This window comes from Streptomyces sp. MspMP-M5 (assembly GCF_000373585.1).
Lineage (GTDB): Bacteria > Actinomycetota > Actinomycetes > Streptomycetales > Streptomycetaceae > Streptomyces.
Map to the genome: position 1 here is coordinate 56,420 of NZ_KB891962.1, position 55,705 is coordinate 112,124.

Annotated in this window: 55 protein-coding genes (2 of these 55 cut by a window edge); 24 read left to right on the top strand and 31 right to left on the bottom strand. The window is 72.9% G+C overall.

Annotated features, from left to right (window positions below; genetic code table 11):
- From B073_RS0137520 to B073_RS0137535, 4 genes are all read right to left on the bottom strand, one after another.
- A protein-coding gene (locus tag B073_RS0137520; protein WP_018543197.1) for an aldehyde dehydrogenase family protein crosses the window boundary here: on the bottom strand, positions 1–779 show its 5' portion. The gene continues 745 nt to the left of window position 1, outside the view; 779 of the gene's 1,524 nt are visible here — the first part of the coding sequence; it begins with the start codon at positions 777–779; its stop codon lies off the left edge, out of view.
- Positions 780–1,080: 301 nt separating this feature from the next.
- Entirely contained in the window at positions 1,081–2,337 is a 1,257-nt protein-coding gene (locus B073_RS0137525; protein ID WP_018543198.1) for a helix-turn-helix domain-containing protein, read from the bottom strand.
- An 89-nt stretch (positions 2,338–2,426) separates the two neighbouring features.
- Complete coding sequence (locus B073_RS0137530) at positions 2,427–3,482, bottom strand: DUF6114 domain-containing protein (protein WP_018543199.1); 1,056 nt, start codon at positions 3,480–3,482, stop codon at positions 2,427–2,429.
- Positions 3,473–4,087, bottom strand: coding sequence for a DUF6230 family protein (locus tag B073_RS0137535; RefSeq protein WP_018543200.1), 615 nt, complete (start codon positions 4,085–4,087; stop codon positions 3,473–3,475). Before B073_RS0137535 ends, B073_RS0137530 begins: the two co-directional genes overlap by 10 nt.
- A 144-nt stretch (positions 4,088–4,231) precedes the next feature.
- On the opposite strand from B073_RS0137535, the gene B073_RS0137540 reads away from it, so the two are divergent.
- Positions 4,232–4,888, top strand: a complete 657-nt coding sequence (locus B073_RS0137540) for a TetR/AcrR family transcriptional regulator (RefSeq protein WP_018543201.1) — start codon at positions 4,232–4,234, stop codon at positions 4,886–4,888.
- Positions 4,889–5,027: 139 nt separating this feature from the next.
- Here the strand turns inward: B073_RS0137540 and B073_RS0137545 are convergent, their stop codons facing one another.
- On the bottom strand, positions 5,028–6,278 hold the full coding sequence (locus B073_RS0137545; RefSeq protein ID WP_026248098.1) for a glycoside hydrolase family 18 protein: 1,251 nt from the start codon (positions 6,276–6,278) through the stop codon (positions 5,028–5,030).
- A gap of 364 nt (positions 6,279–6,642) precedes the next feature.
- On the opposite strand from B073_RS0137545, the gene B073_RS0137550 reads away from it, so the two are divergent.
- The 3 genes from B073_RS0137550 to B073_RS0137560 all read left to right on the top strand — a co-directional run bounded on the left by B073_RS0137550 (position 6,643) and on the right by B073_RS0137560 (position 10,304).
- On the top strand, positions 6,643–7,815 hold the full coding sequence (locus tag B073_RS0137550) for an acyl-CoA dehydrogenase family protein (protein WP_018543203.1): 1,173 nt from the start codon (positions 6,643–6,645) through the stop codon (positions 7,813–7,815).
- A 171-nt stretch (positions 7,816–7,986) separates the two neighbouring features.
- The gene (locus B073_RS0137555) at positions 7,987–9,141 is read left to right on the top strand and encodes a hypothetical protein (protein ID WP_018543204.1); all 1,155 of its coding nucleotides are present in this window, start codon (positions 7,987–7,989) and stop codon (positions 9,139–9,141) included.
- Positions 9,138–10,304, top strand: a complete 1,167-nt coding sequence (locus B073_RS0137560; RefSeq protein WP_018543205.1) for a phosphotransferase family protein — start codon at positions 9,138–9,140, stop codon at positions 10,302–10,304. Before B073_RS0137555 ends, B073_RS0137560 begins: the two co-directional genes overlap by 4 nt.
- 21 nt (positions 10,305–10,325) lie before the next feature.
- Here the strand turns inward: B073_RS0137560 and B073_RS0137565 are convergent, their stop codons facing one another.
- Complete coding sequence (locus B073_RS0137565) at positions 10,326–10,751, bottom strand: hypothetical protein (RefSeq protein ID WP_018543206.1); 426 nt, start codon at positions 10,749–10,751, stop codon at positions 10,326–10,328.
- A gap of 212 nt (positions 10,752–10,963) precedes the next feature.
- Here B073_RS0137565 and B073_RS0137570 point away from each other — a divergent pair, with 212 nt between their 5' ends.
- The 5 genes from B073_RS0137570 to fxsA all read left to right on the top strand — a co-directional run bounded on the left by B073_RS0137570 (position 10,964) and on the right by fxsA (position 16,685).
- Entirely contained in the window at positions 10,964–11,404 is a 441-nt protein-coding gene (locus tag B073_RS0137570) for an Lrp/AsnC family transcriptional regulator (protein WP_026248099.1), read from the top strand.
- A gap of 61 nt (positions 11,405–11,465) precedes the next feature.
- On the top strand, positions 11,466–13,115 hold the full coding sequence (locus B073_RS0137575) for an amidohydrolase (RefSeq protein WP_018543208.1): 1,650 nt from the start codon (positions 11,466–11,468) through the stop codon (positions 13,113–13,115).
- A gap of 549 nt (positions 13,116–13,664) precedes the next feature.
- Positions 13,665–15,326 carry an apolipoprotein N-acyltransferase gene (lnt, locus tag B073_RS0137580; protein WP_018543209.1) on the top strand — a complete coding sequence of 554 codons (1,662 nt, stop codon included), beginning with the start codon at positions 13,665–13,667 and terminating at the stop codon, positions 15,324–15,326.
- On the top strand, positions 15,323–16,078 hold the full coding sequence (locus B073_RS0137585; RefSeq protein ID WP_018543210.1) for a polyprenol monophosphomannose synthase: 756 nt from the start codon (positions 15,323–15,325) through the stop codon (positions 16,076–16,078). The genes lnt and B073_RS0137585 overlap by 4 nt, the downstream gene beginning before the upstream one ends.
- A 34-nt stretch (positions 16,079–16,112) precedes the next feature.
- Positions 16,113–16,685 carry an FxsA family membrane protein gene (gene fxsA / locus B073_RS0137590; protein ID WP_026248100.1) on the top strand — a complete coding sequence of 191 codons (573 nt, stop codon included), beginning with the start codon at positions 16,113–16,115 and terminating at the stop codon, positions 16,683–16,685.
- 87 nt (positions 16,686–16,772) lie between these two features.
- Here fxsA and B073_RS0137595 read toward each other — a convergent pair whose 3' ends face one another.
- From B073_RS0137595 to B073_RS0137605, 3 genes are all read right to left on the bottom strand, one after another.
- Complete coding sequence (locus tag B073_RS0137595) at positions 16,773–17,150, bottom strand: RNA polymerase-binding protein RbpA (RefSeq protein ID WP_026170122.1); 378 nt, start codon at positions 17,148–17,150, stop codon at positions 16,773–16,775.
- A gap of 325 nt (positions 17,151–17,475) precedes the next feature.
- Positions 17,476–18,276 carry a glycerophosphodiester phosphodiesterase gene (locus B073_RS0137600; protein ID WP_018543212.1) on the bottom strand — a complete coding sequence of 267 codons (801 nt, stop codon included), beginning with the start codon at positions 18,274–18,276 and terminating at the stop codon, positions 17,476–17,478.
- Positions 18,273–18,866 (bottom strand): YczE/YyaS/YitT family protein, encoded by a 594-nt coding sequence (locus B073_RS0137605; protein ID WP_018543213.1) that lies wholly within the window; start codon positions 18,864–18,866, stop codon positions 18,273–18,275. Before B073_RS0137605 ends, B073_RS0137600 begins: the two co-directional genes overlap by 4 nt.
- 194 nt (positions 18,867–19,060) lie before the next feature.
- Here B073_RS0137605 and B073_RS0137610 point away from each other — a divergent pair, with 194 nt between their 5' ends.
- Positions 19,061–20,566, top strand: a complete 1,506-nt coding sequence (locus B073_RS0137610) for a PLP-dependent aminotransferase family protein (RefSeq protein WP_018543214.1) — start codon at positions 19,061–19,063, stop codon at positions 20,564–20,566.
- A 7-nt stretch (positions 20,567–20,573) separates the two neighbouring features.
- Here B073_RS0137610 and B073_RS0137615 read toward each other — a convergent pair whose 3' ends face one another.
- Complete coding sequence (locus B073_RS0137615) at positions 20,574–22,214, bottom strand: hypothetical protein (RefSeq protein WP_018543215.1); 1,641 nt, start codon at positions 22,212–22,214, stop codon at positions 20,574–20,576.
- Positions 22,215–22,295: 81 nt separating this feature from the next.
- Entirely contained in the window at positions 22,296–22,490 is a 195-nt protein-coding gene (locus B073_RS0137620; RefSeq protein ID WP_016576341.1) for a hypothetical protein, read from the bottom strand.
- A 192-nt stretch (positions 22,491–22,682) separates the two neighbouring features.
- On the opposite strand from B073_RS0137620, the gene B073_RS45075 reads away from it, so the two are divergent.
- Complete coding sequence (locus B073_RS45075) at positions 22,683–23,138, top strand: YchJ family protein (protein WP_078508402.1); 456 nt, start codon at positions 22,683–22,685, stop codon at positions 23,136–23,138.
- 4 nt (positions 23,139–23,142) lie between these two features.
- On the opposite strand, the gene B073_RS0137630 is transcribed toward B073_RS45075, so the two are convergent.
- Entirely contained in the window at positions 23,143–23,556 is a 414-nt protein-coding gene (locus tag B073_RS0137630) for an RNA-binding S4 domain-containing protein (RefSeq protein WP_018543217.1), read from the bottom strand.
- A gap of 69 nt (positions 23,557–23,625) precedes the next feature.
- The gene (locus B073_RS0137635) at positions 23,626–24,738 is read right to left on the bottom strand and encodes a Ku protein (RefSeq protein ID WP_037814145.1); all 1,113 of its coding nucleotides are present in this window, start codon (positions 24,736–24,738) and stop codon (positions 23,626–23,628) included.
- A gap of 31 nt (positions 24,739–24,769) precedes the next feature.
- Here B073_RS0137635 and ligD point away from each other — a divergent pair, with 31 nt between their 5' ends.
- The 3 genes from ligD to B073_RS0137655 all read left to right on the top strand — a co-directional run bounded on the left by ligD (position 24,770) and on the right by B073_RS0137655 (position 27,711).
- Positions 24,770–25,675, top strand: coding sequence for a non-homologous end-joining DNA ligase (gene ligD / locus B073_RS0137640; protein ID WP_018543219.1), 906 nt, complete (start codon positions 24,770–24,772; stop codon positions 25,673–25,675).
- A 318-nt stretch (positions 25,676–25,993) separates the two neighbouring features.
- Entirely contained in the window at positions 25,994–27,217 is a 1,224-nt protein-coding gene (locus B073_RS0137650) for a D-alanyl-D-alanine carboxypeptidase family protein (RefSeq protein WP_018543221.1), read from the top strand.
- 281 nt (positions 27,218–27,498) lie between these two features.
- Positions 27,499–27,711, top strand: a complete 213-nt coding sequence (locus B073_RS0137655; RefSeq protein ID WP_018543222.1) for a cold-shock protein — start codon at positions 27,499–27,501, stop codon at positions 27,709–27,711.
- A gap of 72 nt (positions 27,712–27,783) precedes the next feature.
- On the opposite strand, the gene B073_RS0137660 is transcribed toward B073_RS0137655, so the two are convergent.
- The 3 genes from B073_RS0137660 to B073_RS0137670 form a co-directional block, all read right to left on the bottom strand.
- The gene (locus tag B073_RS0137660; RefSeq protein ID WP_018543223.1) at positions 27,784–28,362 is read right to left on the bottom strand and encodes a GNAT family N-acetyltransferase; all 579 of its coding nucleotides are present in this window, start codon (positions 28,360–28,362) and stop codon (positions 27,784–27,786) included.
- Between the two features lie 50 nt (positions 28,363–28,412).
- Positions 28,413–28,607 carry an antitoxin gene (locus B073_RS0137665; protein ID WP_018543224.1) on the bottom strand — a complete coding sequence of 65 codons (195 nt, stop codon included), beginning with the start codon at positions 28,605–28,607 and terminating at the stop codon, positions 28,413–28,415.
- Between the two features lie 65 nt (positions 28,608–28,672).
- Positions 28,673–29,698: an alpha/beta hydrolase gene (locus B073_RS0137670; RefSeq protein WP_018543225.1), complete on the bottom strand. Its 1,026-nt coding sequence runs from the start codon at positions 29,696–29,698 to the stop codon at positions 28,673–28,675.
- A gap of 152 nt (positions 29,699–29,850) precedes the next feature.
- On the opposite strand from B073_RS0137670, the gene B073_RS0137675 reads away from it, so the two are divergent.
- A complete protein-coding gene (locus tag B073_RS0137675; protein WP_018543226.1) occupies positions 29,851–30,141 on the top strand; it encodes a hypothetical protein in 291 nt (96 codons plus the stop codon).
- Positions 30,142–30,183: 42 nt separating this feature from the next.
- Here B073_RS0137675 and B073_RS0137680 read toward each other — a convergent pair whose 3' ends face one another.
- Genes B073_RS0137680 through B073_RS0137705 form a run of 6 tightly spaced genes read right to left on the bottom strand, consistent with a single transcriptional unit; the run spans position 30,184 to position 39,811 of the window.
- Positions 30,184–33,285: an alpha-mannosidase gene (locus tag B073_RS0137680; protein WP_026248103.1), complete on the bottom strand. Its 3,102-nt coding sequence runs from the start codon at positions 33,283–33,285 to the stop codon at positions 30,184–30,186.
- A gap of 51 nt (positions 33,286–33,336) precedes the next feature.
- Positions 33,337–35,430: an endo-beta-N-acetylglucosaminidase gene (locus tag B073_RS0137685; protein ID WP_018543228.1), complete on the bottom strand. Its 2,094-nt coding sequence runs from the start codon at positions 35,428–35,430 to the stop codon at positions 33,337–33,339.
- Complete coding sequence (locus B073_RS0137690; RefSeq protein WP_018543229.1) at positions 35,427–36,698, bottom strand: glycoside hydrolase 5 family protein; 1,272 nt, start codon at positions 36,696–36,698, stop codon at positions 35,427–35,429. The genes B073_RS0137685 and B073_RS0137690 overlap by 4 nt, the downstream gene beginning before the upstream one ends.
- 31 nt (positions 36,699–36,729) lie before the next feature.
- Positions 36,730–37,581 carry a carbohydrate ABC transporter permease gene (locus B073_RS0137695; RefSeq protein ID WP_018543230.1) on the bottom strand — a complete coding sequence of 284 codons (852 nt, stop codon included), beginning with the start codon at positions 37,579–37,581 and terminating at the stop codon, positions 36,730–36,732.
- The gene (locus B073_RS0137700) at positions 37,578–38,507 is read right to left on the bottom strand and encodes a carbohydrate ABC transporter permease (RefSeq protein WP_026248104.1); all 930 of its coding nucleotides are present in this window, start codon (positions 38,505–38,507) and stop codon (positions 37,578–37,580) included. Before B073_RS0137700 ends, B073_RS0137695 begins: the two co-directional genes overlap by 4 nt.
- Positions 38,508–38,515: 8 nt before the next feature.
- Complete coding sequence (locus tag B073_RS0137705; protein ID WP_018543232.1) at positions 38,516–39,811, bottom strand: ABC transporter substrate-binding protein; 1,296 nt, start codon at positions 39,809–39,811, stop codon at positions 38,516–38,518.
- A 280-nt stretch (positions 39,812–40,091) separates the two neighbouring features.
- On the opposite strand from B073_RS0137705, the gene B073_RS0137710 reads away from it, so the two are divergent.
- Entirely contained in the window at positions 40,092–41,180 is a 1,089-nt protein-coding gene (locus tag B073_RS0137710) for a LacI family DNA-binding transcriptional regulator (protein WP_018543233.1), read from the top strand.
- Between the two features lie 103 nt (positions 41,181–41,283).
- Here the strand turns inward: B073_RS0137710 and B073_RS0137715 are convergent, their stop codons facing one another.
- The 3 genes from B073_RS0137715 to B073_RS0137725 form a co-directional block, all read right to left on the bottom strand.
- Positions 41,284–41,736 (bottom strand): hypothetical protein, encoded by a 453-nt coding sequence (locus B073_RS0137715; RefSeq protein WP_026248105.1) that lies wholly within the window; start codon positions 41,734–41,736, stop codon positions 41,284–41,286.
- 170 nt (positions 41,737–41,906) lie between these two features.
- Positions 41,907–42,785: a lysozyme gene (locus B073_RS0137720; protein WP_018543235.1), complete on the bottom strand. Its 879-nt coding sequence runs from the start codon at positions 42,783–42,785 to the stop codon at positions 41,907–41,909.
- 356 nt (positions 42,786–43,141) lie between these two features.
- Positions 43,142–43,798, bottom strand: coding sequence for a transglycosylase SLT domain-containing protein (locus B073_RS0137725; protein WP_018543236.1), 657 nt, complete (start codon positions 43,796–43,798; stop codon positions 43,142–43,144).
- A gap of 551 nt (positions 43,799–44,349) precedes the next feature.
- On the opposite strand from B073_RS0137725, the gene B073_RS0137730 reads away from it, so the two are divergent.
- The gene (locus B073_RS0137730) at positions 44,350–44,571 is read left to right on the top strand and encodes a hypothetical protein (protein WP_018543237.1); all 222 of its coding nucleotides are present in this window, start codon (positions 44,350–44,352) and stop codon (positions 44,569–44,571) included.
- Between the two features lie 92 nt (positions 44,572–44,663).
- Here B073_RS0137730 and B073_RS0137735 read toward each other — a convergent pair whose 3' ends face one another.
- From B073_RS0137735 to B073_RS0137755, 5 genes are all read right to left on the bottom strand, one after another.
- Positions 44,664–45,371, bottom strand: a complete 708-nt coding sequence (locus B073_RS0137735) for a transglycosylase SLT domain-containing protein (RefSeq protein WP_018543238.1) — start codon at positions 45,369–45,371, stop codon at positions 44,664–44,666.
- A 441-nt stretch (positions 45,372–45,812) separates the two neighbouring features.
- A complete protein-coding gene (locus tag B073_RS0137740; RefSeq protein WP_018543239.1) occupies positions 45,813–46,706 on the bottom strand; it encodes an alpha/beta fold hydrolase in 894 nt (297 codons plus the stop codon).
- 61 nt (positions 46,707–46,767) lie between these two features.
- Complete coding sequence (locus tag B073_RS0137745) at positions 46,768–48,006, bottom strand: beta-ketoacyl-[acyl-carrier-protein] synthase family protein (RefSeq protein WP_018543240.1); 1,239 nt, start codon at positions 48,004–48,006, stop codon at positions 46,768–46,770.
- Positions 48,003–48,236 carry an acyl carrier protein gene (locus B073_RS0137750; RefSeq protein WP_026248107.1) on the bottom strand — a complete coding sequence of 78 codons (234 nt, stop codon included), beginning with the start codon at positions 48,234–48,236 and terminating at the stop codon, positions 48,003–48,005. Before B073_RS0137750 ends, B073_RS0137745 begins: the two co-directional genes overlap by 4 nt.
- A gap of 295 nt (positions 48,237–48,531) precedes the next feature.
- Positions 48,532–48,984, bottom strand: a complete 453-nt coding sequence (locus tag B073_RS0137755; protein WP_018543242.1) for a MarR family winged helix-turn-helix transcriptional regulator — start codon at positions 48,982–48,984, stop codon at positions 48,532–48,534.
- Between the two features lie 178 nt (positions 48,985–49,162).
- Between B073_RS0137755 and B073_RS0137760 the strand changes: the two genes are divergently transcribed.
- From B073_RS0137760 to B073_RS0137790, 7 genes are all read left to right on the top strand, one after another.
- Positions 49,163–49,573 (top strand): organic hydroperoxide resistance protein, encoded by a 411-nt coding sequence (locus tag B073_RS0137760; protein WP_026248108.1) that lies wholly within the window; start codon positions 49,163–49,165, stop codon positions 49,571–49,573.
- Positions 49,574–49,835: 262 nt separating this feature from the next.
- Positions 49,836–51,137, top strand: a complete 1,302-nt coding sequence (locus B073_RS43175) for a PP2C family protein-serine/threonine phosphatase (RefSeq protein ID WP_018543244.1) — start codon at positions 49,836–49,838, stop codon at positions 51,135–51,137.
- Positions 51,138–51,411: 274 nt separating this feature from the next.
- Positions 51,412–51,699, top strand: a complete 288-nt coding sequence (locus B073_RS0137770; protein WP_018543245.1) for a DUF6400 family protein — start codon at positions 51,412–51,414, stop codon at positions 51,697–51,699.
- 2 nt (positions 51,700–51,701) lie between these two features.
- Positions 51,702–51,926: a hypothetical protein gene (locus B073_RS0137775; protein ID WP_018543246.1), complete on the top strand. Its 225-nt coding sequence runs from the start codon at positions 51,702–51,704 to the stop codon at positions 51,924–51,926.
- Positions 51,927–52,174: 248 nt separating this feature from the next.
- On the top strand, positions 52,175–53,059 hold the full coding sequence (locus tag B073_RS0137780; RefSeq protein ID WP_018543247.1) for an SCO6745 family protein: 885 nt from the start codon (positions 52,175–52,177) through the stop codon (positions 53,057–53,059).
- 420 nt (positions 53,060–53,479) lie between these two features.
- Complete coding sequence (locus tag B073_RS0137785; protein ID WP_234025264.1) at positions 53,480–54,166, top strand: hypothetical protein; 687 nt, start codon at positions 53,480–53,482, stop codon at positions 54,164–54,166.
- 205 nt (positions 54,167–54,371) lie between these two features.
- Positions 54,372–55,061 (top strand): pyridoxamine 5'-phosphate oxidase family protein, encoded by a 690-nt coding sequence (locus tag B073_RS0137790; RefSeq protein WP_018543249.1) that lies wholly within the window; start codon positions 54,372–54,374, stop codon positions 55,059–55,061.
- A gap of 174 nt (positions 55,062–55,235) precedes the next feature.
- Here the strand turns inward: B073_RS0137790 and B073_RS0137795 are convergent, their stop codons facing one another.
- Positions 55,236–55,705: the 3' portion of a TVP38/TMEM64 family protein gene (locus B073_RS0137795; RefSeq protein WP_018543250.1), read on the bottom strand. The gene runs 232 nt beyond the window's last position; only the last 470 of its 702 coding nucleotides appear in the window; its start codon lies off the right edge, out of view — the gene reads right to left on this strand; its stop codon occupies positions 55,236–55,238.

The following is a 55,705-nucleotide window of genomic DNA, read 5'->3' on the forward strand; positions in this document are numbered from 1 at the left end:
ACCGGCCGCAGATGCTCGGACGCGTACTGCATGATGAGCCGGCCGGTGGTGGTCTCGCCGGTGAACGCGACCTTGGCCACTCGGCGGTTGGACGCCAGCGGCTTGCCGGCCTCGACGCCGAAGCCGTTGACGATGTTGACGACGCCCGGCGGCAGCAGGTCCGCGATCAGGCTCATCAGGTAGTGCACCGAGGCGGGCGTCTGCTCGGCCGGCTTGAGGACCACCGTGTTGCCGGCGGCCAGCGCCGGGGCCAGCTTCCAGGTCGCCATCAGGATGGGGAAGTTCCACGGGATGATCTGGCCGACCACCCCCAGGGGCTCGTGGAAGTGGTAGGCGACGGTGTCCTCGTCGATCTCCGAGAGGGTGCCCTCCTGGGCGCGGACGGCGCCCGCGAAGTAGCGGAAGTGGTCGACGGCGAGCGGGATGTCCGCGGCCAGCGTCTCCCGTACGGGCTTGCCGTTCTCCCAGCTCTCGGCGACCGCCAGCGCCTCCAGGTGCTGCTCCATCCGGTCGGCGATCCGGTTGAGGACGGCGGCGCGTTCGGCCGCGGGGGTGCGGGCCCAGGCGGGGGCGGCGGCGTGTGCCGCGTCCAGGGCGCGCTCGACGTCCTCGGCCGTGCCGCGGGCGACCTCGGTGAACGACCGGCCGTTGACCGGCGTCGGGTTCTCGAAGTACCGGCCCTGGGCGGGCGCCACGAACTCACCGCCGATCCAGTGGTCGTAGCGGGACTGATAGCTCATCACGGCATCGGTGGAACCGGGGTTCGCATAACGTGCCATCGGTGGACTCCCCATTGCTCGCGCGGCGCGGCCCGCCGCTCCCGTGCGGCGGGCGGTGGGGGGAGGGTAGGGCGGCGGAGGTTGCGCGAACGTTGCACCGTGGTCGCGAGAGCGGGACGCGGCACGCATCACGCTCCCGGCCGTGCTCCTAGGGCGCTTCTGACGGATCTCCGTGGCGTCGCGGCGTCTGGCACGCATTCTCGCGGCGTTGCCGACATGTCTCCATAGCTCCGCTATGAAGCCATCCCGGCGCCTTGCGAGAGCACGCACCAGACGCCGCTCCTTCCTCCACGGAGATCCGTCAGAAGCGCCCCAGCCCGTACTCGGCGCGCAGTCGCTCCGCCGCGGCGGTGGACGCCCGGCTGGCCGGGGAGTGCTCCGGCAGGGCGGCGGCCAGGGCCTCGTGGACCTCCAGGTCGTGCTCGCCCCAGGGTGTGTGGGCCCACGCGCGCAGCTGGTCCGGGTCGCCCATGGCGAGCAGGGCGCGGCGCATGCGGTCCTCCAGCGCGGTGCGCAGCCGGCGGATGCCGGGCGCCTCCGAGGAGGGCAGCAGGGGACCGCGGTAGGAGTCGAGGGCGGAGGTGAGGTGATGGCGCGTCAGGTCTCGTTCTGCCAAGTCGAAGTCGCTTTCGATCGGTTGGGTGAGGCGGTACGGGCGGGAGTGCAGGAGCGGGCCGACGAGTTGTCGCAGGCGGGAGAGTTCGGCGCGCAGGGTCACGGGGCTGATCTCGCGCTCGCCGTAGAGGAGGACGGCGAGTTGATCGCCCGTCAGGCCGGCCGGATGGTGGGCGAGCAGGACCATGATCTCGCTGTGCCGGCGGCCCAGGCGCAGCCGTTCGCCGTCGCGCACCAGCAGTGCTTCGTCGCGGCCCAGGGCCGTGAGGAAGGTCCCCGGCCGGCTGGGCCGGGCGGCCAGATGGGCTTCCGCGGCACGGGCGGTCGCCTGGACCAGGGCGAGGCTGTGCGGGCTGGCCAGATGGTCGCCGCCGGTGATGTCCACCGCGCCCAGCAGCCGCCCGGTCCGTACGTCGTGCAGTGGGGCGGCGGCGCAGGTCCAGGGCTGCACCCGCCGGTTGTAGTGCTCGGTGGCGAAGATCTGCACGGCGTGGTCGGCGGCGAGCGCGGTGCCCGGTGCGTTGGTGCCGGCGTGGCGCTCGTCCCAGCGGGCGCCGACCACGAAGTTCATCCGCTCGGCGCGGCGCAGCACCCCATGGTGCCCCTCCACCCACAAAAGCCGCCCCTGCGGGTCGCAGACCGCCAGCAGATGGGCCCCGTCCTGGGCGATGCTGCCCAGCAGCTCCCGGAAGACCGGCATCGCCCGGGCCAGCGGATGCGCCTCGCGGTAGCTGCGCAGCGCGGCCTCGTCGAGTTCGACGGGGGCGACGCCGTCCGGTGCGGCGCGGGCCCGGGCCGAGCGGCGCCAGGAGTCGGCGACCACCTGCCGGACCGGCGGTGCCACCGTCCCGTCGCGGAGGAACGCCTCGTGCGCCCGCCGCACCGTGCGGATGCGCTCGGCCGGATCGGCGCCCGCCTCCATCGCCAGCCAAGGGTTGACCACGCGTCACCTCTTCGTTACGGCTCCTGCCCCGTACGCCCGATGGTGCTCATGCCGGCCGGGGCCGTAAACCCCGCCTCGGGCGGACCGGCTCAGTGGCCGCCGGCCGTGCCGCCCGCCCGGAGCCGCAGGCCGTCCGCCACGATCAGGTCCGAGGTCACCAGGGCCTGCTCGGCGGTCACCCGCGTCATGTAGACGAACGGCGGGACGACCGGCGGAACGGGGAGGGTGTCGGGGGTGAAGGTGAGGCAGAGCGCCCCCTCGATGCAGCCGCTGAACTTGGTGAGGTAGAGCGTCACCTCGCCCTTGAGGTCCAACGCGTCGGATTTCAGGCCGAGTTGGGGGCCGTGTGCGTCGTGGGTGGTGAGCCGGTAGTCGGTCAGGGAGGCCGCTTTCATGCGCAGGACCATCACCTTCAGGGGGCCGCCGGCGGTCGGGACGGTGGTGACGCCGGCCAGGGTGAAGCCCTGCGGGGCGAAGCGGGTGGTGGTCACGGTCGGCGGGGCGGGGGGCGCCGGCGGTGCCGGCGTGCCGTCGGCGTCGGCCCGCTGCACCGGGCCGCCGAGGGCGGTGAGCAGCGCGAGCGGCAGTCCGACGGCCAGTGCCCTGGTGCCGGTGGCGCGGCGGGCGGGCGTCCCGTCCGGTGCGGCCGCCTCCGTCCCCACCGTGCCCTCGGCGCCCTCCGTCCCCTCCGTCTCCCGGTCCGGTGGCGTCGCGGGGTCCGGGCCGCCGCCGGTCGCGCGCCGCGCCGACGTCCAGCCGAATCCCATCGCGCTGCCCGCGATCCCCAGTCCCATCCCGACCAGGAACCCGCCGAGATTGGTCGCGGCGAACGAGAGCACCGACAGGATCAGCGCATTGATGCTCACGTAGTGGTGTGCGGACGGGGTGCACCACAGGAACAGTCCGGCCACCATCAGCGCCAGTCCGATGCCCAGCGCGGCCAGTCCGCCCAGTCCCAGGCTGACCAGCACGGGCAGCGGGGCGAACGGCACCAGCAGCAGTTCGGCGCCGCCCAGCAGGAGCAGCAGCCCGGCCCAGAACGGCCGGGTCCGGCGCCACCGGCGCAGTGCCGCCCGCCGCGCGGGCCAGGGCAGCGCCTGGTCCAGGCGGGCGCCCCACCGGGCCCGGCGCGCGCTCAGAAACACGTCCGGCCGTCCAGGCTGACGCTCACCCGCAGCCCCTTGAGGCGGAAGTTGCCGCCGGTGGCGGACCAGGCGTGCGACTTGACGCCGGCCACCTCGATGTCGCCTGCCTGGAGCCCGAACTTCCCCCGCGGGCCCCTGACCCCCGGCACCGAGTCGAGGGTGCCGGCGTCCCGGCCGATCTGGGCGGTGCCGAACCGGGCGTCGCCGACCAGGTCCTCCCCGTCGATGACGAGGTTGTCGGCGCGCACCGGTCCGGCGTCGCCGCCCGCGGTCAGCTTGAACACCACCGTCCCCAGCGGGGTCTTCACCTGCGCCGCCTGGCAGATGTCGGAGAGGTGTGCCCGGCCGATGCCCAGCAGGGCCACCGGGTGGCCGTGGTCGTCGGTGTCGCGGTCGGTGTGCACGTACGAGGCGAGACCGGTGCTGGTCAGTTTGCCCGAGGCGACCTGGAAGTTGGTGCCGGACACCGCGAAGGACGCGGCCAGCACGCCCTGTGCCATCACGGTGGCCAGTGCGCCGACGGCGAGGACGGCGGGCACCGCCACCGCCGCGGTCTTCTTCCAGGAGGTCCGTCCTTCGGGCGCGTTGCCGTTCGGTGTGCTCACTGCGTCCTCCCCGGGGCAGCGGTCGAATGCGCGAGGGAAGTGCTGGGTGGAGCCGTCCGCGGGGGTCCGCCGCAGACCGGATGTTGCACATGACGTTCTGTCATACTGCGCAAAAATCCTGGCAGTTGGAGACTAGGGCGGATTTTGAATAAGAGTCAACAGCGCGGACGGACGGCCTCGCGGGAGGCCCGCGGCACCGACCGCTCCCAGGCACGCCGTGCCGAACTGATCGCCACCGGGAAGAAGCTGTTCGCCGACACCTCGTACGACGCGCTGTCCATGGACGACATCGCGCGCCAGGCAGGGGTCGCCAAGGGCCTGATCTACTACTACTTCACCAACAAGCGCGGCTACTACTTAGCGATCATCGAGGACGCGGTGGCCGAACTGGTCGAGCGCGCCGGCAGCACCCACGACCTGCCGCCCGTCGAACGCGTCCGGCGCACCGTCGACGGCTATCTGCGCTACGCCCAGCACCACCAGGCCGCGTACCGCACGATGGTGACCGGCGGGGTCGGCTTCGACGCGGAGGTGCTGGCCATCCGTGCCCGGGTCCGGGCCGGCCTGCTGGGCACCATCGCGCGCGGTGCCTGGGGCCGGGAGGAGGTGCCGGTACTCGCCCGCACGGCGCTGACCGGCTGGCTCTCCAGCGTCGAGGGCGTCACCCTCGACTGGATCGAGGAGCAGGAGCTGCCGCGTGAGACGGTGGTGTCGCTGCTGGTGCGCGGACTGGGCGACACCCTGCGTCTGATAGAGGAGCTCGAGCCGAGCTGCCCGGCGCCGCCCCGGCCACGTGCCTGATGCAGCATCAATAACCCTACGACCAACTGGACTTGCTCGAGCGGGCGGAAGGCCGTCGCCTCCCGCCCGCTCGGGTTCCCCCGTTTCCCACGGCGGCTCTCGACGGGGTGGCCGGCCTCGTCCGCGTGGTACGGAGTGCCTACTTGATGGCCTTGATCAGCTCACCGTCGAGGGTGTCCCCGCTCAGCTCCCAGAAGAACGTGCCGCCCAGCCCCTGGGCGTCCTTGTAGGTCATCTTGCTGCCGATGGTCTGCGGGGTGTCGTAACTCCACCACTGGTCACCGCACTTGGCGTAGGCGGTGCCGCCCACCGTGCCGGTGGCCGGGCAGCGGTCCTTGATCACCTTGTAGTCGTCGATGCCCGCCTCGTACTTCCCGGGTGCCGCGCCGGTCGCGGTGCCGCCCGGTGCGTCCTGGGTGACGCCCTGCCAGCCGCGCCCGTAGAAGCCGATGCCCAGCAGCAGCTTGTTCGCCGGAACGCCGAGCTTCTTGAGCTTGGCGATGGTGTCGGTGGTGTTGAACCCGGCCTTCGGTATGCCGTCGTACGACGTCAGCGGGGAGTGCGGGGCGGTCGGGCCCTTGGCGTCCCAGGCACCGAAGTAGTCGTAGGTCATGGCGTTGTACCAGTCGACGTACTGGGAGGCGCCGCCGTAGTCCGCGGCGTCCATCTTGCCGCCGTCCGAGGCGTCCGCGGTGATCGCCGCGGTCACCAGGTTGTCCTGGCCGAACTTCTCCCGGACCGCCTTGAGCACGTCGGTGAAGGCGTCCTTGCCGCTGGTGTCGCAGGTCAGACCACAGGCGTTGGGGTACTCCCAGTCGATGTCGATACCGTCGAAGACATCCGCCCAGCGCTTGTCCTTGACCAGGTCGTAGCAGGACTGGGCGAACGCCGCGGGGTTCTTGGCGGCCTCGCTGAAGCCGCCCGACCAGGTCCAGCCGCCGAACGACCACAGCACCTTGAGGCCGGGGTGCAGCTTCTTGAGCTTGCGCAGCTGGTTGAAGTTGCCGCGCAGTCCGTTCGGGTCGTCCCAGGTGTCGGCCTTGCCGTCGACGCTCTGGTCGGCGGTGAACGCCTTGTCGTAGTCGGCGTAGGAGTCGCCGATGGCGCACTTGCCGCCCTGGACGTTGCCGAAGGCGTAGTTGATGTGCGTCAGCCTGTCCGCCGAGCCGGAGGTCTCGACGTTCTTGACCTGGTAGTTGCGGTCGTAGATCCCCCAGTCGGTGAAGTACCCGACGACCTTGTCGCCGGCCGCCGCGGGGTGGGCGCCGGTGGGGGACGGGTGGGCGGAGGCGGAGCCGGCGAACAGCGTGCCGGCCAGGGCTGCGGTACACAGCGCGGTCGCGGTGGCGATCAGCTTCCGTGGCGCGCACATCCGATGCGCTCTGAGCATGTCTTCTCCTCGGAGGGGGGCGAGGGCGGAGCATGGGGGCGTTCCGGCCGGCATGCCTGCCGATTTGGCATGAACGCGCAGAACGTTGCTGGAGAAGGTAGAAGGACTAGACCAGTGAGTCAATGGTTCGGACCAATTTGCCGGCGGGGACTCCCGGCTCGCCAAACCGCCCGGAACTGCCCGGAGATCGATGATCGACCCGTGACGCCGGGCCGCCGATCGGGCATACTCCTACCGCCACAGCCGCAGGTCATCGCCTTCCGCGACCCGGAACGCAATCATCGGCGAGGCACGACGGAAACCGGCGCCGCCGCCTACCCCTGCGCGCGTCGCCGCAGCGCCCGAAAGGGAGGAGAGCGCCGCCATGACCGAGTACGTTCCCCCGCCGGTGGACCGCAGGCTGCCCACAGAGGAAGCCCGCGACCTGATGGCCCTGGTACGGGAGCTCGCCGAGCGCGAGATCCGGCCAACCGCCGCCGAGGAAGAGGAAGCCGGCCGTTTCCCGCGCGCCCTGTTCACCCTGCTCTCCGAATCCGGCCTGCTCTCGCTGCCCTACGCCGAGGAGTTCGGCGGCGGCGACCAGCCCTACGAGGTCTACCTCCAGGTACTGGAGGAGCTCGCGGCCGCCCGGCTCACCGTCGGCCTCGGCGTCAGCGTGCACACGCTCGCCTGCCACGCGCTCGCCGGATTCGGCACCAAGGAGCAGCGCGCCGAGCACCTGCCGGCCATGCTCGGCGGCGGCCTGCTCGGCGCCTACTGCCTGTCCGAACCGTCCGCCGGCTCCGACGCCGCCTCCCTGACCACCCGCGCCACCCGCGAGGGCGACATCTGGACGCTGGAGGGGACCAAGGCGTGGACCACCCACGGCGGGGTGGCCGACTTCTACACCGTGCTGGCCCGCACCGGCGACACCGGCCCGCACGGCATCACCGCCTTCCTGGTGCCCGGTGACGCCGAGGGCCTCACGGCCGCCAGGCCCGAGCGCAAGATGGGCATGAAGGGCTCGCCCACCGCGCAGCTGCACTTCGACCGCGTCCGGGTCCCCGACTCCCGCCGGATCGGCGACGAGGGTCAGGGCTTCACCATCGCGCTCTCCGCCCTGGACTCCGGCCGCCTCGGCATCGCCGCCTGCGCCGTCGGCGTCGCCCAGGCGGCGCTGGACGAGGCGCTCATCTACACCGCCGACCGCCGCCAGTTCGGCCGCCCGATCGTCGACTTCCAGGGCCTGCGGTTCATGCTCGCGGACATGGCGACCCAGGTGGAGGCGGGCCGCGCGCTGTACCTCAGTGCTGCCCGGCTGCGCGACGCCGGACTGCCGTTCTCCAAGGAGGCGGCGATGGCCAAGCTCTTCTGTACGGACACCGCGATGAAGGTCACCACCGACGCCGTCCAGCTCCTCGGCGGCTACGGCTACACCCTCGACTTCCCGGCCGAGCGCTATATGCGCGAGGCCAAGGTCCTCCAGATCGTCGAGGGCACCAACCAGATCCAGCGGATGGTGATCGCCCGGCACCTGGCCGGCCCCGAGTCGCACTGAGCCGCCACCGGGGCGGGGCCGGACGGCGCCCCGCCCCGTGGGTCCGCCCACGCGCGCTCTCGCGATCCTCCGGAGTGCGGCCGCACGGTGGCCGCCCGACGCGATCTGACGTACCGTCAATTCCACGCGATTCCCGGGGGATCCGCCGTCCGACCGCGCCCAGGAGGGCCCGTGACCGACCGTCCGATCGCGCTCGACGAATACCCGATCCACCAGGCCCCGCTCTCCATGCGGCAGGTGGCCACCGGCGACCGCAACGCCTACGACCGCTGCATCTTCCACGTCCTGGACCACAGCGGCCGCGCCCTGCTCATCGCCGGCCTCGGCGTGTACCCCAACACCGGCGTCATCGACGCCTATGCCACCCTCCGCCTCGGCGACCGGCTGCACGCCGTCCGGGCCTCCGACGCCCTCACCGACGACCGTCTGGCGCTCACCGTCGGCCCGCTCACGATCACCGTCGAGGAACCGCTGCACCGCCTCCGGCTCACCTGCGACCCCGACCCCTCCGATCCGGACGGCCTCTCCTACGACCTGACCTGGACCGCGTCCTTCCCCGCCGTCTGGGAGCCGCACCACACCCAGCACCGCGGCGGCCGGCTGGTCCTGGAGGGCCGCCGCTTCGTCCAGGCCGGCACCTGCACCGGCACGATCCACGCGGCCGGCGAGCGGCTCACCGTCACCGCGGGGGAGTGGACCGGCACCCGGGACCGCAGCTGGGGCGTGCGCCCGATACCCGGCGAGGACGGCGGCCGGGCCGCCGCCGAGGCGCCCACCGAGGGGTTCCACTGGATCTGGTGCCCGGTCCGCTTCGACGACCGGTTCGTCATGGTCATCGTCCAGGAGGACGCCGACGGCCACCGCACCCTCAACGAGGCGCTGCTCGTCCGCGACGGCGTCCCCGACCGTCAACTCGGCTGGCCCTACGCCGACATCAGCTACCGCCCCGGCACCCGCCACCCCGAACGCGCCGTCCTCCACCTCACCGACCCCGCCCGCAAGCCCCTCGAACTCACCGCGGAGATCCTCACCTCCTCGCCGCTCGCCCTCGGCGCCGGCTATCCCCCCGCCGACGACTGGCAGCACGGCACCTGGCAGGGGCGCGGCTGGACCGACCGCCGGGTCTACGACCTCACCGACCCGGCCACCCACCCCCGTGCCGCCTACGGCGTCACCGACCACGCCGCCCGCTTCACCCTCGACGGCCGCACCGGCCACGGCATCTTCGAGCACGGCAGCTTCGGCCGCCACGACCCCAGCGGCTTCACCGGCTACGACTCCGTCGCGCCCGACCGCACCCGGCGCCCGGGGGAGGCGGCCCGATGAGCACCGCACCCCGCCCCCGCCCCACCGCCCTCCCCCACGCCCGGCTTCACTCGCGCGGGGGCACCCCCGTCCCGGAGGACCTCACCCGGCGGCTCACCGCCTGGCTCGCCCCCCGGCTCCCGGGCGCCCGCGTCACCGGGGTCACCGTGCCCGCCTCCAACGGCATGTCCAGCGAGACCCTGCTCTTCGACCTCGACCACCCGGGACCGGGCTCCCCAGGGCTCCCGGCCGCGCCCGAGCAGGCAGCGGTCCCCGGCTCCTGCGTCCTCCGGCTCGCCGCCGACCCCGCGGCGTACACCATCTTCCCGCGCTACGACATGCCCCGGCAGTACCGCACCATGCGCCTGGTCGCCGACCGCACCGACCTGCCGGTGCCCCGAACCCTCTGGCTGGAGGAGGACCCCGCGCACCTCGGCGCGCCGTTCTTCGTCATGGCCCGCGCCGCCGGCCGCGTACCGCCCGACGTCATGCCCTACACCTACGAGGGGAACTGGCTGCACGACGCGACCGACGCCGAACGCGACCGGCTGGAAGCCGCCAGCGTCTCCGTCCTCGCCCGCCTGCACGACCAACTCCCGGCGGAATCAGCGGAGTTCCTGGCGTTCCCCGGAACCGGCAGTCCGCTGCGGCGCCACGTCGACGCCCAACACGCCTACTACACCTGGGTCGTCGACGGCCTCCCGCGCTCCCCGCTCATCGAGCGCGGCTTCGCCTGGCTCGCCGACCACTGGCCCGAGGACACCGGCGGCACCGTACTGAGCTGGGGTGACGCCCGGATCGGCAACATCGTCTACGACGGTTTCGAACCGGCCGCGATCCTCGACTGGGAGATGGCCGCCCCGGGCCCCCGCGAACTCGACCTGGGCTGGATGATCTACCTCCACCGCTTCTTCCAGGACCTCACGGAAAGCAGCGGCCAGCGCGGCCTGCCCGACCTCCTGCGCCGCGACCGCGTCGAGAGCCGCTACGCCGCACTGACCGGGCACCGGCCGCGCGCCATGGAGTTCTACACCCTCTACGCGGCCCTGCGGCACGCCATCGTCATGCTCAGAGTGGCCTACCGCCAGGTCCACTTCGACGAAGGGCCGGTGCCGGACGACCCCGACGGGCTGATCCTGCACCGGGACACCCTGGAGGCGATGCTCGCCGGCCACTACTGGTGAGCCGCGGCCGGCCCGCGGGCGTCAGACCCGGCGTCGCGCGCGCGGCACCCGGGCCGACCGCTCACCCGGCCCGCCGGGGTGCGAGAACGGCTGACGGCGCCAGTCCAGGCCCTCGGGCAGCGTCAGCAGGACGGCCGCGTCCTGCTCCTGAGCGTCCCTCATGTCGTCGGTGTCCGCGGCGTCCGCCGCCGGCCGGCCGGAGCCCTGGCACACCGTCAACGCGAACGGGTCCCAGGGCGAGGGGCACAGCGCGTGCTCCGGGAGGGTGTCCTCGTCCGCCAGCAGCGCGATCGGCTGCCCGCAGTCCGGGCAGGTCACACGGTAGATCTCATAGGTGTCGAAGGGATCGTCCGCACCGTCCTCGACCGGGAAACCGAAACTGTCGCCCTCCTGGGCGCCGACGTCGGCCGCGGCGGAGTCCTGCTTCAGGCGTCGCATGATGTCCATCCCCCTCGGGTGGGCCACTCGGACCGCTGCTTCGTTCGTGTGACCGGCGGTCTCGGCCAACACCAGCAATGCCCTTCATGCCGGGCGCATAATCGCCGGCGCCGTGCGGAGCCCGCGCCACGGGTGTGGCGTTCCTCACACGGGGCGCTGCTCGGGCGTCCGCGGTATGCCGCGCGCTGCGCGCACGCGCCCGCGCACAGTAGGTTGAACGGGTGGAGGAGTTGGACCGACAAATCGTGGATCTGCTCGTCAAGGACGGGCGGATGAGCTACACCGACCTGGGCAAGGCCACCGGCCTGTCCACCTCGGCGGTGCACCAGCGGGTGCGCCGCCTGGAGCAGCGCGGGGTCATCCGCGGCTATGCCGCCATCGTCGACCCCGAGGCCGTGGGGCTGCCGCTGACCGCCTTCATCTCGGTCAAACCCTTCGACCCCAGTGCCCCCGACGACATCGCCGACCGGCTCGCCGAGGTCCCCGAGCTGGAGGCGTGCCACAGCGTCGCCGGCGACGAGAACTACATCCTCAAGGTCCGGGTCGCCACCCCGCTGGAGCTGGAGCACCTGCTCACCCGCATCCGCAGCCTGGCCGGCGTCTCCACCCGTACGACGGTGGTCCTCTCCACCCCCTACGAGGCCCGCCCGCCGCGCATCTGACCCGGCCGGGAAGCGACCCCCGGGCGCCGGGCGCCTCCGCGCAGGGGCGAAACTGTCCGGTATGAGCGAGCGCAACCCGGACAGTTCCGAGCAGCACCCCTCCCGCACCGTCCTCCTGCGGGGCGGTGAGGTGCACAGCCCCGCCGACCCCTTCGCCACCGCGATGGTCGTCGAGGGCGACCGGATCGCCTGGGTGGGAGAGGAGGGCGCCGCCGACTCCTTCGCCGACGGCGTCGACGAGATCGTCCACCTCGACGGCGCACTGGTCACCCCGGCGTTCACGGACGCACATGTGCACACCACGGCCACCGGGCTCGCCCTCACCGGCCTGGACCTCTCCGGCGCCGCCACCCTCGCCGACGCGCTCGACCGGATCCGCACCCACGCCGCCGGCCGCCCCGCCGGGAGCGTGCTGCTCGGCCACGGCTGGGACGCCAGCGCCTGGCCCGAGGGCCGCCCGCCGTCCCGCGTCGAACTGGACGCGGCCGCCGGCGGCCGCCCCCTCTACCTCACCCGCGTCGACGTGCACTCCGCGGTCGTCACCACCGCCCTGCTCGACCTGGTCCCGGGCATCCGCGACCGGTCCGGCTTCCACCCCGACGCACCCCTGACCGGCGACGCCCACCACGCCGTACGGGCCGCCGCGCACGCCACCGTCACCTCCGCCCAGCGCGCCGAGGCCCAGGCCGCCGCGCTGGCCCGGGCGGCCTCGCTCGGCATCGGCACCGTCCACGAGTGCGCCGGCCCGGAGATCTCCAGCGAGGACGATTTCACCGCGCTGCTCGCCCGCGCCGCCGAGGGCACCGGCCCCCGCGTCGTCGGCTACTGGGCCGAACTCATCGCATCCGCAAAGGAAGCCGACCGGATCCGCGAGCTCGGCGCCCACGGCGCCGCCGGCGACCTCTTCGCCGACGGCTCCCTCGGCTCGCACACCGCCCACCTGCACGCCCCCTACGCCGACGCCGACCACACCGGCGCCGCGCACCTCGACGCCGACGCCATCGCCGCCCATGTCGCCGCCTGCACCGAGGCCGGCATCCAGGCCGGCTTCCACGCCATCGGCGACGCCGCCCTGACCGCCGTCACGGACGGCGTCCGGGCCGCCGCCGAACGGCTCGGCACGGCCCGCGTCCGCGCCGCCCGGCACCGCGTCGAGCACGCCGAAATGCTCACCGACGCCACCGTCGCCGCCTTCGCCGGCCTGGCCCTGACCGCCTCTGTGCAGCCCGCCTTCGACGCGGCCTGGGGCGGCCCGGACGGCATGTACGCCACCCGCCTCGGCGCCGAACGGGCCGCCGGCCTCAACCCCTACGCCGCGCTGCTCAAGGCCGGTGTCCCGCTCGCCCTCGGCTCCGACAGCCCGGTCACCCCGCTCGACCCCTGGGGCACCGTGCGGGCCGCCGTGTTCCACCGCACCCGCGCCCACGGCATCTCCGCCCGCGCCGCCTTCACCGCCCACACCCGCGGCGGCTGGCGCGCCATCGGCCGCGACGACGCCGGCGTCCTGGTGCCCGGCGCCCCCGCCGACTACGCGGTCTGGCGGACCGGCGACCTGGTCGTCCAGGCACCCGACGAGCGCGTCGAGCGCTGGTCCACCGACCCCCGCTCCGGCACCCCCGGCCTGCCCGATCTCACCCCCGGCAACGACCTCCCGCAGTGCCTGCGCACGGTGGTCGGCGGCCGGACGGTTTTCGACCGGCCGATCGAGTGACATCGCAGGTGCCGGTGGTGCCGGGCACGGTGCCCGAACCTGCCTGCCCCACCTGGGAAGGCTCGGCACTGACCTGGGACGACGCGAAAACGACGCAGGCGGAGCGACTGTTGACAGCAGGCGCCGGTCGGCCGGTAGGTTCGGCCGAGTCCACCACAGGACGTCCGACCGGGAGACCTCCGCGCAGCCGTCGAACGCAGCTGGGCCATGGGGCGGCGAGCCATCCGGCACACCGCCACTGGGAGCCAGGTCCAGTGCCAGGGCGATGGCGAGGTCGGTCGGCAGGTGCGACCCGGGTGGGGCCCGGCGCTCAGTAGACAACGGCTCTCGGTCGACCCGCAGCCAGCGGGCCCCAGGCCGGCCCGAAGGGCGCCGGGCCCTGATCCGCACCTTGCGAACCCTCTCCGGCGCCGCTCCGCTTCGCCCCGCCTGCTCCTCGTCCGCTCTCCGCAGCGGTCCGTGCACGGCCCCGCACCCCGCCCCCGCACCCCCGGCCCTCCGATGTACGGTCAGCTGACAACCGGACGACCTGCAGGAAGGCCCGCGACCGTGCCATCGGGTTCCGACACCACCGCAGCAGCCGCGCGCGGCACCGCGCCCGACGGCGTGGTGCCGTCCGTGGCGAACGGCGATCGCCGCCCCGGCCGCGTCCGCCGGCTGGCCGCCCTGGCCCGCCGCGAGGCGCCGCGCACCGCCCTGGCGGCCGTCGCCGGCCTCGCGCTGGGCCTGGCCTTCCCGCCGTACGGCCTGTGGCCGCTGTCCCTGGTCGCGGTGGCCGCACTGTCGCTGCTGACCCGCGGCCGGCGGGCCCGCCAGGGTGCCTGGACCGGCTTCGCGTTCGGGCTGCCGTTCTTCCTCGTGCTGCTCAAGTGGCTGCATGTGGTCGGCTGGGACGCGGTGGCGGGCCTGTCCGTCGCCGAGGCGCTCTTCGTGGTGCTGCTGGGCGCGGGGCTGGCACTCACCTCCCGACTGCCCGGCCGGCCGGTGTGGGCCGCGTGTCTGTGGGTCGCCCAGGAATGGGCCCGGGACCGGCTGCCGTTCGGCGGCTTCCCCTGGGGCCGGCTGGCGTTCGCCAACACCGGCTCGCCGTTCACCCCGCTCGCCGCGCTCGGCGGCGCCCCGCTGGTCACCTTCGCCGTCGCGCTCGCCGGCGCGCTGCTGGCCGGCTGCGCGGTCGCCCTGTGGAGGATGCGCCGGGGCGGCGGCCCGCGGGCCCTGGTCCGGACGCTGGAGGCGTTCGGACTGGCCGCCGCGGTCAGCCTGGCCGGTCTGGCCGTCCCGGTCCCCACCAAGGCCGACGACACGGTCCGGATCGCCGTGGTGCAGGGCAACGTCCAGCAGCCCGGCATGGACTTCCTGGGCCGCCCGATGAAGATCCTGGACAACCACGCCACCGCCACCGAGAAGCTCGCCGACGACGTCCGCCACCACCGCGTGCCCAAGCCGGACCTGGTCATCTGGCCCGAGAACTCCTCGGACCTGGACCCCTTCCAGTACCCGCAGGCGTACGACCGGATCGAGGAGGCGGTGCAGGCGATCGGCGTGCCCGTCCTCGTCGGCGCCCTGGTCGACCACCCGACCAAGCCCGGCTACGTCTTCAACGAGGGCATCGTCTGGGATCCCAAGACGGGCCCGGGGGCCTCGTACACCAAGCAGCACCCGGTGCCGTTCGGCGAGTACGTCCCGTTCCGGGAGCAGCTCAGCAAGATCATCACGCGGTTCCAGCGGGTGCCCCGCGACTTCTACCCCGGTGATCACACCGGCCTGCTGAAGGTCGGCCCGGCCAGGCTCGGCGACGTCATCTGCTTCGAGGTCGCCTACGACGAGATCGTCCACGACACCGTCCGCGCGGGCGCCCGGGCCCTGGTCATCCAGACCAACAACGCCACCTACGGGCGCACCGGCCAGCCCGAGCAGCAGCTGGCGATGTCCAAGCTGCGGGCCGTCGAGCACGGCCGGGCCGTGGTCACCGCGGCCACCAGCGGGATCAGCGCGGTGGTCGCCCCCGACGGGACCGTTACGCACCAGATTCCCGAATTCACCCAGGGTGTGGTCTCGGCGCGCATCCCGCTGCGCGACGAAACGACGCTCGCCGACCGCATTGGCGCGGCTCCCGAGTGGCTGCTCGCTATCGTGGGCCTCCTGTCCTGCGGGGCCGCCGTCATCGCCGGCCGGCGCAGGCGTACGAAGGACGAGAAGGGACAGCAGTGACAGACGGTCAGCGGCAGTACGGCCCGCTCGGCACCACGTTGGTGATCATTCCGACGTACAACGAGGCGGAGAACATCAAGCCGATCGTCACGCGGGTGCGGTCCGCCGTCCCCGAGGCGCACGTCCTGATCGCGGACGACAACAGTCCCGACGGCACCGGCAAGCTCGCCGACGAACTGGCCGCCGAGGACGACAAGGTCCACGTCCTGCACCGCAAGGGCAAGGAGGGGCTGGGCGCCGCCTACCTCGCGGGCTTCCGCTGGGGCATCGAGCAGGGCCACGGCGTGCTGGTGGAGATGGACGCCGACGGCTCCCACCAGCCCGAGGAGCTGCCCCGGCTGCTGACCGCCCTCAAGGGCGCCGACCTGGTGCTGGGCTCGCGCTGGGTGCCCGGCGGCCGGGTGGTCAACTGGCCCAAGCACCGCGAGATCCTCTCCCGCGGTGGCTCCACCTACTCCCGGCTGATGCTGGACGTCCCGATCCGCGACGTCACCGGCGGCTTCCGGGCCTTCCGGGTGGAGACGCTGCAGGGGCTGGGCCTGGACGAGGTCGCGTCCCAGGGCTACTGCTTCCAGGTCGACCTGGCCCGCCGGGCCGTCCAGGCCGGCTTCCACGTCGTCGAGGTGCCCATCACCTTCGTCGAACGGGAGCTGGGCGCCAGCAAGATGAGCCGCGACATCGTCGTGGAGGCCCTCTGGCGGATCACCGCCTGGGGCGTCGGTTCCAAGGTGAGCAGGATCCGCGGTCGCTGACCCCGGTTCGGAACGGGCCAGGCACACTGGTGGCATGACGTTCGGAGCCACGCCGCCACCGCCCGGTCCCCGCCCACCCCGTTCGCGCGTCCGCCGGTTCGCGCCGTTGGGCATCGCCGCCTGGATGGTGCTGGAGATCTGGCTGCTGACGGTCATCGGCGGCGCCACCAACGGCCTGACGGTCTTTCTGCTGCTGCTCGCGGGGGTGCTCGCCGGCGGTGCGGTGATCAAGCGGGCCGGCCGCCGTGCCTGGCGCAACCTCACCGGCGCCCTGCAGACCGGCGGCGCCCCCGAGACACCCCGCGAGACCGGCTCCGCCGGCACCGGCACCACCCTCCCGATGATCGGCGGGCTGCTGCTGATGGTGCCCGGCCTGCTGTCGGACGTGCTCGGACTGCTCTGCCTCTTCCCGCCGACCGGCCGGCTGATCCTGCGCCGCGCCGACCGGCTGCTGACCCGGTCGGGCAGCTTCACCGCCGGGTCCTTCGGCGACGTGTACCAGCAGGCGCGCATGCACCGCCCGGACGGCAAGGTCGTCCAGGGCGAGGTGATCCACCCCGACGAGCCGCCGGCCGCCCGGCGCCAGGACCCGCCGCTCACCCGCTGAACACCGGTCGCGGACACGGCAAGGGCCGGTGCCACCGTCGGTACGGTGGCACCGGCCCTTGTGTGCCGCTCTGCTCGATCCGCCTCGTCAGGCGGACTTGCGGTTGCTGTCGCGCGGATGCACGGCGATGTTCATGGTGCCGGAGCGCAGGACCGCCAGCCGCTCGGCCAGCACTTCCTCCAGCTCCTCGCGGGTCCGCCGCTCCATGAGCATGTCCCAGTGCGTACGCGCCGGCTTGCCCTTCTTCTCCTCAGGACCATCCCCATCCACCAGGAGCGAGGGTGCGCCGCACACCTTGCACTCCCACTCCGGCGGAATCTCGGCCTCAACCGAGAACGGCATCTCGAAACGATGTCCGTTCTGGCATGCGTACTCCACCGCCTGGCGCGGGGCCAGGTCGATGCCGCGGTCGGTCTCGTAGCTGGTCACCACGAGGCGCGTGCCGCGGAGAGCTCGCTCACTCATGAATCGTGCCTCCCGGGCTTTGTCGCCCACAGGACAGGTGTCGCTGTCGTCGTCATCCGGTCAACGTCCGGTCGGCGGTGAAGATTCCCGTCATCGGGACATGCGTCGCCTGCGTCGCCCGTCGTGCCGCCCCTTGTTGTACCCACCAACGCCCGGTTTGTCACATCTGGCAGCAGATGTCACCCAGCGCCTCAAGGTGTTGAGCGCGCAGTAACGGTCCGCCTGGTGAGCCAAAGGCGTACACTACCGCCCCGCACCCTGAAGGGCTAAATCCGGTCACGTACCGGATTCCCGGCCGCGGCGATCGCCCGGGAGCAGAAGCGCCCTAGACCCAGCATCCCCGTTCGGTCAGCACTGTGCGCAGGGTCTCGATGTGGTCGGTCATGATGCCGTCGACGCCCAGGTCCAGGAGGGTGCCCATCCGGTCGGCGTCGTTGACCGTCCAGACGTGTACCTGCAGGCCCAGTGCGTGCGCGGCGCGCAGGAAGAGGGGGTCGACGACGCGGATCCCGGACTGCCGCTCGGGGACCTGGACGCAGACCGCGCTGCGCCGCACCGCCGCGCCCAGCAGCCGGTCCAGCGGCAGTGCCCCGCGCCCGTAGGAGCGCAGCCGCAGCCCGGCCACCCCGCGGATGCCCAGCGAGCTGGCCATCCGGCCGCCGGCCAGCCGCTGCGCCCGGGCCACCCGGGCCTCGGAGAACGAGCCGACGCACACCCGGTCCCAGGCGCCGGTGCGGCGCAGCAGGGCCAGCAGCGGCTCCAGCGCGCCCTCCGCCTTCAGGTCGACGTTCCACCGTGCCTCGGGGAACTCCTCCAGCAGCTCCTCGAAGAGCGGCAGCGGCTCCCGGCCGGCGACCCGGGCCCGGCGGACCGCCCGCCAGGGGAGTTCCGCGATGGCCCCGCCGGAATCCGTGACGCGGTCCAGGGTCGGATCGTGGAAGGCGACCAGGGCGCCGTCCGAGGTGGCGTGGACATCGGTCTCCAGATAGCGGTAGCCGAGGTCCACCGCGCGGCGGAAGGCGGCGGCGGTGTTCTCCAGACCGTCCGCGGCCCCGCCGCGGTGGGCGAAGGGCAGCGGACCGGGGTGGTCGAGATAGGGATGGCGCAGGCGTATCGCAGGGGTCACTCCCGCAGTATCGCGCGCTCCGGTGACGGCTCGGGGGAGCGGGCCACCACGGTGGACGGCCGCTCGGGCAGCCCCTTGATCGCGAAACGGCGCAGGAAGAACTGCGCCAGCGGCCCGATGGCCAGGGCGTAGACCACCGTGCCCACCCCGAACGAGCCGCCGAGCGCAAAGCCCGCGGCCAGCACGGTCACCTCGATGCAGGTCCGCACCAGCCGGACCGGGCGGCCGGTGCGCCGGTGCAGGCCGGTCATCAGGCCGTCGCGCGGCCCCGGGCCGAAGCGCGCCGTGATGTAGAGGCCGGTGGCGGCGCCGTTGAGGAGGATCGCGGCGGCCAGCAGCGGGATGCGGACGGCCAGCGGTCCCACCGGGGGGACGAGGTCGAGCGTCGCGTCCATGACGAGCCCGAGAATCACCACGTTGGAGACCGTGCCCAGGCCGGGGCGCTGCCGCAGCGGGATCCACAGCAGCAGGATCAGCGCGCCGGAGACGATGGTGACGGTCCCGATCGTCAGTCCCGTATGCCGGGCTATGCCCTGGTTGAGCACGCTCCACGGCTCCAGGCCCAGCCCGGCGCGGACCATCAGGCCCATGCTCGCTCCGTAGAGCACCAGCCCCGTATAGAGCTGTACGAGTCGGCGCGGCAGATGCGACCGCCCCGTGCCGGACCCCTGGGTGATGGACACGACGTTTCCCCCTCCTGGCAGGATTGGACTGGTGCGTGCCACCATGTGGCATGTACGGGCTCGATATGTAGAGCCAATTCGGGGAAGGTGGACTGATCTTTATGGCGCAGTGGACTTCCGCGGTAGGGGCGCCGCAACTCGCCCGGCTGCTCCGGTCGCAGGACCCGCGGGCCGCCGAACTCACCGCGAACGGGCGGAAGTTGCCCGCCTACCGCAGCCTGGCCGACGGCGTCCGCCGGCTCGTCCTCGAAGGCCGGGTGCCGGTCGCCGCCCGGCTCCCCGCCGAGCGCGAACTGGCCGCCGCGTTCGGCGTCAGCCGCACCACCGTCGCCGCCGCCTACGAGGCGCTGCGCGCCGAGGGCTTCCTGGAGTCCCGGCGCGGCTCGGGCAGCTGGACCGCCGTCCCGGCGGGCAGCCCGCTGCCCACCCGCGGCCTGGAACCGCTCCCGCCGGAGGCCGCGGGGTCGATGATCGACCTCGGCTGCGCCGCCCTGCCGGCCCCCGAGCCCTGGCTCACCCGCGCCGTCCAGGGCGCCATGGCCGACCTGCCGCTCTACGCCCACACCCACGGCGACTACCCGGCCGGTCTGCCCGTGCTGCGGCAGGCGCTCGCCGACCGCTACACCGCCCGCGGCATCCCCACCATGCCCGAGCAGATCATGGTCACCACCGGAGCGATGGGCGCCGTCGCCGCGATCTGCCGCCTGTGCACCGGCCCCGGTGAACGGGTGGCCGTCGACTCGCCCTCGTACGCCAACATCCTCCAGCTGATGCGCGACGCCGGCGCCCGGCTCGTGCCGGTGGCCCTCGGCGAGCGGCTGGCGGGCTGGGACATCCCGGCCTGGCGCCAGGTGATGCGGGACGCCGCGCCCCGGATGGCCTATGTCGTCGCCGACTTCCACAACCCCACCGGCAGCCTCGCCACAGAGGACCAGCGCCGCCGCCTGGTGGACGCCGCGCGCTCGGCCGGCACCCTGCTCGTCGTCGACGAGACCATGACCGAGATCGTGCTCGACCCGGACACCGAACCGCCCCGCCCGGTCTGCGCGTTCGACCCGGCCGGCAGCGCGGTGATCACCGTCGGCTCGGCCAGCAAGGCGTTCTGGGCCGGGATGCGGATTGGCTGGGTACGGGCCGCGCCCGACCTGATCCGCAGCCTGGTCGCCGCCCGCGCCTACTCCGACCTCGGCTCGCCCGTCCTCGAACAGCTCGCCATCGCCTCCCTCCTGGAGACCGGCGGCTGGGAGGAGGCCGTCGGGATCCGCCGCGAACAGGCCCGGGAGAACCGCGACGCGATCGTCGACGCGCTCCACCGGCACCTGCCCGACTGGGAGTTCAGCGTGCCGCGCGGCGGCCTGACCCTCTGGGCCCGCACCGGCGGGCTGTCCGGCTCGCGGATCGCCGAGGCGGGGGAGCGGCTCGGGGTGCGGGTCCCCTCCGGGCCGCGGTTCGGCGTCGACGGCGCCTTCGAGGGCTTCGTCCGGCTGCCCTTCACGGTCAGCGGCGCGGTCGCCGAGGAGGCCGCGGTCCGGCTGGCCAGGGCGGCCCGGCTGGTGGCGACCGGGGCGCCGGTGGATGCGGAGCCGCCGCAGGCCCTCGTCGCCTGAGCGGGCGTCAGTCGCCGTTCACCGGCGCCGCGTCGGTGTGCTTGGCGAGGGACACCGGCCAGGCCGCGTCGTCCACCGGCTCCGCGTCGTCCGCCGGCAGCCCGTCCTCCACCGGCAGCGCGCCGTCCGCCGGCAGACCGCTGTGCTTCGGCAGCAGCTCCAGGACGGCCTGCCGGTGGTCCGCGCAGGCGGCCTCGTCGAACGGGTCGGGGGTGGCCGGCACCTGGAGGCGGAGCACCGGGCCGCCGCCGAGCCGGGCGTAGCCGCGGCCCGGCGGGACGTGGAGGAGCGGCGTGGTGCTGGGCGGGGCGCCGAGCACCGCCCGCACCTCCTGGGCGGTCGCCGGACCGAGCACCACCCGCGCCTTGGTGTGCGTCCGCAGCGGGTCGCTCAGCAGCTCGGCGGTCTCGAACTGGTCGGCCGCCGCCACCGTGACCTGTGCCGCCCGGCCGTGCCGCAGCGGCACCTGGAGCAGCCGCTGGGGGTCGCCCCGGCCTTCCACCGCCGCCAGATGGGACAGCGCCGTCAGCTTGTCCGCGATGATCCACAGCGGCCGCCGGGTGCTCGCCGGCGCGGGCTGCCCGGCCTGCCGCGCCCGGTCGGCGACGACCAGCCGCCGCTCGGTCTCGTGCGCCGCCCACTCCAGCGCCGCCAGCGCCCCGGCCAGCCCGCTCTCCACCGCCAGCACCCCGTGCCGCCCGGCCAGGCACCCGAACTCGCCGGTGCCGCCGCCGTCGATCACCACCACATCGCCGTCCTGCAACGCCTGGAGCGCGATCGAGCGCAGCAGCGTCGTCCCGCCCGCGCCAGGCTGCCCCAGCGCCAGCAGATGCGGTTCGGTGGACCGCCGGCCGGTGCGCCACACCACCGGCGGCACGTCCCTGGCCGCGTCCCCGCACACCACCGGCAGCGTCCGCTGCACGGATTCCGGATCGGTGAAGCCGAGCACCGTCTCGCCCGGGGAGGTCACGAAGCGCTGCGTCGCGATGTCCGCCGGCAGCGGCCCGAGTGCCGTCATCACCAGCTGGTTGGCTTCCTCGTCCCAGTCGAAGCGGTACTCCCGGCCGCGCCCGGACTTGGCGTGCAGCAGCTGCTCGACGCGGGCCCGGGCGCCGGCCTCGCCGTCGGGGAAGTACGCCGGGTACGTCAGGTGCAGCCGCGCCGGCCGGCCGTCCTCGTCGAAGGCGTACGCGGTGAACGCCTCCTGCCAGTCACCGTCATGGGCATACAGGAGACCGGGGTCGTCCTCGACGGAGAAGCAGGGCACCAGCGCCTCGTAGAGCGCCTGCAGCCGTCCGGTCTCGGCCTCGCTCGGACCGGGCTCCACCTCCGGCTCCGGCTCCGGGGCCCGGCCCACCCAGGCCGCCACCGCCGCCACCGCCGCCAGCGCGAGCAGCGGCCCGTACGGCACCAGCGCCACCCCCACCACCACGCCGCCGACCAGGAAGCACAGCGTCCCCCGCTGCTCCTTGGGGGTCGCGGCCCAGCGTCCGCGCCCGGCCGCCGTCAGCCGGCGCAGACCCCGGCCGACGGTGATCAGCGGTTGCAGCACATCGCTCGCGCCGTCGGCGGCGCTCCGCGCCAGTTCGCGGCCGCGGGCGACCGGGGCGCTGCCGGTGAGGATACGGGGCAGGGGGCGCCGGGCCACGGCTTCTCTCCTGGTGCTCGTAGGGACGGCGGGCCGCACGTCCGGCGGGAGGACGGCCCGCCGGGATCCTTCGCACCCGCCCTAGAGCTTGATCCCGCCGAGGAGGCTGGCCAGGCTCGCTCCGCCGGCCTTGATGCTGGGCGCGATGGCCGAGCCCGCGAGATAGAACCCGAAGAGGGCGCAGATCAGGGCGTGGGACAACTTCAGGCCGTCCTTGCGGAAGAAGAGGAAGACGATGACACCGAGCAGGACGACGCCGGAAATGGACAGAATCATGGGGTTCTCTCCTGGGTGTGGGGACGGTCACCGTGAGTCCTTCCAGTCTCACGGTCGGTATCAAGCCAAGAAAAGCCGCAAATGGCGTATTTATCGTGGAAATCCCTCAAACGGTCCAGATGTGGGGCGGTCTGACGGGCCCACACCCCGCCCGCCGCGGACCGGTCCCGCCCGACCCGGCACAATCGTGGCGTGTCAAAGCCCAGAAAGCCGTCGAGATCCCCGAGGCGGCGGAGCCGGCAGAAGCCGCCCGCGCCGCCCGCCGTCACCGAGGACGCGCCCTGCCCGTGCGGCCGCGAAGCGACCTACGGCGCGTGCTGCGCCCCGTTCCACCAGGGCCGCGCCGACGCCCCGACGGCCGAGCGGCTGATGCGCTCCCGCTACAGCGCCTTCGCCGTCGGCGACACCGCCTACCTGCTGCGCAGCTGGCACTCCACGACCCGCCCCGCGACCCTCGAACTCGACGCCGCGCAGCGCTGGACCCGCCTGGAGATCCTCGACGCGACCGGCGGCAGCGCCTTCCACACCGAGGGCACGGTCGCCTTCCGCGCGCACTACACCGTGCACGGCCACGCCGGCAGCCAGGAGGAGCACAGCCGCTTCGTCCGCGAGGACGGCCGCTGGGTCTACGTGGACGCGCTGCCGTAGCCGCTCAGGGCCCCTGGTCGGGGGCCGGGCCGGTGCCGAGGTGGCGGCGCAGCTGGTCCAGTTCGCGGCGGTCGCGCTTGGTGGGCCGGCCCGCGCCGCGGTCCCGTACGGCGATCACCGCGACCTCCTCGCGCGGCGGCGCCGGCGGGCTGTTGTCGACGTAGCACTCGACGGCGACCGGGGCGCCCACCCGCTTGCGCACCAGCCGGGTCACCACCACGATGCGCTCCCGGCCGGACTGCCGCAGCCGCACCTCGTCACCGGGCCGTACGGCGTGGGCGGGCTTGACCCGCTCGCCGTTGACGCGCACATGGCCGGCGCGGCAGGCCGACGCGGCCATCGAGCGCGTCTTGGTGAGCCGCACCGACCAGATCCAGCTGTCGACCCGGGCGGTGGTCGTCCCCTCGTCTGAAGCCATGCTGCGACTCTAGATCAGTGGCGGGACGGGCGGCGCGGGACGGCCTCGGGCCGCCGCGGCGGGTGCGGCCTACGACGCGGTGGACTTCGACGTCCGCTTCGCCCCGGTCTGCTTCCTGGCCGCGGTCCGGCCGGTGCCGCCGGTGCCGCCGCGCCCGGACGCGGTCTTCCCGGCGGCCGATGAACCACCGTTTCCCGTACGGGCGTTGGACCTCGTGCCACCGGCCTTCCCGGCGGTGGCCTTGCCGCCGGCGGACCTGCCACCCGCCGTCGTCTCGGCGGCGCCGCCCTTCCCGCCCGTTTTCCCTCCGCCCGCCGACTTCTTCGCCGCCGTCTTTCCGCGGGCGGTACCGCGGCCCCGGAGCGGGGTGACCGACGCGTCGCCCTCCGCGCCCTCGTCCAGGGTGCCGCCCCGGGCGGCCCGGACGCTCTTCTCCAGCGCCGTCGTCAGGTCGATGACCTGGGCGCCGGGGGCGGCCGAGACGTCGGCCGCGGCCGGGGTGCCGCCCGCCAGCTTGGTGGCGACGAGTTCCTCCACCGCCTCGCGGTAGTCGTCGTGGAGTTCCGCCGGGTCCAGCTCGCCCAGCGAGTCCATCAGGGTCTCGGCCAGCTGCATCTCGTTCGCGCGGATCCGGACGTCCTCGGGCGCGATCCCCTCCGCGGAGCGGATCTGGTCCGGCCACAGCAGCGCGTGCATCACCAGCGCCCCGTCGTGCGCCCGCAGCATGGCGAGGGACTCCCGCCCGCGCATCGCCACCTTGCCGATCGCGACCTTCTCGTGGTGCTCCAGCGCCTCTCGCAGCAGGGCGTACGGCTTGGCGGCGCCGGCCCCGTTGGGGCCGAGGTAGTACGCCTTGTCGAACTGGAGCGGGTCGATCTCGGCGGGGTCCACGAAGGAGAGGATCGACAGCGTCTTGGCCGTCGGCATCGGCAGCCGGGACAGGTCCTCGTCGGTGATCGGCACGACGGTGTCGTCGCCGGGCGGCTGGTACCCCTTGCCCACCTCCTCGTTCGGCACCTCCTCGCCGTCCAGTTCACAGACCTTGCGGTACTGGATCGGCGCGCCGTCCTTCTCGTGGATGCGGACGAAGGAGACCGAGGAGCCGCGGTCGGTGGCGCTGTAGGTCTTCACGGGGATGGTGACCAGGCCAAACGATATGGACCCGTTCCAGATGGATCGCATGGTTCGTCCCTTGTGTGGGATTCTCAATGGTATGTCGCCGATCACCGTCGTGGAGGGGCGGCGCCTCTCGCTGACGAACCTGGACAAGGTCCTCTATCCCGGGACCGGCACCACCAAGGGTGAGGTGCTCCACTACTGCACCACCACCGCGGACGTCCTGCTCCCGCACCTCCACGACCGCCCGGTGTCCTTCCTCCGCTACCCCGACGGGCCGGACGGCCAGCGCTTCTTCACCAAGAACGTGCCGCCCGGCACGCCCTCCTGGGTGAAGAGCTGCGCGGTCCCCCATTCGAGGTCGGGGCCGGCCCGCCAGGTGCTCCTCCAGGACCTCGCCTCCCTGGTCTGGGCCGCCAACCTCGTCGTCGAACTGCACACCCCGCAGTGGACCTGCGGCGCACCGGGCGTCGCCGACCGGCTGGTCTTCGACCTGGACCCGGGGGAACCGGCCACGATCGTGGAGTGCTGCGCGGCCGCCCTGTGGCTGCGCGACCGGCTGGCCGCCGACGGCCTGGCCGCCTACGCCAAGACCAGCGGCTCCAAGGGGCTGCACCTGGTAGTCGCCGTCGAGCCCACCTCGTCCGACCGCACCACCGCCTACGCCCGGACGCTGGCCGTCGAGGCCGGCGCCGCCCTCGGAGACCTGGTCACGCACAAGATGACCCGGGCGCTGCGGCCCGGCAAGGTCTTCATCGACTTCTCGCAGAACGCCGCCGCCAAGACCACCGCCACCGCCTACACCCTGCGCGCCCGCCCCGCCCCGACCGTCTCCACCCCGGTCACCTGGGACGAGGTCGCCGACTGCACCGAACCGGGCCAACTCACCTTCCTCTTCGGCGAGATCGCCGCGCGCCGCGCACGCCACGGCGATCTGCACGCCCCACTGCTCAGCCCGGAGGGCGCGCGCCCGGTGCCGCGCGGCGCCCGGCGGCCGGCGTAGCGGCGGACTCGCGGACCTGGCGATGGTCCCCGGGGCCAACGTGCCGGTGACGCCGGGTCGTTGGTCAGCACGGTGCGCTCCTCCTTCCTCTCGTCCTTCCGCACGCTCGGGGTGATCGTGGCGGAAGAGGCCCGGCAGGCGCTCGTGCCGGTCGGGGAGGCGCGCGGGATGCGTGCCGCACGGTCCTGACGGCGTGGCGGGGGAGCCGGGGGAGCCGGGGGGCGGCCGGCGGGCCTCGGAGAGTCGGCGGGGCCCGCGCGGGAACCGTATGGAGTAGGCCAACCGGCGCGCGGCCCGAGGCGTTCTTAGCGTGGCCACATGTCGACAGCGACCTGGTCCCCCGTCAGAGCCCTGACCGCAGCGGCGGTCTGCGCCGCGAGCCTGCTGGCCCTGCCCTGCCCGGCGGTCGCCGACGGCCCCAACGGCATCGACGACCTGCGCGGCGCGCCCCCGGCCCCGGTCCGGAACCTGCTGGACGAGCCCGGCGTGCAGTTCCTGCCCCGGCCGGGCGTGCCCGAGCCGCCCCGGGTCTCGGCCCTGTCGTGGGCCGTCACGGACCTGGGCAGCCACCGGATCCTCGCGGCCAAGGACGCCCACCGGCAGCTGCCGCCGGCCAGCACCCTCAAGACGCTGTTCGCACTGACCGTGCTGCCGAGGTTCGCCCAAGGCACGGTGCGCACCGTCTCCGGCGCGGACCTGGCCGGCATCGAGGGCGGCAGCGCGCTCGCCGGCCTCCGGGAGGACATGCCCTACCGCGTCGGCGACCTGTGGCACGGCGTCTTCCTCAGCTCCGGCAGCGACGCCGTGCGCGCCCTCGCCGCCATGAACGGCGGCTGGCACAAGACCATCGAGGACATGCAGGTGACCGCGCGGCGGATGGGCGCCCGCGACACCGTCGTGGAGTCCGCCGACGGCTTCGACACGCCCGGCCAGTTCTCCTCCGCCTACGACCTCTCCCTCTTCGGCCAGGCCGGACTGGCCGACCCGGACTTCGCCCGGCTCGCCGCCACGAAGACCGCGCTGCTGCCCGAGGACGGCGGGCCGGACGCGTCCGGCATCCAGAACACCAACCGGCTGCTGGTCGGCTCGCACGGAGTCACCCCCTACCAGGGCCTTATCGGGGTGAAGAACGGCTACACCTCGCACGCCGGCAACACCCTGATCGCGGCCGCCCGGCGCGGCGACCGCACGCTGCTGGTCATCGTGATGAACCCGCAGTCCGGCGCCGACAACGCGGTCTACGAGGAGGCCCGGGCCCTGCTGGACTGGGGGTTCGCCGCCGCGCCCCGGGCCGCGGCGGTCGGCGTGCTGCCCGCCGCGGCCCCCGACGGGCGCGACCCCGGGACGGAGCCGGCCGCCCACGGGTCCTCGGCCACCGCGCTGCGCCGGGCGTCGGACGCGAAGTCGGCCGGCCGCACCGGTGACGTGGTCGTCTGGTCCTTCTGCGCCGCCGCGGTGGTCGCACTGGCCGGGCTCGGCACCGCGCTGTGGTGGCGCCGGCGGCGACCCGACGGTTCCGTAGACGGCGGACCGGCCTCCTGACCGGCGCCGATGTCGTACATGCGTCCGATCGGTCGGGGATACGGAGGACGCGGTGTGACCTTGCCCGGTGAAGGATGACGCGTTTGCCATGGTTTGTGGTGACTGGCGGGCTCGGTCGGTGTAGCGTCCTGATCAGCTGTCGTGGTTCCGAAGTGCCGGGCGCCCGTGTCGCATTCACGGGCGTTCTTTGTGTCCGGTACGTCTCCGGACCAGGGCGATCACCTCCGGATTCCGCGGGTTGCGGGAGCCGATTCGGGCCCATAGAGCGAAGGAGACGCAACATGGCTTCGGGCACGGTGAAATGGTTCAACTCGGAGAAGGGCTTCGGCTTCATCGCGCAGGACGACGGCGGCGCCGACGTCTTCGCGCACTACTCGAACATCGACGCCACCGGCTACCGCGAGCTGCTGGAGGGCCAGAAGGTCACCTTCGAGGTCACCCAGGGCCAGAAGGGCCCGCAGGCGGAGAAGATCCGGGTGCTGGCCGCCCCGTGATCGCGGCCCCGCCGGAACCGACGGCGCCCGCCCCCGTGCAGGGGGCGGGCGCCGCCGTATGGGACGTCCCGGCTACGGGTGGCGGTCGTTGAGGATCTTCTGGAACAGCCGGTGGTCCCGCCAGGCGCCGTTGATGTGCAGGTACTTCTCCGCGGTGCCGTAGAGGGTGAAGCCGCAGCCGGTCAGGACCCGCTGCGAGGCGGTGTTGTCCAGCAGCGTGCCCGCCTCCAGGCGGTGCAGCCCCAGCTCCCGGTCGGCCACCGCGCACACCGCCCGCAGTGCGGCGGACGCCAGCCCGCGGCGCAGCTGCCCGGCGTCGATCCAGTAGCCGACGCTCGCGCTGCGCAGCGGGCCGTAGGTGATCTGCGACAGGGTGATCGCGCCCGCCACGTCCGGCTCATCGGACCCGTCGTCCGGCTCGCGGACCAGGACCCAGGGCATCACCCGCCCGGCGTCCCGCTCCGCCAGCAGAGCCCGGAGGCGCTCGGTCTGGCCGGCCGTCGTGTAGTACCCCTCCGCACGGACCGGTTCGGTGGCGCGGATGTGGTCGAGACTGCGCTGGTAGGACCGGGCGAACCCGGCGGCGTCCGCCAGCTCGGCGGGGCGCATGAGAACGTCGGCGGCGAGCCGGGCGGACGCGGTGGTGATCATCCGTTCAGCCTAATCCCGGCCCGCTTCCTCGTCCCGGGCCGGGCGCGGGTTCACTGCGGCGGCTGGTCCGTGTCCCGGTCCGTTCCGCCGAGCTGCTCCTTGAGCTTGTCCTGGGCGGTGTCGACCTGGCTCTGGTACTTGCCCTGGGTCCGTTCGTCGACGTAGTCGCCGGCCTTGTCGATGCCCTTGCCTGCCTGGTCCTCATGGCCCTTGAGCATCTGCTTGAGCTTGTCCAGCACGGACATGGGTCGTCCTCCTCAGCGACGGACCCCCCTCGGCTCCAGCATCACCCCCGAACGGACGATCTGCATCACGAGTCGCTGGGAACCGGGGCCTTCAACTGGTCGCTGATGAATTTGATGGAGCTCGCCGCCATGCCCTTCTCGTAATCCCAGGCATTGTGCCGGCCGCCGGGAATGACCTGGAGTGCGGTGTGGATCGGGCCCTTTCCGTACTTCTCCCGGAAGCGATGGATCGGATTCAGCACCGACGGACCCTCCTTGCTGCCGGCCTGGAACGCCAGATACACCTCGGGCCCGCCCTTTTTCAGCAGGCCGGCCGCGAGCTTTTCCGGGTTGTTGGCGTCCTTCTCCTTCTGGTGCCCGGCCCACATCGGGGAATCCGGCACGATGTCCGGGCCGCTGGCTATCGCCGCCTTGAACTTCTCCGGGTACTTCAGCACCGACTTCAGGCCGGCGAAACCGCCCGAGGACGAGCCCATGAACGCCCAGCCGTCCCGGGACTTGAAGGTACGGAAATTGGCCTTGACCAGATCGACGACGTCGTCGGTCAGCCAGGTGCCCATCTTCTGCTGGCCGGGAATGTCACTGCCGTCGTGGTAGCGGGTGTCCGGATTGAGCATCGGCATCACCACGATGAACGGCAGGCTCTTGCCTTCCTCGGTCCACTTCGTGAGGTTTTCCTGGAGTTTGATGTCGCCGCCGACCCAGTAATTGGTGACGCCGTCCTTGTCCTTCGGGCTGCCCAGGCCGCCGGGCAGGGCCATCAGTACCGGAAAACCGCTCTTGGCGTATTTGGGGTCCTGGTACTCCTTGGGCGCCCACACCCAGACGCTGCCGGTGACGCCGGATTTCGGGCCCTTCAGCGTCGTCCGGGCTATGTGCGTCCCGTCGTCCAGGGTGCGGGTTATTCGGAACTCGCTCTTCGGCCCGCTGGGCATCCGGGTGTCCTGGTCCACCGGCTTGACGGAGGCGGACGATCCGCCCGGGCCGCCCGCGTTGAAGTCGACCGGCTTGCCGTTCTCCGAACAGCCGGCGAGCAGGGCGCAGGAGGCGACGAGGACGGCCGTGAGGCCGCGGGCGTAAGGATGTTTCAACGGTGGCTCCGCTACTGACGATCACACGCGAGTGACCATGACGATCAAGTGCAAGTGCCCATAAAGAGGGAATACACGCCCTTGCGGTTCCCTCGTGCGCCCAACGGCCCGCTCGACGGGCAGCCCGCCCCGGTCCGGCCGAGAATGCAGCGGTGACCGATGAACACCGCAGTGCCGATGACACCGCCGCCCGCGCCGCGCCCGGCGACGAGGAGCGACGGCTGGCCAGAAAGGCGCTCGCCGGCCGCGCCCGGGACGCGGCGGATCTGTCGCTGCTGATGGACATGCTCGGCCTGGATCCGCGCCGCGACCCGGCCCGGGACACCCCGCCCGGGCCCGGTCCGCTGCGCGCGAACCGCGGGCGCGGCGCCGGCCGGGACCGGCGGGCGGCCCGCCGGGACACCTGCCGCGACGCCCGCACGCCCTCCGCCGACCCCGGCTGAGCCACCCGCCGCCCGGCCCCGCGCCGCGCCGCGCCCCGCGGATCAGCCGGCCGTGTGCGGGCCCACCGCCCGGCACAGCCGCAGCGTCACCAACTGAAACGGCCGCAGCGCCATCCGCACCGCATCACCCTCCCGCTCCAGGGCCGGACCGTCCTCGGCGGGACGCTCCAGCAGATCGGTGGCGACCGCCGCGGCCAGCGGGAAACCGCAGGTCAGCGTCGTACGGGCGCGGGCCCCGTGGGCTTCGTGGAGCCGGACCACCACATCGCCGCTGCGATCGTCGGCCAGCTTCACCGCGGTGACCACCACCGCGTCGTCGTCCACCGCGACCAGCGGCGGCACCGCCCCCGCCCCGGTCACCGCCCGCTCCGGCAGATTGATCCGGTACCCCTCGCGCACCGCGTCCCCGATCGTCGCCCCCGGGACCAGCGCGTACCGGAAGCGGTGGAGGCCCTGGTCCGTCTCCGGGTCCGGGAAGCGCGGAGCGCGCAGCAGCGAGAGCCGCACCGTCGTGGTGGTGCCCCGCGCCCCGCCGGGCCCTTCCTCCCGCACCGTGCGGGTCACGTCGTGCCCGTAGGTCGCGTCGTTGACCAGCGCCACGCCCCAGTCCGGCTCCGCCGCGTGCACGAACCGGTGCGCACACGCCTCGAACTTCGCCGCCTCCCAGCTGGTGTTGGTGTGCGTCGGCCGGTACAGATGCCCGAACTGGGTCTCCGCCGCGTACCGCTCCGCGTGCAGATCCAGCGGGAAGGCGGCCTTGAGGAACTTCTCGGTCTCGTGCCAGTCCACCTCGGTGTCGATGTCCAGCCGCCGCCGGCCGCGCGCCAGGGTCAGCCGCTGCACCACCCGCGAACCGCCGAACCGCCGCACCACGCGGACCGTCGCGGCCTCCGGCGCCGCCGCGGCCAGCACCACCTCGTCCGCGTCCGTCAGATCGGTCACCACCTGGCGGTAGAAGGCGTCCACGTCCCAGGCGTCCCACATGTTGGGGAAGTCCGGATGGATCTGGAGCAGGTTCGCCGCCGCGCCCGGAGCGAGCGCCTCCCGCCCGGCGGCCCGGTCGTACGCGGAGACGACCAGACCGCGACCGTCGATCTCGACCCGCAGCAGGTCGTGCTGGAGGACGAACCCGCCGCCGGGGCGCGGCCCGGCGTCCACCGGCCCGCCCGACGCCACCGGCGCGCCCACCGCGCCCGCCGCCACCCCGCCCCGGGCGTGCGGCGCGGAGTTCGCCACCAGCCGCCGGTCACCGCCGCCGGCCAGCGCCGTCAGCGCGCCGCCGATCAGCGCCTCCAGCTCGGCGGCGACCGCGGCGTAGGTCCGCTCCGCCTCGCGGTGCACCCAGGCGATCGAGGAACCGGGCAGGATGTCGTGGAACTGGTGCAGCAGCACCGTCTTCCAGATCCGGTCCAACTCCTCGTAGGGATAACGGAATCCGGCGGCGACCGCGGCCGTCGCCGACCAGAGTTCGGCCTCCCGCAGCAGATGCTCGCTGCGGCGGTTGCCGCGCTTGGTACGGGCCTGACTGGTCAGCGTCCCACGGTGCAGTTCGAGGTAGAGCTCGCCCACCCACACCGGCGCGTCGGGGTGCTCGGCCTCGGCCCGGGCGAAGAAGTCGGCGGGCTTCTCCCACCGCACCACCGGCGAGCCGTCCAGGTTCCGCAGCCGGCGCGCCTTGGCGACCATCTCGCGGGTGGTGCCCCCGCCGCCGTCGCCCCAGCCGGTCGGCGCCAGCGAGTGCCGGGCGGTCCCCTTCTCCTTGAAGTTCCGTGCCGCATGGGCGAGTTCGGCGCCCGACAGCTGGCAGTTGTAGGTGTCCACCGGCGGGAAGTGGGTGAAGATCCGGCTGCCGTCGATGCCCTCCCAGCGGAAGGTGTGGTGCGGGAAGGAGTTCACCCGGCTCCAGGAGATCTTCTGCGTCAGCAGCCACTTCGCCCCGGCCGCCTTGATGATCTGCGGCAGCCCCGCCGCGAAACCGAAGGTGTCCGGCAGCCACACCTCGTCGTTCTCGACCCCGAACTCCTCCAGGAAGAAGCGCTTGCCGTACACGAACTGACGGGCCATCGCCTCGGAACCGGGCATGTTGGTGTCCGACTCCACCCACATCCCGCCCGCCGGGACGAACCGCCCCTGTGCGACCGCCCGCCTGACCCGGGCGTAGACCTCCGGCCGGTGCTCCTTGATCCAGGCGTACTGCTGCGCCTGCGACATGGTGTAGACGAACTCCGGCTCGTCGGCCAGCAGCGCCGTCATGTTCGCCGTCGTCCGGGCCACCTTGCGCACCGTCTCGCGCAGCGGCCACAGCCATGCCGAGTCGATATGGGCGTGCCCCACCGCGCTGATCCGGTGCGCGGACGCCGCGGCCGGCGCCGCCAGCACCTCCCGCAGCCGGCGGCGCGCCGCCGCGGCCGTCCCGCCCACGTCCTGCAGGTCCACCGCGTCCAGCGCCCGGTCCACCGCCCGCAGCACCTCCCAGCGCCGCGGACCGTCCACCGGCAGCTGCGCCATCAGCTCGCCCAGCACCTCCAGGTCCAGGGCCAGCTCCCACACCTCGGTGTCGAACACCGCCAGGTCCATCCGCGCCAGCCGGTACAGCGGCGCGCTTCCCGCGGTCTCCGGATCACCCAGCGCCGTCGGCCGGAAGGGATGAACGTCGAGGATGACGGGGTTGGACGCGGCCTCCAGATGCCACTCGACCCGCTCGCCGCCCCGCACCGGCGCCCCCACCCGCACCCACTGGTTCCGCGGGTTGAGGCCCTTCACCGGCGTCCCGTCCGGCAGGTACACCAGCGCCTCGCACTGGAAACCCGGCATCCGCTCGTCGAACCCCAGGTCCAGCACCGCCTCCACGGTGCGCCCCGCCCACGCCTCGGGCACCGTGCCCCGCACCCGGAACCACGTCGTCCCCCACGGCGCGCCCCAGGCATCGCCCACCGCCACCGGCGTGTGCGCGGCGGCGAGCCCCTCGGCCACGGGTACCGTTCCCCAAGCTCTCGACTCTGCTCGAGCAGGGGAGGCCCCCATCCCTGGCGCGACCCAGGCCGCCACCTCCAGTGGCACGGATTCCGGATACACGGCGGGTCGGATGCGTTCGTCGAGTACCCGCTTCAGACGGGCTTCGACCAGTGCGCGATCGTCATGCATGGCGTACGGCTCCAGAGGTCGGGGAGACGGGGTGCGCGGCGGCGGCCGGGGTCACCACGGGTGCCGGACGGCCGCCGGCGCGGAGTGGGCGAACAGCTCGTCGACGGCGCGGACGGTGAGCAGCGCCGCCGCCTCGCCGCCGGCCCGGCGCAGCCCGGGCACGAAGAACGCGGTACCGCAGGTGCCACCGAGGAACACTCGCCGCCCACAAGGTAGTTGACGGTGCAACACATACTGGCGAACCGGACCGGGGACGCGCCGCCAGGTCAGCCGGAGCGCGGTCGCGCCGCCGGCGGTGGCGGCCTCGGTGACCCGCGCCCCGCCGGGCACGGCCGGCTTGCCGCCGGCACCGTCGTGGACCGCCAGCGCGCCCAGCCGCCAGGCCACCGCGCGCCCGCCCCGCCCGGTCAGCCGCACGCCCAGTGCGCGCACCGTCCCCCGGCCGAGGGCGCCCGGCCGCAGCGTGACGGTGCGCCAGCCGTCCCCGGCCCGTACGGTGCCCGCGGGCAGAAAGGCGTACGGCACGGGCGCACCCGGCGCGGGGGCGTCCCGCAGCGCCACCGCCACCTCGGCGGTCACCGGGCCGGACCCGGGATCGGCGCGGTGCACCAGCTCCAGCACGGTCCCGGGCCCGCACGGCAGCCGGGTCGGGAACAGGTCCAGCACGGCAGGGGAGGGCAGCGGCCCGCGCACCAACAGCGCACTCCCGCCGCGCCAGGCATCGGCGAAGTCCAGGCACACCTCCGGGCGCGGCCCCCCGGTACGGACCACCCAGCGCCGCGGCGGCAGCCGGTCCTGCAGCCCGAGGTGGTTCCACTGCGCGTCGGAGGCGACCGTGCCGTGCTCGTACCAGCGCAGGCCGTGGCCGGTGTTGAAGGACGTGGCGAACGGCAGGGCGGTGACCGTCGACCGGTCCGCGACCACGCCCGCCGGCGCCCGCCACCCCGGGCCGTCGCCCGCCGGCCGGGACGGGTCCGGTGCCGCGCCGGACCAGAACCGGTCGTCCGCCGCGTGGAACCGGCCCGGCGTCCGCCCGGCGGGCAGGTGGTGCAGCGTCCACTCGGGCCGGTAGAAGCCGTACGACACCACGGGGTCGCGGCCGGGCGGCGCGATCGCGTCCCAGTCCACCGCGGTGTTCCACCCCGCCGACTCCACATCGACGCCGGCCCGCAACTCGTAGCGGCCACGGCCGAGTTGCCCGGCCAGTCGTCCCGAGTCGGCGAGGGTCCGCGCGGTCCACCGGAAGTCCAGGAACACCGAGTCGGCGACCGGCCCGGCGGCGTCCTGGAAGAACTCCTGGTTCCGCGCGTCGAGCGCGCCCTGCCAGGCCACCCTGCCGTCCCGGTCCATCGCGTCGTACCAGGTGATCCGCAGACCGTGCCGGGCGCCCGCGGCCCGCAGCGCGCGCAGGAAACCGCGCATGTCCGCACCGAGCGCGGCGTCCCCGCCGTCGGTCTCGGCGTTGACGAACCAGCCGTCGAAGCCGTACGCCCGAGCCACCGCCGCCAGCTTCGCGGCGAGCGGATGGCGCCCCGCGGCATCCCGCCGCACTAGGTCACGGGTCCAGCGCAGCTGCCCGCCGTAGGCCGCCGGCGGCAGGAAGACGGTGCCCAGCACCGGTACGCCGTTGCGGTGCGCGGCGTCGACGACCGGGGCGGTGGGCGCGAGGATCAGCCCCTCGCCGGCCGAACCGCCCCAGAAGACCAGCTCGTCGAGGTACGCCCAGTGCGTCGGCGCGTAGACGTCGGCGGTGGCCGAACCCTGGGACGGCTGGCCGGCGGTGGGGCCGAAGGAGACCAGCGCGCTGATCCGGGCCCGGCCGGCGCGCGCCGTGGTGTTCGCCGGCGTCGGGGTGAACCGCTCGGCGAGCGGCACCGACGCGGCGTTGAACGGCAGATCGCGGTCGGCCTCCGCGGTCCAGGACGCCAGGCTGCGCCAGACGACCCCGTCCGCGGGTGCGCCGTCGGGCAGCGAGTCCGGGAACCAGTACGCGGCGTACGGCTGGAGCGGCGCGGCACCACCGGCCGCGGGGCGGGCCGCGGCCTCCGCCAGGGCGGGCGACGGGCCGAGCAGGGCGGCCGCGGCCCCCGCCGCGCCCGCGTACAGCACCCGGCGGCGGGGGAGCGGGCGGGGCACGCCGCTCATCGTCCCACCACCTCCTCGGGGGTACACACCTCGGTGATCCCACGTGCCGCCACATGCTCGGAATCGGCGGCGAGTTGGGCGAGGACGAGGGCGGGCCGGACGCCCTGTGCGGCCAGTTCCGCCCAGGCTTCGAAGACCGGGCCGCCCGGCGCGCACACCGAACGGTGCGGCGCCTCCTCGGCGTCTCCGGCGTCGACGACCAGCGCGGTGGTCCGGGCCGGCGGCCGGTGCGGACGGTCCCGCCAGTGCGCCGCCAGCTCCGCGAAGGCCCGGCCCACCGGCTTGACCGCCCGGTCCTCGGTGAGCAGCCCCAGCCCGTACTCCAGCTCCGGGAAGTCCGCGAGCGACCGCGGGACGTCACAGGAGCACCACCACGTGACACCCCAAATTCCCTGGCAGTCAAGGACATTGGTGACCGTGGCGGCGGTGAAGCGGGCCGCGCGGTCCTCGGGGATGTGCGGGGCGGGGGCGCCCACCTCCTGGAGCCACACCGGGCGGTGCGGGTCCCGCGCCCATGCCTTGGACAGCTCCACCAGGTACGCGGCGTGCTGCTCGGTGGCGGCGCCGGCCGGGCCGTGACGCTGCGCGGTCCCGTTGAACACCCAGGAGTGCACGGCCGTCATGGCGCCGAGCCGGGCGGCGTGCGCGGGGGTGAAGGGATGGCCGTCCAGGTACCAGGCGGCGTCGTACCCGGCGTGCAGATGCGGGCGGCCCGGCGCGCCCCGCTCGCAGGCGGCCAGCATCCGCTCCAGCCAGGCCGCCGCCTGCCCGCCGGTGATCCGGTCCGGGTCGGGGTGCGGGGCGTCCGCGAACTGGTTGAACTCGTTGCCGACGGTCATCCCCAGGAAGGCGGGCCGGTCGGCGAGCGCGGCGGCCAGCGTCCGCAGGTACTCCTCCTGGCCGGCGAGGACCTCGGGGTCGGTGAAGAGGTTGCGGCGGTGCCAGGTCCGCGTCCAGGCGGGCAGGAAGTCGAAACTGGACAGATGGCCCTGGAGGCCGTCCACCGCGACGTCCAGTCCGCGGTCGGCCGCCGCGTCGGCCAGCCGCACCAGCTGCTCGACGGCGCGCGGCCGGATCAGCGTCCGGTTGGGCTGGAACAGCGGCCACAGCGGGAAGACCCGGACGTGGTCCAGGCCGAGCGCGGCCAGGGCGTCCAGGTCCGCGCGCACCGCGTCCAGGTCGAAGTCCAGCCAGTGGTGGAACCACCCCCGGCTCGGCGTGTAGTTGACGCCGAAGCGGATCCGGCGCGGCTCGTGGGCTACGGGCATGACGGGTCCTGTCCCTCCGGTGGAAGTGGCATCAGCCCTTGACGGCGCCCTCCTCGACGCCGCGGAAGAAGAAGCGCTGCAGTCCGGCGAAGAGCACGATCAGCGGCAGCACGGCGATCACCGAACCGGCCGCGACCAGCCGCTGGTTGTCCGCGAAGGTGCCGTGCAGAGAGTTCAGGCCGACGGTCAGGGTGAACTTCGACTGGTCGCTCAGCACGATCAGCGGCCACAGGAAGTCGTCCCAGGCGCCCATGAACGCGAAGACCGCGACCACCGCCAGGGTGCCCCGCACCGACGGCAGCGCGATCCGCACGAACCGCTGCCAGGCGTTCGCGCCGTCCACGAACGCCGCCTCCTCGACCTCGTACGGCAGCGCCGCGAAGGCGTTCCGCATCAGCAGTACGTTCATCGCGCCGACACAGCCGGGCAGCACCACCCCGACCAGGGTGTCGTTCAACCGCAACTGACGCATCGCCATGAACTGGGCGATCATGATGCTCTCCACCGGCACCAGCATCGCCATGACGAACACCACCACCACGACCCGGCGGCCGCGGAACCGCAGCCGGGCCAGCGCATAGCCCGCGAGCGCCGCGCCCGCGCAGTTGGTCAGCACATTGGCGACGGCGACCTGGAGGGAGTTCAGCGCGAAGTCCCACACCGGGATCACCCGCGCCACCGCGGCGTAGTTGCCGAGCGTCGGATGCTCCGGCAGCAGGCTCGGCGGAAAACGGTAGAGATCCTCGCCCGGACCCTTGAGGGACGTCGACAACTGCCACAGGAACGGCCCGACGGTCAGCGCCAGCACCACGAGCAGCAACAGATAGCGCGCCGCCGGCGAGCCCCCGGCCCGCCCCCGCCGGCGCCGCTCGGCCCCGGTCACCGGTCCTCCCCGCGGTGGGCGCGCAGCACCAGCAGCATCAGCCCGAGCGTCAGCACGAAGACCACCACCGACAGCGCCGAGGCGTAGCCGACCCGCCCGCTGAGCCCGGTGCCGGCCTGCTGGACGAGCATCACCAGCGTGGTGTCCTCCCCACCGGGCCCGCCGGCCGGCCCGGCCAACAGATACACCTCGGAGAACACCTTGAAGGCGTTGACCGCGGACAGCGCGGCGACCAGCACCATCGTCGAGCGCACCGCGGGCACCGTGACGGTCAGGAAACGCCGCACCCGGCCGGCCCCGTCGACCGCGCACGCCTCGTGCAGCTCCCGCGGCACCTGCGCCAGCGCCGCCAGATAAACGATCATGTAGTAGCCGAGGCCCTTCCAGACCGTCACCGCCATCGCACTGAGCAACAGCAGCCACGAATCGCCGAGAAAGCCGACCCGGCCCCACCCCAGTGCTTCCAGCAGCGCGTTGACCAGCCCCCGGTCGTCCAGCAGCCACACCCACATCAGCCCGACCACCACCACCGAGGCCACCACCGGCAGATAGAACGCGGCCCGGAAGAACGCGATCCCCGGGACGCTCCGCCGCACGAGCAGGGCCAGCAGCAGCGGCAGCACCACCAGGGGCGGCACCACGCCCAGGACATAGAGCACGCTGTTGCGCAGCCCCGTCCAGAACATCGGATCGGCCAGCATCTCCCGGTAGTTGGCGCCGCCGGTGAACCGCCCGGCCGTCAGCGTCCGGGCATCGGTGAAGGAATGCGCCACCGTGCTCACAAACGGATAGAGGCTGAATCCGCCGACGACCAGCAGGCCCGGCGCGAGGAACAGCCAGGGGCCTGCGGCCCACTGCGTACGCACGCTCCGGCCGCGGCCGGCGGGCCGTAGAACACCGGCCGCCACGGCACTCCGCCTGCCCATTTCCGGCCTCAGCCGGCCGTCAGCAGACGGTCGCACTGGGCCACCGCGGAATCCAGCGCCTCCTTCGGCGACTGCTTTCCCTGGAGGGCCCGGGCCACCGCATTGCGCAGGACCGTCTTCATCTGGTCGCTGAACAGCACCGGGGTGTAATTCACCGCGGTTCTCAGCGACTTCGCCGCCGCCACCCGCACCCGGGTCGCATCCGTCCCGTCCTCCTTGGTGAAGTACGGATCGTCCAGCGAACCCTTGGTACTCGGAAAGACCGTGACCTGCCGCGCGAACGCCATCTGGTGCCGCTGGTCCGTCACGAAGTGCGCGAACGCCACCGCCGCCGGCTTCACCCGGCTCTGCGCGTTCACCATCAGGCCCTGTACGTACATATTGGCCCTACCGGTGTTGTTGACCGCGTCGGTGACACCGACGTTCTTGTAGAGGCCCGGCGCGTCCCGTTTGAAGTTCGCCAGATCGAGCGCGCTGCCCGGGTTCATCGCCACCGACTGCTGCGCGAACTTGCGCCCCGCCGACTCGGCCACGGCCGTCAACGCCTGCGAGTCCAGCGCCCCGGCCGCGTACAACTGCCGGTAATGGGTGAGCAGTTCCACGCCCTTGGGCTCGTTGAAGGTGAACTCCGCGCCCCGGGCGTTCATCAGCCGCACGCCGTAACGGCCGAAGTCCTCGATCGACGGCGCGGCCGCCAGCATCGCGATCCTCCGGTCACTGTTCCGCGCCATCGTCAGCGCGTCCGCGAACAACCGGTCGTAGGTGACCGGCGGTTTCTCCGGATCCAGACCGGCCTTGCGGAAGAGGTCCTTGTTGTAGAACATCGGGCCGGTGTTGAGATACCAGGGGAAGGCGTAGACACCCGGCAGCCCCGGCATCTGCTGGCTCTGCCACGCCCCGTCCAGATACCCGCCCCGGTACTGCGCCGCCGCCTTGCCGAGGTCGAGCGCCAGCCCGGCCTTCGCCAGCGGATACGCGAGATCGGGCGACACGTTCACCACATCCGGCAGCGTGCCGGCGGCCGCGTCCGCGCTCAGCTTCTGCGCATATCCCTCGGCCGGCTGGTCGATCCACTTCACCTTCGTGCCCGGGTACTTCTTCTCGAACTCCGCGATGACCCCGTCGAAGTACTTCTGGAAACGCGCCCGCAGATTCCACGTCTGGAAGGTGACCTGTCCTTCCACCTTCCCCGAGGCACCGCCGGAATCCCCGCCGCCGTCCGGAGCACCGCACGCGGACAGCGAAAGAGCGGAGACGGCGAGGACCGCGGTGGCGGCGGATGTCCGACGGGCATGACGACGCATGGCCGGCTCCTTGACTGCTGCAGTGCGCGGAAGTGCTCGGACCGGAGAACTGTCGTACTCGTCGCGTCAGAGATCCGGTTCCACGGCGCGGTGTGGGCCTTCTCGGGCCTTCCGGATCGCGACGCGGCAGACGCTACTAATGCGATTTAGCGGGCGTCAAGACCCCGATCCCGCAAGGATTTTGAGGTCCGACCGCCGATCCTCCCGGACATTGTTTGACAGGCCCGGCCGCCCTGATCAGACTGTCGGCACTCAGCGGTCCGGCCCGGAGGAGCCCGCGATGACAGCGCCCGGTGAGGCCGCCCGCCGCAAACCGGCGCGCCGCCCGACCATCAAGGACATCGCCCGGCGGGCCGGGGTCTCCGAGAGCGCCGTCTCCTTCGCCCTCAACGACCGCCCGGGCGTCTCCGACGGCACCCGCGCCCGGATCCGCCGGGTCGCCGACGAACTGGGCTGGCAGGCCAACAGCGCCGCCCGCGCCCTCTCCGGCGAACGCGCCGACTGCCTCGGCCTGGTACTGGCCCGCCCGGCTCGCACCCTGGGCGTGGAGTCCTTCTTCCTCCAACTCGTCTCCGGCATCCAGGAAGTGCTCTCCGCCCGGCACACCGCCCTGCTCTTCCAGGTCGTCGAGGACCTCGACACCGAGTGCGCGCTCTACTGCCGCTGGTGGGCCGAACGCCGGGTGGACGGCGTCCTCGTCGTCGACCCCCGCACCGACGACCCCCGCCCCGCCCTCCTCACCGCCCTCGGCCTCCCCGCCGTCACCATCGGCGGCCCCACCGCCCCCGCACCCCCCGCCGGACCGCCCGCCCCGCTGCTCTCCACCGTCTGGGCCGACGACGCCAAGGCCATGGCCCGGATACTGGACCATCTGCACGACCTCGGCCACCGCCGCATCGTGCACATCGCCGGCCTGCCCGGCCTCGCGCACACCGCCCGTCGCATCCACTCGCTGCGCACCGAGGCCGCCCGGCGCGGCCTGGACGCCCGGCAGGTCCGCTCGGTCACCACCGACTACTCCGACGCCGAGGGCGCCGCCGCCACCCGCCGCCTCCTCGACGCGGCCGCCCCGCCCACCGCGCTCGTCTACGACAACGACGTGATGGCGGTCGCCGGCGCCTCGGTGGCCGCGGGCCGCGGCATCCCCGTACCGGGCCGGCTGTCCGTCGTCGCCTGGGACGACTCCCCGCTGTGCCGCGTCGCCCATCCCCCGCTCACCGCGCTGGTCCGCGACACCGCGGGCTTCGGCCGGCTCGCCGCCGGCGAACTCCTCGCCCTCCTCGACGGCGGCCCGCCCCGCACCGTCGAGGGCGAACTCCCGCACCTGCAGCCCCGCGAGAGCACCGGCCCGCCGCCCCGGAACGCCTGACGGCACACCGGTGGGCCGCAACCCGGCCACGCGGAAACCGCGCGACCGAGCCCGGCCCACCGGAGTACTGCTTTCCCCCAACTCCCTTACGAACAGCGAACGTTCAGTGCCGGAGGGTGACCCCGGGAGCCAGCCGCCCGCAGTTGGAACCGGCGACCCGGACACTCACCGACTCGACGGCCCCGCCCCAGTCCACACACCTGCCCTTCGCCGCGAGATGGACCGGCCCGGCGTAGGCGGTGTATTTCCCGCTGTCGAACACCGGGGCGGAACTGTGGTCGGACGGCCCGAGTTCGGCGCGCACGAACACCGGCTTCCCCGGCGCATTCCGGACCGTCACCACACAGTTCTTTCCGGTCTTTGCGCTGTACGTCAGATAGACCGTGCCTTTTCCGCTGACCGGTGCCGAATTCACGACGCGGTAGCCGCTGCCGCACGCCCCGTTGTACGCCCCGCCGGCGCGCGGCGCGGCCGACGCGGTGCCGGCCAGGCCCATCGTGGCCATTCCTGCCACGGCCAGCGCCGTCGAACCGGTGAGAAGAGAAGAACGCTGCATGGAAAACCCCCGTCGGGTGGTGTCCTTCGCGTGGTCGTGCACCCAATCGGTGCTGCACGGTGTTGGACACCAGCCGGACGAGGATGGTTGTACCCGAATTTCCGTCAGCGCGTGTGCTCTGCGCGGGTTCTGCGCGCGTTCCTTTTCGGCCCCGGGTCTTCGGCTCCGGGTCAGTCGTCGTCGTCCGGGCCGTAGGCCAGCACCTTCAGCCGGCTGTACGGGCCGTTGAACCGGTTGTGGTCGCCGACCGTGTGCCCGGAGGAGGTGTGCTGCCAGATGCTGTGGAAGCGCCAGCCGGCCGGCAGGTTTCCGACGGACGAGCCGTAGCGCGGAATCCACAGCGGGTTGCTGCGGCCGAACCGGCCGGAGTTGCCGGTGCACCGCTTCCACCAGTTCGTCGAGGTGTAGATCACCGCGTCCCGGCCGGTCTGCTCCCGGTAGGTGTGCACGAAGTCGGCGATCCAACTCACCATGCCCGCATGGCTCCTGCCGTAGCAGGTCGCCCCGTAGGGGTTGTACTCCATGTCGAGCGCGCCCGGCAGCGTCCGGCCGTCCCGCGACCAGCCGCCGCCGTGGTGGGCGAAGAAGCGCGCCTGCGACGCACCGCTGGAGTGGTCCGGCAGCGCGAAGTGGTACGCGCCGTGGATCATGCCGGCGTTGTACGCGCCGTGGTACTGCTCCTCGAAGTACGGGTTCTTGTAGTTGTTGCCCTCGGTGGCCTTGACGTAGGCGAACCGCACCCCCATCCGCCGCAGCTTCCACCAGCCCACCTTGCCGTTGTGGCTGGAGACGTCGACCCCGGCCACCGACCGCCGGGGCCAGGCGCCGCGCGGCTCCGAACCCCCGGACCGTGCGATGCCCTCGTGCGCGGCGATGGTCGAGCCCATCCAGTCCTGCTCGGGGTGGGCAGGGGTCTTCCCGGCGTCCGGTGTCGCGGTGGCCGTACCCGGGATGCCCAGCGGGAGTGCGAGCACGGTGGCGAGTGTGACGAGGGAGCCGGCGGCAAGCGGGACCGTACGCCGGGCCGGTGCGGATCTGCGCAAGGGCATCTCGTGCCTCCGAAGGACTTCGGTCGAGTCAGTTTCGGCAGCTTTTGAGCAGAATCCTGCCGATGAAGAGACTTATACGCTGAAATGACCGATTCCATGGCTCCACGGGCCCGGGGTCCGCCGTCCGGCCGGGCCATCTCACTCGTCTGGTCGGCCACCGCGGGCCCTCCGCCCGGCCGTCGTGGCACAACGAACAGAGCCGTGGCGCGACGAGCAAAGAAGACGAGCGGGCCCCGGCAGTGCCGGGACCCGCTCTCCGCTCAGCGGCGAACGCGCCATGTCGCCGCCTCGTCGGTCATGTGTGCCGGCCCTGCCGGGCCTGCCGTCGCGTCTGCCGCACCGGCGCCGGCGGCGGTTCAGTACGCGGAGTTGACGTTGTCGATGGAGCCGTAGCGGTGCGCCGCGTAGTTGGCGGCGGCGGTGATGTTGGCGACCGGGTCGGTCAGGTCATGGGCCGTACCCGCGACGTGGTAGGTGTCGAAGGTGGGCTGGATCACCTGCAGCAGACCCTTGGAGGGTATGCCGTTCTGGGCGTTCACGTCCCAGTCGTTGACGGCCTCGGGGTTGCCGCTGGACTCGCGCATGATGTTGCGGTGCAGGCCGTCGTAGCTGCCGGGGATGCCCTTGGACTTCATGATGTCCAGCGACTGCCGGATCCAGCCGTCGAGGTCGTTCGCGTAGGTCTTCGGCGCGGCCGGGCGGTCGGCGGAGCGGCTGGTGGCCTGCTCGGCGGCGCGGTCCTGCTTCGCCACGGCGGTGACCTTGATGTGCTCCGCGACGGACGCCTTCACGGGGCGCTCGGCCGCGGCGCCGGCCTTGGCCGGCATCCCGTCGGCGTTCACCGGCTTGACCGCGGCCGGCGCGTGTGCGGCCGTGGTCGCGGCGTTGCCCGGGGCCGCGGTGACGGCCAGACCCGTGCTGGCACCGGCGGCGGCCAGAACGGCCACAGCGATCTTGTGGGTGCGGGTGATGCGGGTGATCCGGGCAGCGCGGGGCAGGGTGAAACTGGGCATACGGGGGTGACCTCTTCCAGGTACTGGGGACGGGGAGGCGGCCATCGTTGGCGCGTTCGGACCGGAGACTCCTGGCCGCGATCACCCTCGGGGTGGGAAGTGCGGCGCGCTCTCGGTGCGACGAGATCCATGGTTAACGGCCGACCCTGTGGGTGGCAATGCCCCCTTGTACTACCTCTCTTCGTGAGATGTGGCGCGATGCCCGAATTGAGTAGTTATCTACCCCGTGTTTGCGGGCCGGGCCTCCTCCGCCGTCGACTAGGCGGGCTCGTACGTGACGTACGTCGCGTGCCCGGCGTCACCCGCCGAGGCGCCCCGGAAGCCCCCCGGAACCCCTTGCGCGTTACCTGGGTCACATCCGAATTGCCCACCGCCGCCCCGCACTTCACGCCCACCGGGCGCGCCGGAGACGAATCGCGCCCCGGCGTCCATCGATACGGCGGCCCGGGTCGTCCGTTCGTAGCAGCGACCGGGCTGTCGCACGGCCGCCGGACCGCGGGTCCCCGAGAGTGAGACCACGCACAACCACCACTCACCGTAGGGAAGTGCTTATGCTCCGTCGCATCACCGTCGTGCTCGCCGGCCTCCTCGCCGCCGGATTCCTCGCCACCGGCGCAGCCGCGGCGGCCCCCGTCGACCACCACCACGGGCGCCGGCCCCAGCACGAGAGCCGGCACCGCCTGACCCCGAGGGAGCGCGAGGGCCTCCGCATCGCCGCCCACGTCCTGGACGTCCTCTTCGGCGGCCCGTCGCGCCGCGACCACATGTACTGACCGCGACGCCGACGGCAACGGCCCTGCCCGCACAGTGCGGGCAGGGCCGTTGCCGTCGACATCGCGGCGCCTCGGGGGCGCGGAAAGCCGCCTCAGTAAGCGGAGTTGACGTTGTCGATGGAGCCGTAGCGGTGCGCCGCGTAGTTGGCGGCGGCGGTGATGTTGGCGACCGGGTCGTAGAGGCTGTGGGCCGTACCCGCGACGTGGTAGGTGTCGAAGGTGGGCTGGATCACCTGCAGCAGACCCTTGGAGGGTATGCCGTTGCGGGCGTTGATGTCCCAGTCGTTGATGGCGTACGGGTTGCCGCTGGACTCGCGCATGATGTTGCGGTGCAGGCCGTCGTAGCTGCCGGGGATGCCCTTGGACTTCATGATGTCCAGCGACTGCCGGATCCAGCCGTCGAGGTTGTTCGCGTACGTCTTCGGCGCGGCCTTGGGGGCGGCCTTCGGCGCCTCCTTGGCGATCGGCGCGCGCTCCGCGGAGCGGCTGGCGACCTGCTGGGCGACGTGGCCCTGCTTGGCGACCGCGGTCACCTGCAGGCCGGCGGCGACCGACGCGGTGGCCGCCTCGTCCTGGTTCTGCTCCTTCGCCGCCTTGTCCTTGGCCGCGATCGGCAGGCCGTCGGCGCCGACCGGCTTCACCAGGGCGGACGCGTGCGCGGCCGGCGTCGCGGCGTTGCTCGGCGCCGCGGTCATCGCCAGTGCGGCCGCGCAGCTCGCGGAGGCCACCAGCGCCGCGGAGATCTTGTGCGTGCGGGTGAGGCGGACGGTGCGGGGCAGGGAGAAATGGGGTATGGGCATGCGGAGGTGACCTCTTCCAGGGCGGGGTGGCGGGGGAGGGGGCCATCGGTGGCTGTCCCGGGGACCGAGGGGCAGTGCCGCGCTCGCCGCTCTGGCGGAGTCCGCAGGCTCGTTCTCGGTGTTACCGCAAACATGGTTAGCGCCGGCCCGGGATGGTGGCAATGATGCCGTGTACTACCCATCTTCGTGCGTACGGGTGAGATGTCCGTAATGGCGCCTGGAATTCCCGGCCCGCGGGCCCCCGGGCTCGACTAGTCCGCCTCGTACGTGACGTACGTCGCGTGCCCGGCATCACCACCGCGGGCCCTCAAAGCCCCCTCCGCACACGGCAGTTTGTTGCCCCGGTCACAGCCCGACGGGGCCGGTCCGCCGCCTCCGGCGATCCCGGCCCCGCCCCTGCGTACGCGCCCGGCTACGCCACGTGCCCGCCGGGCCCTCCGCTCACACCCGCGCCGGATCGGCGACCGCCCGCGCGCCCGCCGCGGCCAGGCGCCCCACCGCCGCAAGCGGCCGGTCCGTGAAGAACCGCGCCACCAGATCCGCGACCTCCTCCGGGCGCTCCAGTACCACCCAGTGATCCGTGTCGGGAACGGTCAGAAAACGGCTGCCCGCGATCGTCGCCGCGAAATCCCGCTGCCGCGCCGGGGACGTCACCGTGTCGTGCTCACCACTGAAGACCAGCGTCGGGACGCCCGACAGGCCCCCCGAGAAGTCCGGCCGATCGCTCAGCGCCCGCTTCAGCGAATCCACCGCGTGCGGCGAGTGCAGCGCCGCCTGCAGCATCGCCCGCCGCACATAGCGGTACGCCAGCTCCCGCCGAGCCACCGACCGGCTCGCGTCACGGCAGAGCAGCCCCTCGGCCACCATCGTCGCGAAGGAGTCGGTGTCCCCCTCCCTCAGACGCCTCGCGGCCCGCTGCCAGTGCGCCACCTGCTCGTCGCTGACGTGCGCCGGCACCCCGCCCAGCGCGAGCCGGGCGATCCGCCCCGGAAACCGCCGGGCGCACCCGAAGGCCAGCCCCGCACCGTAGGAGAAGCCGAAGAGATTGATCCGCGGGACACCGAGATCGTCGATGATCCCCAGGATCGCCGCACACAGCACGTCGATGCCCGGCCCCGGCGGCAGCGGCTCCGCGGTACCCATCCCCGGCAGATCCGCCGTCACCACATCCGCCACCGGCCCCAGCCGGTCCTCCATCTGCGGCCAGCCGAACATCCCCTGCAGCGCGCCGCCCAGCACCATGACCGGCTCGGTGCACCGCTTTGTCCCCCGCAACACCCGGTACGCATACGACACTCCGCGCACCGACAGGGAACGGATCACTTCCTCGGACATGGCATTCCTTCTCGAAGAGGCTCCATACGGCCCGGAGCGCCCGGCGCCCCGGCCCACTCATCTAGCGGGTCAGGACGAGCGCCGCGTTGTGGCCCCCGAACCCCAGCGACGTCTTCACCGCGCAGTCGAACGCCGCCGGCCGGGCCTCGGCGCGCACCACGTCGATCGGGATCCGGGGATCGGGCACCGTGAGGTTGGCGGTCGGCGGCACCAGCTGCTGCTCCAGCGCCAGCACCGTCAGCGCGGTCTCGATCCCGCCTGCCGCCCCCAGCGTGTGCCCGGTCATCGCCTTCGTCGACGTCACCAGCGGATGCTCACCGAGCACCCGCTGCAACATCACCGCCTCGATGCGGTCGTTGAGCACTGTCGAGGTGCCGTGCGCGTTCACATGACCCACGTCACCGGGCCGGACACCGGCATCCTCCAGCGCGCTGCGCAGCGCCCGCTCGATGCCCCGCCCCTCCGGATCCGGCGCCACCGCCGCGTACGCGTCACTGGACGCACCGTAACCGGCGATCTGTGCACGGACCGGCGCCCGCCGTGCTCTGGCGTGCTCGGGCCGCTCCAGCACCAGCAGCCCCGCACCCTCGCCGACCACGAAGCCGTCCCGGTCCACGTCGAAGGGCCGGCAGGCCGCCGTCGGATCGTCCCGCCGAGTGGAGACCGCCTTCATCTGGCAGGCGCTGGCGATCAGCAACCGGGACAGCACCGATTCCGCACCGCCCGCGATCGCGATGTCACACGCCCCGGCGCGCAGCAACTGGTGCGCGGTGCCCACCGCGACGGTCCCCGAGGAGCAGGCGGTGGCCACCCCCAGGCTCGGCCCGTGCGCCCCGAGGTCCATGCAGACGCTGCTGGCCGCGCTGTTGATGACGGTCAGCGGGGCGAGCTTGGGGGAGACCCGCCGGGCGCCGTGCCCGGCCATCGCCGCGCTCTGCTGGTCGTAGAACGGCAGCCCGCCGTGCGCGGAGCCGATCACCACCGCGACCCGGCCGCTGTCCCAGCACTCCGGGTCGAGCCCGGCATCCCCGACCGCCTCCCGGGCGGCGATCACCGCCAGCTGCGAGAACCGGTCCATCAGCCGCTGGGTGGCCACCCCGAGCAGCGCGGTGGGGTCCAGATCCGCCGCCGTGTACATGAAGTCGCAGGGAAGATCGGCGAGTTCGTCGTGCCGGGACACATTGCCCGGCACCACGTCATGGGTGATGGCGTGCCAGGTGGCCTTCGTGCCCACGCCGGCCGCGGTCACCAGGCCCAGTCCGGTCACGGCCGCGGTGAACGGCTGCTGGCGGGCCGTCACGCGGCGACTTTGCCGTCGATGGCCGCCACCAGCTGTCCCACCGTGTCGCGCGAGGTCAGCGACACCTCTTCCAGATCGACGTCCAACCGCTCCTCGATGAGCACCCGGAGCTCTTCCAGGGCGAGGGAATCCAGCCGCAGGTTGCGCAGCGGGGTGTCCGCGTCCACCTCGCCGCGCGCGACCCCGAACCGTTCCTCCAGCAAGGTGTTGACAACTTCTGCCGCATTCACGTGGCGCTCCTCCGCTGTTCGTAGGCGATGCCGCCAACCGCGTCCTGGGCGGGATTCAGCCGGTCGCCCCGGCTGGTTTGGCCACCCTTTATACGCCTTTGTCCCGGCTGCTCCCCAACCGTGGTAGCTCAAAGGGGTGATGGGCGCGCCGGAGCGGGGGAGGGGCTCCCTTCGGGGCGGCGCGGTGCCGCGGGAGGCAGCTCGCTGTCTAACGCCCGAAGGCGCGGCGAGGTACGGGTCGGACGCCCACGGGTGCGAGGCGATCTCTGCGACGCGCCCGCCCGGTGGCGACTCCTCAGGCTTCGTCGAGCGCGCTGGTGACCCGCCCCAACAGGCCGCGCAGGGTACGGAGTTCTTCGACGGTGAGCCCGGTGGCGGCCAGCATCCGGCGGGGGACCGGCAGCGCCCGCTCCCGCAGCTCCGCGCCGGCCCCGGTGAGCCGGATGATCACCGACCGTTCGTCCTCGGGGCTGCGCTCCCGGTGCACGAGGCCCGCGGTCTCCAGCCGCTTCAGCAGCGGCGAGAGCGTGCCGGAATCCAGCCGCAGCCGCTCGCCGATGCGCTTCACCGGCTCCGGCCCGTGCTCCCACAGCACCAGCATGACCAGGTACTGGGGGTAGGTCAGGCCCAGCTCCTTGAGGGCGTCCCGGTAGACGTTCCCGAACGCCCGCGAGGCGGCGTGCAGCGAGAAGCAGACCTGGTGGTCGAGGCGGAGCAGTTCGGCGTCGGAAACCGATGGGGTGGTCATGGGCCCAGGGTAACGCGCCCGGTCAATTTAGTTGCGCACAATCTACTTGCATGCAACTCAATTACGTGCGACTCTGATGGCGGGCCGGGTCCTCCGGTCGGCCCGCCCCGGCTTCGGCCGCCGGCCGCCGGTCTCCACGACCCGCCCCGTCCACCACACCCAATCGAAGGGACCCCTCATGGACGCGCTGTACACCGCCGCCGCCACCGCCAACGGCCGCGAGGGCCGGGCCGTCAGCTCGGACGGCCGGCTCGACCTCGCCCTGGCCCTGCCCCCGGCCCTCGGCGGCGACGGCAACGGCACCAACCCGGAACAGCTCTTCGCCGCCGGATACGCCGCCTGCTTCGCCAGCGCCATGGCCAACGTCGGCCGCCAGATGAAGCTCGACACCAAGGACGTCTCGGTCACCGCCGAGGTCTCGATCGGCAAGGACGACACCGGCTTCGGCCTCGCCGTCGTGATGCGGGTCGAGCTCCCGGACGTCCTGGCGGGCGAGACCGGACGGCGGCTCGTCGAGGCCACGCACCAGTACTGCCCCTACTCGAAGGCCACGCGCGGCAACATCGACGTCGAGCTGGTCATCGAGTAGCGGGCGGCAGGGGGGCGGGCGAGGGGGCAGGTCCGAGGGGAGTGGGCCGGGGGAGTGGGGTGGCGCGGGGTGGCTCGCCGGCGGCGACGCGAGTGCGATGCGGGCGCGATGCGGGGGTGACGGGGGCGATGCGATGGCGGTGCGGGCGAGGGCGGCGGCATTCGGTGGCGAGCCTCCCTGCGACGCCGGGAGGCGGAACGGGTTTCGCCAGGGCACAGGACACCATCCGGGCATTTGCCGCACTCCGGTGCAAACATGATGTATGCCCTTTCGACGGCTGACGCGCCTGCTCCAACGGCCGGATCCGAGCCACGCCCTCCTGCTGATCCCGGTCGGACTGATCGTCGCGGTCTACGTGATCGACGTCCTCACCCCGCCGGACATCCACCTCGGCCCGCTCCTGGTCGCCGCCCCCGCCCTCACCGCCGCCCTGGCCGGCCCAGGCCCCACCGCGCTGATCGGCGTGCTGGCGGTCGCCGCCCAGGTGAGCATCGGCATCGCCCGCAACGCCCTGTTCACCGAGAACCTCGCTGCGCAGATCGGTGCGTTGATCGTGGTGGCCGGCCTGGTCTTCGTCTACACCGTCGTCCGGGAACGCAACGAACGCCGCCTCTCCCGCAGCCGCTCCATCGCCGCCGTCGCCCAACAAGTCCTCCTCCGCCCCCTTCCCACCCACACCGCCGACCTCGAAATCGCCTCCCTCTACCTCCCCGCCGAAGAAGAAGCCGAAATGGGCGGCGACCTCTACGCCGCCGCCCGCACCACCGCCAGCACCCGCCTGATCATCGGCGACGTCCGCGGCAAAGGACTCCCCGCCTACAGTCACGCCGCCCTCATCCTCGGCGCCTTCCGCGCCGTCGCCCACCGTCAGGCGACCCTCCCCCGCCTCACCCGCCACCTCGACGGCGCCCTCCGCTGGGACACCACCCAATGGCACACCACCACCCACACCCGCACTGATGCCGACACCGACAACGGCGCCGGCGGCGAGGGGCGCCCCCACGCCGACGCAGATGGCGGGGTGGGGGCCGATGCCGGTGCCGATGGGGACAGCGGGGAGAACTTCGCTACCGCCACCGTTCTTGACATCCCCGACCGACGCAACGAACTCACCACGATCAACTGCGGACACCCACCCGCCCTCCTCCTCCGCAACGGCCAAGCCCACCCCCTCACCCCCCTCCACACCGCCCTCCCCCTCGGCCTCGGCAACCTCGCCACCCCGCCCCAGTACCCCACCCAGACCTTCCCCTTCCACCCCGGCGACCTCCTGCTCCTCTACACCGACGGCGTCACCGAAGCCCGCAACCCCCACGGCACCTTCTATCCCCTCGCCCAACGCGCCTCCGCCTGGACGCACCACACCCCCCACCACACCCTCCAGCAACTCCGCAACGACCTCCTCGCCCACACCCACGGCCGCCTCACCGACGACGCCGCAGCCATCGCCATCCGACGACTCCCGCCCCACGACGCCGCCCGCCACCACCCGGACGCGGCGGACGACACCTCGCAGGAATCGGTGGACGACACCGCGCAGGCGTCTGCGGACGGCACCTCGTAGAGGTCCCGGGCATCGGCCGGGGCGACGGCCCGGGGCGGGCGCCAGCGATCATCGTCCCGAGCCGTCGGACCTCCTGCCCGGCATGAGATCCGTCACGCCCGAGCACCCGGCCGTTCCGCCCCGCCCCCGATATTCCGCCCATCCGGCGCCCTCCTGGGGCGCACATCCGGAGGGCCTCTCCGGCTGACGCTTCCTCAATCCTGTCGGGCTTGCTAAACACGTCCGATCGGGGGTACTCGTCCGAATCGTCCGCGAGTGGTACAGGAAGCGCAGCATGACCGACCACGCCAGCCCCTCCGGCCCCGGAGCCGACATATCCCGCGTCACCGGGCTCTCCGCCGACGGCACGCGCGGGACGTTCGAGTTCGACCTCACCGGTCACGAAGCCCGACGCCGGGCCGAGGTGCTCGCCGCGCTCGGCGACTCCTGGGACCCCGTCGCGGTGCTGGCCGACGAGGCGGCGGCCCAGCGGCTCCTCTACTCCGGCCTCGACGCCGACCAGCAGGCCCTCTACGCCCGACTGGTCGCCGACGGGGTGCTGCCGGCCGCCGAGCAGGGCTAGGCATGCTGCCGATCGACCCCACCGCCGACATCGGCCGCCGCGCCTGGGTGCCGTGCCCCCGCTGCCAGGACGACCAGGACTGCGGCCCCTGCCGTGCCGGCCGCACCTGCAGCGTCCACTGGCGCTACCTGCTGTCCAACAAGGGCCCCCTGCTCCACCTCCAGTGCCCCACCTGCGCCCACCTCTGGTCCTGGAACTCCGGCTTCGGCGCCGACGACCGCCCCTGATCCTCGGCGACGACTGCTCCGAGGCAGCCGCCTCGTCACGGGCTACCCGTCACCCTCTGCTCCGGGCTCCCGGCTCCCCGCGCAACTTCCCAGCGCCCCCGCCCGAACAGCGCTAGCGTGCGAGGCACGAGGTACCAGGCGTCAGGCACCAGGCATCAGACGCGGAGCCCGGCCGGGCAACCCGCCCGGCCCTCGGGCCCAAACCTCCCGGCGCCCGCCGCACCTCCCCGTAGCCCACCGAGGAGCCGATGCCGACCATGGAGCCGCCCACCGCAACCGCACAGCGGGCACGATCGCTCTGGCTGATGACCGAGCCCCTGCACGCGGTCTGCTACTTCGACGACCGCTGCCGGGCCCTGGGCAAGGACCTCGGCCTCAGGGGCTTCTGGATGGGCTACTTCGCCGCCCGCACCGCGCCCCTCGGCGCCGTCGAACCCGCTGTGGCCACCGCCGTCCTGGGCGTCTTCGCCCCGGGTATGGTGGCCCGCGCGCTGCCCGCCGCGTGGAGCGTCGTCAGCCCCGCCCACGTCCTCGACGAACGCGGCACCCGCGCCGCCCACGCCCTCCGTACGCTCGCCCCGGACCTGGACCGCTCCGCCGCCGCACTGCTGCCCCGCCTCCAGACGCTCGTCGACGCCGCCGCCGACACCGCGCGCCCGCTCTTCGCCGCCAACCGCGCCCTGTGCGACCACGCCGACCCGGTGGAACGGCTGTGGCAACTCGCCACCGCGCTGAGGGAGTTCCGGGGCGAGGCCCATCTGGCCGTCCTCGCCGACCGGGAACTCGACGGCTGTGAGGCGCTGGTCCTCACCGCCGCCACCGGCCGGGTGCCCACGGACAGCATGCGCGAGGACCGCGGCTGGACCGAGGAGGAGTGGGCGGCCGCCGCGGACCGGCTCCGCTCCCGCGACCTCCTCGACGCCCAGGGCAACGCGACCGCGCCGGGACTCCACGAACGCACCCACATCGAGCAGGAGACCGACCGCCTGGCCGCCCGGCTCCTCCGCCCCCTCGCCCCGACCGAGGCCGACGACCTGCTGGAGCTGCTGCACCCCGTCGTCCGCCACGTCCTCGCCGCCGACGTGCTGCCCTTCCCCAATCCCATCGGCCTGCCACATCCCGACACGCCGTAACGACATCCCAGACCGCGCCACCGAAGCATCCGGTATCACCTTTCCCCCGTCGGAACGTCCGGTACGAGCCGCCGACCCCCGGCACGTCCGGCTGATTCACAAGGTAACGCGCCGCACTGACAGCCGACTTCTCCCCCGCGAGGGGTACCCCCTGCGATACAGCGTGATTGTCGGCTTCGCTACGACGTGATTGTCATTTGGTGGTCCGATGGGTGCTTTGGGGTGCTTTGCAGCGACAGATCGGATCACCTCCGACGGAAGCGGCGTTGTCTGAGTATGGATCCGAGAGAATTGTGGGACCGCAACGCTGTACTGGCAGAAGCGTTTTGCCGTGGTGACGAACGTGTCCGGGAAGCGCAGGCCAGACTTGACGAGGCGCAGGCCGATCGCTCCCGTGTCCTGGCGGCGTTCGCGTTGACAGTGGGCAGTACGGGCGCGGTGGCCGGACTGTTCGGGCTCAATGAACGGGAAGTGCGGGTCGCCCGGCGCACGGTGGGCAAGGACGACGCCCGCGCCGTCGCCGAGGAGCTGCTGTCCTCCGCCCCGCGCATGCCGCCCAAGGAGCCGGAGGATCCGTCCCCGCCCTCCGATGCCTCTTCCGACCCTTCCTTCTTGGCCGGCAGTCGCCAGGCCGGTCCGCCGACCACCGGCGTCACACCGGAACAGAACTGGTCACCCGCCATGGACGCGGTTCTGATCGGCAGCTGGCAGACTGGCGTCGACCTGAGGGAGCTGGCCGTGGAATTCGGCCTCGACCTCTCGCGCCTGATGGCGCGCGCCCAGCAGCTCTCCGCCCAAGGGCGCTTCTACCCCGGCCCCACCGAGACCTACGCGGGCCGTCACCGCCGCGGCGCCGGTGAGGGCCAGGAGTCCGAATACACCATCCCCGCCCAGCAGTCGGCGACATGGAACGGGGCGACCGCCCAGCACATGGCGTCCGGCTGGCACACGGGAGCCATGCCCCCCACCGAACCCGTTACCGATGTCTCCTCCTTCACCTCCGACTGGGACAGCGCCCTCGCCCCCTGGGGCTCGATCGCTCCCTCCCACGAGGACCCCGCAGCGGCATCCCACCAGCCATGGGCCCAATATCACCTCAGCTCCTGAAGACTCTCCCACGGAATCAGTTGTCACGTAAGTCATTCGCAACGAATTCAGTGAACTATCTGGCCTGAATATTGTGAAGTCGTTACTCTGACGGGCAGTCCCGCTGGGCTGCCCGCTCGCGTAAGCAGCCCCGCCTCCTGGCCCGTGCAGCGACCGATCCCGTAGCACGTCAGCCCCGAGCAGACAGGTAGACAGGCACACAGCCATGACCACGTCCATACCCACCCCGGCCCGCACCCTGACCGAAACCGACCGCACCCGACACCGCCGGCTCCGCGAACAGGGCAGCCTCGACCGCGCCGAACTCGACGCCATCCTGGCGGCCGGCTTCGTCTGCCACCTCGGAGTGACCGTCGACGGCACCGTACGCGTCGTCCCCACCGTCTACGGCTCGGACGGCACCACCCTCTACTTCCACGGGTCGGTCGCCAGCCGCAGCCTCGTCTCCTCCCCGGGCGCCGACGTCTGCGTGACCGTCACCCACGTCGACGGCCTCGTACTGGCCCGCTCGGTCTTCGAACACGGCGTCAACTACCGCAGCGCCATGATCTACGGCGTACCCCGCCCGGTCACCGACGACGCGGAGAAACTGGCCGGACTGCGCTGCCTCACCGAACAGTCCGCCCCCGGCCAGTGGGACTACGCCCGACGGCCCAACCGCAAGGAACTGGCCGCCACCGCACTGCTCGCCCTCTCCCTCGACGAGGCATCGGTGAAGATCAGGACCGGCGCCCCGGACGACGGCGACGGCCCGGACGCCGAACTCGGCCTGTGGGCCGGCGTCCTGCCCCTCCACACCACATGGGGCACCCCGGAACCGGACCCCGTTCTGGACACGAAGACGCAGCTCCCGCCCCACATCGCGGCACGCGTGGGCACGCCCGCCTCGTCGTAGCCCTGCGGCCGATGGCCGTGGAGTCGTGAGCCGTGTAGCGGTAGCGGCATAGGGCCGCATTCGGGGATCGCTCCGGCCGGGACCGGTCCGACCGGCCGGGATCGGTCCGGCCCGTGAGTACGTCGAGTACGTCGAGACGCCACCCCGGCGGCGCCGGCGACCCGTCCGTGACGATCAACCCCCGCGCAGCGCCTTCCGCTTGCACCAGGCGAAGGCCACCGCCACCAGCCCGCTGACCGCGATGAAACCCATGGACAACAGGAACGCAGGCGACGTGGGAGCCGACGCCCGGGCGCCCGCCACCGCGTAGGCGGCCGTGTTGGGGACACTGCCCAGGGCCGTGGCCAACAGGAACGGGCACCAGCGCATACGGGACACGGCCGCGGCGTAGTTCGTGGCGGCGAACGGCAGCCCGGGGAACATCCGGATCGCCAGCATCGAGCGGAACCCGTGATCGCTCAACTGCCGGTCGGCGGCGGCCAGCCAGCGGGCGCGCAGCAGCGGCCGCAGCGCGTCCTGCCCGAGCAGCCGACCGAGCCCGAACGCCAACCCGGCCCCCAGCACTGTCCCGGCGAGCGTCGTGACCAGTCCCGACTGACTTCCGAAGAGCGCACCCGCGGCGAGGTTCAGGACCGGCCGTGGGA

Excerpts from the sequence above, each read along its gene's own strand:
- B073_RS0137545 (WP_026248098.1), bottom strand. The coding sequence starts at position 6,278 with ATGCTCAGAGCGCATCGGATGTGCGCGCCACGGAAGCTGATCGCCACC.
- B073_RS0137550 (WP_018543203.1), top strand. The coding sequence starts at position 6,643 with ATGACCGAGTACGTTCCCCCGCCGGTGGACCGCAGGCTGCCCACAGAG.
- B073_RS0137560 (WP_018543205.1), top strand. The coding sequence starts at position 9,138 with ATGAGCACCGCACCCCGCCCCCGCCCCACCGCCCTCCCCCACGCCCGG.
- B073_RS0137565 (WP_018543206.1), bottom strand. The coding sequence starts at position 10,751 with ATGGACATCATGCGACGCCTGAAGCAGGACTCCGCCGCGGCCGACGTC.
- B073_RS0137575 (WP_018543208.1), top strand. The coding sequence starts at position 11,466 with ATGAGCGAGCGCAACCCGGACAGTTCCGAGCAGCACCCCTCCCGCACC.
- fxsA (WP_026248100.1), top strand. The coding sequence starts at position 16,113 with ATGACGTTCGGAGCCACGCCGCCACCGCCCGGTCCCCGCCCACCCCGT.
- B073_RS0137595 (WP_026170122.1), bottom strand. The coding sequence starts at position 17,150 with ATGAGTGAGCGAGCTCTCCGCGGCACGCGCCTCGTGGTGACCAGCTAC.
- B073_RS0137605 (WP_018543213.1), bottom strand. The coding sequence starts at position 18,866 with ATGGGCCTGATGGTCCGCGCCGGGCTGGGCCTGGAGCCGTGGAGCGTG.
- B073_RS0137610 (WP_018543214.1), top strand. The coding sequence starts at position 19,061 with ATGGCGCAGTGGACTTCCGCGGTAGGGGCGCCGCAACTCGCCCGGCTG.
- B073_RS0137620 (WP_016576341.1), bottom strand. The coding sequence starts at position 22,490 with ATGATTCTGTCCATTTCCGGCGTCGTCCTGCTCGGTGTCATCGTCTTC.
- B073_RS0137630 (WP_018543217.1), bottom strand. The coding sequence starts at position 23,556 with ATGGCTTCAGACGAGGGGACGACCACCGCCCGGGTCGACAGCTGGATC.
- B073_RS0137635 (WP_037814145.1), bottom strand. The coding sequence starts at position 24,738 with ATGCGATCCATCTGGAACGGGTCCATATCGTTTGGCCTGGTCACCATC.
- ligD (WP_018543219.1), top strand. The coding sequence starts at position 24,770 with ATGTCGCCGATCACCGTCGTGGAGGGGCGGCGCCTCTCGCTGACGAAC.
- B073_RS0137650 (WP_018543221.1), top strand. The coding sequence starts at position 25,994 with ATGTCGACAGCGACCTGGTCCCCCGTCAGAGCCCTGACCGCAGCGGCG.
- B073_RS0137655 (WP_018543222.1), top strand. The coding sequence starts at position 27,499 with ATGGCTTCGGGCACGGTGAAATGGTTCAACTCGGAGAAGGGCTTCGGC.
- B073_RS0137660 (WP_018543223.1), bottom strand. The coding sequence starts at position 28,362 with ATGATCACCACCGCGTCCGCCCGGCTCGCCGCCGACGTTCTCATGCGC.
- B073_RS0137665 (WP_018543224.1), bottom strand. The coding sequence starts at position 28,607 with ATGTCCGTGCTGGACAAGCTCAAGCAGATGCTCAAGGGCCATGAGGAC.
- B073_RS0137680 (WP_026248103.1), bottom strand. The coding sequence starts at position 33,285 with ATGCATGACGATCGCGCACTGGTCGAAGCCCGTCTGAAGCGGGTACTC.
- B073_RS0137685 (WP_018543228.1), bottom strand. The coding sequence starts at position 35,430 with ATGAGCGGCGTGCCCCGCCCGCTCCCCCGCCGCCGGGTGCTGTACGCG.
- B073_RS0137690 (WP_018543229.1), bottom strand. The coding sequence starts at position 36,698 with ATGCCCGTAGCCCACGAGCCGCGCCGGATCCGCTTCGGCGTCAACTAC.
- B073_RS0137700 (WP_026248104.1), bottom strand. The coding sequence starts at position 38,507 with ATGGGCAGGCGGAGTGCCGTGGCGGCCGGTGTTCTACGGCCCGCCGGC.
- B073_RS0137705 (WP_018543232.1), bottom strand. The coding sequence starts at position 39,811 with ATGCGTCGTCATGCCCGTCGGACATCCGCCGCCACCGCGGTCCTCGCC.
- B073_RS0137710 (WP_018543233.1), top strand. The coding sequence starts at position 40,092 with ATGACAGCGCCCGGTGAGGCCGCCCGCCGCAAACCGGCGCGCCGCCCG.
- B073_RS0137715 (WP_026248105.1), bottom strand. The coding sequence starts at position 41,736 with ATGCAGCGTTCTTCTCTTCTCACCGGTTCGACGGCGCTGGCCGTGGCA.
- B073_RS0137720 (WP_018543235.1), bottom strand. The coding sequence starts at position 42,785 with ATGCCCTTGCGCAGATCCGCACCGGCCCGGCGTACGGTCCCGCTTGCC.
- B073_RS0137725 (WP_018543236.1), bottom strand. The coding sequence starts at position 43,798 with ATGCCCAGTTTCACCCTGCCCCGCGCTGCCCGGATCACCCGCATCACC.
- B073_RS0137730 (WP_018543237.1), top strand. The coding sequence starts at position 44,350 with ATGCTCCGTCGCATCACCGTCGTGCTCGCCGGCCTCCTCGCCGCCGGA.
- B073_RS0137735 (WP_018543238.1), bottom strand. The coding sequence starts at position 45,371 with ATGCCCATACCCCATTTCTCCCTGCCCCGCACCGTCCGCCTCACCCGC.
- B073_RS0137740 (WP_018543239.1), bottom strand. The coding sequence starts at position 46,706 with ATGTCCGAGGAAGTGATCCGTTCCCTGTCGGTGCGCGGAGTGTCGTAT.
- B073_RS0137755 (WP_018543242.1), bottom strand. The coding sequence starts at position 48,984 with ATGACCACCCCATCGGTTTCCGACGCCGAACTGCTCCGCCTCGACCAC.
- B073_RS0137760 (WP_026248108.1), top strand. The coding sequence starts at position 49,163 with ATGGACGCGCTGTACACCGCCGCCGCCACCGCCAACGGCCGCGAGGGC.
- B073_RS43175 (WP_018543244.1), top strand. The coding sequence starts at position 49,836 with ATGCCCTTTCGACGGCTGACGCGCCTGCTCCAACGGCCGGATCCGAGC.
- B073_RS0137770 (WP_018543245.1), top strand. The coding sequence starts at position 51,412 with ATGACCGACCACGCCAGCCCCTCCGGCCCCGGAGCCGACATATCCCGC.
- B073_RS0137775 (WP_018543246.1), top strand. The coding sequence starts at position 51,702 with ATGCTGCCGATCGACCCCACCGCCGACATCGGCCGCCGCGCCTGGGTG.
- B073_RS0137780 (WP_018543247.1), top strand. The coding sequence starts at position 52,175 with ATGCCGACCATGGAGCCGCCCACCGCAACCGCACAGCGGGCACGATCG.
- B073_RS0137790 (WP_018543249.1), top strand. The coding sequence starts at position 54,372 with ATGACCACGTCCATACCCACCCCGGCCCGCACCCTGACCGAAACCGAC.